Raw genomic sequence first — 57671 nt, 5'->3', positions numbered from 1 at the left:
GGCAGTCTCGTGATCCTGCCCTTGTGGCTGCAGACGCAGCTTGGCTACACGGCGACCGAAGCAGGCAAGGTGATGGCGCCAGTCGGCGTTCTCGCGATCATCATGTCGCCCATCGTCGGCAAGATGCTGCCGAAGGTCGATGCACGCATCGTCGCAACAATGGCCTTCCTGATCTTCGCAGTGGTGTTTTTCATGCGCGCGCAATTCAACGAGAACGTCGATTTCTATACGCTGATGGTGCCGACGGTGATCCAGGGTGCGGCGATGGCGATGTTCTTCATTCCGCTGACGTCCATCATCCTGTCCGGCCAGCCGTCTGAGAAGATTCCGGCAGCGGCGGGTTTGTCGAACTTCGTGCGCATCATGTTCGGCGGCATGGGTACCTCGATCATCTCGACGATGTGGGACGACCGCTCGATCCTGCACCATGCACAACTGGCCGAATACACGGGCGCGCACAATCTTGCGTTCACGCAGGCAGTCAACGGCCTGATGGCGCGCGGCATGTCGCAACAGGAAGCCTGGGCTGTGGTGGAGCGAACGATGACGGTGCAGGCCAGCACATTGGGTGCGACCGATATATTCTGGATTTCTGGAATCCTGTTCGTGGTGCTGATCGGTTTTGTCTGGCTGACCAAGCCGAGCAAGTCGGCTGCGCCGGTCGATGCGGGAGGCGCGCACTGATGGTGGTTGAAAAGAAGGCGACGTCGCTCGCGCTGTTCTGCAAGGTCGTCGACAACTATGGCGACATCGGCATTTGCTGGCGTCTTGCACGGCAGTTGCATGCCGAGCATGGCATCGCCGTCACGCTGTGGGTGGACGATCTGCGCAGCTTCCGGCGGATCTGTCCTGATATCGCGGCAGAGGCGGATGTTCAGCAGGTCGCTGGCGTGGCGGTGCGTCACTGGCGCGACCAGCAGGACGTGTTCGCTCCGGACGACGTGGCCGATATCGTCATCGAATTCTTTGCCTGTGACATTCCGCCTGGCTATATCGAAGTCATGGCGCAATGTACGCCGCGTCCGGTCTGGCTGAACCTGGAAGGGCTGACGGCGGAAGAATGGGTCGAAGGTTGCCATCAATTGCCGTCCATGCATCCACGCCTGCCGCTGACCAAACATTTCTTCTTCCCCGGCTTCACGGACAAGACGGGCGGCCTGTTGCACGAAGCACATTTGGAAGAACAACGCCGTCGTTTCCAGTCGGATGCCGCCGCCATACAGGCGTTTCTTGCACGATTCGGCGTGACGGCGCAGGAAGAGCATGCGCTGAAGATTTCGCTGTTCTGCTATCCGCATGCGCCGGTCGCGGCGTTGTTCGATGCGTGGCAAAACGGCAATACGCCAGTCACCTGTCTGGTGCCGGAAGGTGTGGCTACGGACGCGGTGCATGAATTTCTCGGCATGGACGGCAAACCGGGGACGTCACGCACGCGCGGTGCGCTGACTGTGCGCGTGCTGCCTTTCGTTTCGCAGCAGGATTACGATCGCCTGCTGTGGGCCTGCGATTTGAACTTCGTGCGTGGCGAGGATTCCTTCGTCCGTGCGCAATGGGCCGGCCGGCCGTTCGTCTGGCATATCTATCCGCAGGACGAAAACTTGCATCACAAGAAGCTGCGTGCTTTCCTGCAGCGTTATGTGGCGGGTATCGAAGATCTTTCCGCATTGTGGCTGCACTGGAACGGCGCCGCTGCCGAGCCGGCCGATTGGTCGCGACTGTGGTCGAATTTTCAAGACGCGATGCCGAAACTGGAGAAACGGTCGGCGGACTGGCTGCAGCAGGTGCTGGCAAACGGCGATCTGGCGACGAATCTGTTGAAATTTGCCGACGTTCTACGCTCGGAGCCGGGCAAAAACAAGGTATAATGCGCGGTTAATTTACGTCCGGTCAGACGTCGGGCTGATGGCGCCGTCGCAGGCCTGTCATCTGGCCATGTAGCGGCAGATGATCTTCATGCAACCCCATTTTTACGATCACTTTCTATGAAATTCGCAAAAGAAGTCCGCGTTGGCAACATCATCATGGTGGAAGGCAAGCCGTTTATCGTGCTGCGTTCCGACGTCAACGGCTCCAGCCGTACCGGTTTCACCTACAAGTGGAAGATGAAGAATCTTCTGACCAGCGCGCCGCTGGAAAACGTGTTCCGCGGCGACGACAAGTTCGACGTCGTCGTGCTCGACAAGAAGCCGGTCACCTACTCGTACTTCGCCGATCCGCTGTACGTCTTCATGGATGAAGAGTACAACCAGTACGAAATCGAAGAGGAAAACCTCGGCGAGGCGCTGAACTACCTGAAGGACGGCATGGAATGCGAAGCCGTGTTCTACGACGGCAAGGCGATCTCGGTCGAACTGCCGACCATCATCGCGCGTCAGATCATCTATTCGGAACCGGCCGTCAAGGGCAACACTTCGGGCAACGTGCTGAAGGAAGCCAAGATCGAGAACGCCATCGAAGGCAAGCAGCACATCGTCCAGGTGCCGCTGTTCGTCGATCAGGGCGACGTCATCGAAATCGATACGCGTACCAACGAATACAAGAAAGTGGTACGCGACTAAGCATCATCGGTCGCAACAAAAAAACGCTGCCCAAGGGCAGCGTTTTTTTATGTCGCGATTTTTTGTGCATGCGCGAATGAGCGATACAAGATAGTTCAGCGCGCATTTTCGATATGCGCAATGCGTTCATCGGTCGGCGGATGCGAGGACAGGTAAGGTGATATTTCGTCGCCGTTGCCGGCCGCTTTCTGGAGTTTCTCGAAGCCGCCGACCAGTTGCGTCAGCGGAATCCCGTTCTTCTTCATCATCGCGATCGCGTAGTCGTCCGCTTCGCGCTCTGCGTCGCGCGAATATTTCATGTCCAGCAGCAGCGTCGGAATGTTGGCGACGATGGCCGATGCATCGCCGAAGATGGCGGTAGCCGCAGCACCGATGGCCGAACTCTGCACCACGCGGCGCATCAGGTGACGTTCGTGCAGATGCCCCAGTTCGTGTGCGAGGATGCCGGCGATCTGTTCGTCGTTGTCCATTAATGCAATCAATTCATCGGTCAGCACGATTTCGCCGGACGGCAGAGCGAAGGCATTCGGCCCGATGCGGCTTTTGCGGAAGACGATCGTGTAATCCGGGGCGCCGGCCTGCGGTGCGACCAGCGATTTGAAATGCGCGACGATGGCAGCCTGGCGTGCCGGCGGCAGCTTGCTCGGTGCCAGGAGCCGGCGATCGAGGAAACTCAGCATGCCGCGGCTGATTGCCTGCTCGGTGCTGGCCGGAAGCACCTTGGCGATGGCTTCGGCTGCCAGCGGCAGGCCGTACAGATAGGCCAGGACCAGCACGATGGCCGTGGCGGCGAAAGCTGCCAGTGCACCGCGCCAGCTTTGCTGCATGCGCACGACGGCGGAATCGCGATGGCCGGTGGCGGCCAGCAACGCGTCAAAGGCTTGCGTGTCCCGGATTTCCAGATAGGCATCGTCCGGGAAGGTCACCTTGCGCGGCCCATGATGCACGCGTTCGGAAACGTGCAATTCCGCGAGCGGGCAGCTGCGCTGGGCATCGCCGTCGATGACTGCGATGCCGCTTTCGACGGACAGCGTCACGTGATGTGCACGCGACGTCCTGCCGTCGAAGTAGAGCGCCGGGATTGCCGTTGTCACGTGTATCCCATCATTACAGCGAAAGGTCGAAATCGAGCAGGTCGGCCATGCCTTCGCCGGTGGCGGAAACCTGTTCCTGTTCGGCGGCGATGAAATGGTCGAGACTGCCGTCGGGCAACAGCGTCATCGATTCGACACGGTATTTCATCGCACGGATCGTCGCAAACGGCAGGAACAGGCCGAGTGTGCAAATGATGCCGATGATGTTGGTGACGGCGATGAATGCCATGCGCGGCCATTTCATTTCGCTGGTGAAACGATGCGGGCCGAGCTGGGTGTGGTTCCAGATCAGATTCTGGATCAGTGTGGCGAAGATGGGGATGAGGATGAACATCCACGCATACAGCGCCAGCAGGAAGGTGAAGATGGTGACGCTGCCTGCGCCCGACGCGGATTCGCGATCGAGTCCGCCGGCGATCGCGGCGAACAGCGCGCCGCCGAGTGTCACGGAAATGGCCACGATGCCCGCCAGCCAGATCGCGAACACGATCAGGTAGGCGATGTAGAAGCGGCCGACCGTGCCGTCGAACGAGAAATGCGTGGCGCCGAAGCGACTTTGCTCGTGCTGGTATTTTTTGATGCGCTGGTGCGCGAAGGGCGCGGTCAGGTAAAGCGTGATCATCGCCAGCGCCGGCCACAGCAGGAAGACGGTATAGATGCCCTTCGCTTCGCCGCGAAAGCCGAAACGGATACCGCGATAGCTGGTGTTGTATAGCTTGAATTGCAGGCTGCGCCAGATCAGCCACGGTGCGACGACAAGCAATGCAGCGATCGTCAGCAGGCCGACCAGATCGGAAATCTCGAAAGCGATGTTGTAGAGCACGATCAGGACGAAGGCGACGATGCGCCCCTTCAGGATGGCGACCGCATTGCCGTGGTATTCGAAGCTGCTGCCGGCGACCTGTGTGCTGCCGTAGAAATAGCGGGTGCGGCGCACCTTGGCCCACGCGGAATAGATCCCCAGCGTGACGACGGACAGCAGCAGGTTGACGATCCAGATGCGGAAATATTCGCTGCCGGTGCCGCTGAACGTGAAACGCTGCGGTTCGTCGGAAAAGGGGGATGCGGGTACGGCAGAAGCGGACGGTTCGATCATGCGAGCTCCCTGAGAATTATTCTTGTTTTGATGCCCGCGCAGCATTACCTGCCGGTAATCGCTTGTCAAGCCACAAGCATGGGATGTGCGAGTCGTTCCTGCTGCGAGCTATAAAAATTTTCCCGGCGGCACGATTACATAAATGTGTTTGTGTCTTGCTTAAAGTTTAGGCAGAACAAATTTTACAAAAAATGTAACAAATGCGAACTTTCGCATGCTTAGCTACACCAAGCGAAGGTTTGCGTTGCGCGTGATTTTCCCTCTGGAAAATCACGCCTGCATCGCATTTCCATGGTGCAAAAATCGATGCGTGCATATCCTGTCTTCCGGTGTGGCGGTTCTGCGTGGCCGACACAATTTTGCAGGGCACGCGCGATCTGCTTTATCTCGTCATTGCGACACATCGACATCACTCAGGAGACTTCATGCTTCGTTCCGATACGCTTTTTGGCAAGCGCGATGCCAATTCGCCCAATCCTCCACTCGGTTCCTCCCACGCATCTTCGTCATTGAATTCGTCAGGCGGTTCGGCTGGCGCCAACAGTTTCAACAAACCGTCGTCCCTGTCGTCGGGCGGCCTGAATAATGCACAGCAGCAATCGACATCGACCACCAATGAAGTAGGCAGCAAACTGATCGTCGGACCCAACATCAAATTGAAGGGCGTCGAAATCACCGATTGCGATACGCTGGTTGTCGAGGGTTTCGTCGAGGCGACGATGGATTCGCGCGTGATCCAGATCGCCAAGAACGGTTCGTTCAAGGGTTCGGCCGGCATCGACATCGCCGAGATCCATGGCGAATTCGACGGCGACCTGACGGTGCGTCAGAAACTGGTGATCTACGCGTCGGGCAAGGTCTCGGGCAAGATCCGCTACGGCAACGTGGTAATCGAAGAAGGCGGCCAGCTGGCTGGTGACGTCCAGGTAGGCGCGGGTTCGTCCGCAGCGAAAAATCTGTCCGTCGCCAAGAGCGTCTGACGCTTGCGCGAGCGGCCGCCTTGCCGCTCGTCATTTCAGGAACCGCCATTCACGGCGGCTCCCGGATATCGTTTCTGTGCATTTTGCAACCTGAGACGACGCAGCTGCTCAACAAAAAAGCACGCACCGGAAACGGTTGCGTGCTTTTTTATGTGCTTTCCATTTGCGGCGACTCGTCCGCAGGCCGGCAGGATTATTTCAGGATGCGCTGCAGGAAGTTGCTGATGTCATTGATCTCTTCCATGCAGACCGAATGCGGCATGTCGTATTCGTGCCATTCGACGTCGTAACCGTGTTTCTGCAGCAGCGCCAGCGATTGCTGCGCGCGCGTGATCGGAATGACCTGATCGCCGCGGCCATGCCCGTAGTAGATCGGCGTGGCCTTGTTCGCTTCGCTGCGTTCGGCTTCGAAAGAATTTTCCAGCGGCAGATAGCCGGACAGGCAGATGAAGCCGCCGAGTTTTTCCGGGTGGCGCAGGCCGGTCTGCAGCGTCATCGCGCAACCTTGCGAGAAGCCGGCCAGCAGGATCTTGTCAGCGGCGATGCCGCGTTCCTTCTCGCGTTCGATCAGCGCGTTGATGTCGGCCTGCGAATCGCGCAGCGTTTTTTCATCGTCGTCGCGGCCGAATTCGGTCGACCAGATGTCGAACCATGCCGGCATCATGCGGCCACCGTTGATGGTGACGGGCAGCATGGGCGCATGCGGGAAGACGAAGCGGATGCCAGGGCAGCCGGCCAGATCCAGTTCCTTGACGATGGGCACGAAATCGTTGCCATCGGCGCCTAGGCCATGCATCCAGATAACGGAAACGGCGGGATTCGGTGAGGTTTGCAGTTCGACGGTTTTCAGAGTCATGATGTTAGCGGCACGGCGGCCGGGGACTTTCGATAGGTTCGGAAAATGGTGCGGGCTATTTATCGCTGCGTACGTTATTGCTTTGCGCGGATCGCGTGCTTGGGACGCCATGCCTTGCAGACGGCATCGTTCGTTTCGACGTAGGGACCGCCGATCAGGTCAATGCAGTAGGGCACGGCGGCGAAGATGCCGCCGACCAGTTGTTTGCCGTCGGCATCCTTCAGGCCTTCCAGCGTTTCCTTGATCGACTTCGGCTGGCCGGGCAGATTCATGATCAGTGCTGCGTGATCGGCGGTTTCGCGGATCACGGTCACCTGGCGCGACAGGATCGCGGTCGGCACGAAATGCAGGCTGACTTGCCGCATCTGCTCGCCGAAGCCCGGCATTTCCTTGGTGCCGACGGCCAGCGTCGCTTCCGGCGTCACATCGCGTCGTGCCGGGCCGGTGCCGCCGGTGGTGATGACGAGATCGCAGCGTTCGCTGTCGACTAGTTCGATCAATGCCTGTTGGATCGCCGGCTTTTCGTCCGGGACCAGACGCGTGACGGCCTGCCATGGACTGGTCAGCGCGGCCGTGAACCACGCCTGCAGCGCAGGAATGCCTTCATCCTGGTAGACGCCGCTGGAGGCGCGATCGGAAATCGACACCAGGCCGATTTTCAGTTCATCAGGATTGTTCTTCGTCGGCATCGTCGTCCTCGTCGGTAGGTTGTGCGGTCGGCGCTTGCAATTGCTTCAGGATCTGGAAGATTTCGCGGTAGGCCTTGGGCGGCTTGTTTTCGGCCTGTTCCTTGCGCGCATTGCGGATCAGCGTGCGCAGCTGCTGTGCATCGAGTTGCGGATGTATCTGCAGCAGTTGCGTCAATACCTTGTCGTCTGCCAGCAGTTTCTCGCGCTGGCGTTCGATCGCATGGAGTGCCGCGGTTTCGGCCTTCGACGCACCCTTCCAGCTGTCGAGCACCTTGCGGATTGCGGCAATCTCGTCTTCTTCCAGCGAACGCATGACCTTGCCGACATATTGCAGCTGGCGGCGGCGTCCTTCGTGATCCTTGATCTTCTGGCATTCGAGAATCGCGTCGCGTACGTCTTCCGGCATCGGCACGCGTTTGAGGCGATCGCGCGGTTCGGCGACCAGTTCTTCGCCGAGTTTTTGCAGCGCCGTCATCTGGCGCTTCAGTTCGGATTTGGACGGGCGTTCGTACTCCTGTTCGAATTCGTTCGAACTGAAGCCGACGGAGCCGCGGTTGGCGTTGGGCATGATGGGTTTTTCTCGAGGTGACGAGCCAATTTACGACAGGCTGCTATGATAACCGCTTTAGCGATTTTCCCGAAGAAACGAACCCGATGAGCGACTCCGTATTTACCCACAGCCAGGACCAGTTGAAGCAGTTTGCGCAGGACGTATTGCGTTATGCGAAGGAGAAGGGTGCATCCGGCGCGGCGGTGGAAATCAACGAAGGCAACGGCCTGTCGGTGAGCGTGCGCAAGGGCAGTGTGGAAACCATCGAGCAGAACAAGGACAAGGGGATGGGCGTGACCGTCTATCTCGGCGCAGAGGGGCATATCCGCCGCGGCAACGCCAGCACGTCCGATTTCTCGCCGCAGGCGCTGCGCGATACCGTCGAAGCCGCCTACAACATCGCACGCTTTACCGCCGAGGACGATTGCGCCGGCCTGCCGGACGAAGACATGCTGGAACGCCAGCCGCGCGATCTGCAGCTGTGCCATCCGTGGCTGATCTCGACCGAGGAAGCAGTCGAACTGGCGCGCCGTGGTGAGGCCGCAGCCCTGAACGTCGACAAGCGCATCACCAACAGCGAGGGCGCGGGCGTCTATGCGCAGCAGTCGCATTTCGTCGCCGCCAATTCGCGCGGCTTCATCGGTGGTTACCCGTATTCGCGCCACACGATTTCGGTTGCGCCGATCGCTGGCAAGGGCAACAACATGCAGCGCGACGACTGGTATTCGTCGATGCGCGATCCGAAGAAGCTGGCCAGCCCGGAAGCGATCGGCCGCTATGCGGCGGAACGTGCGCTGGCGCGGCTGAATGCACGCAAGCTGGATACGCGCAAGTGCCCGGTACTGTTCGAGGCGCCGTTGGCAGCGGGTCTGCTGGGCGCCTTCGTGCAGGCGGTGTCGGGCGGCGCGCTGTATCGCAAATCCACCTTTCTGCTCGATTCGCTGGGCAAACAGGCGTTTGCACCGCACGTGCAGATCGTCGAAGAGCCGCATGTGATCGGCGCGGTCGGTTCCGCACCGTTCGACGAGGAAGGCGTGCGTACGGCGCGGCGTGACGTGGTGCGCGACGGCATCGTGCAGGGCTATTTCCTGTCCACCTATTCGGCGCGCAAGCTTGGCATGAAGACGACCGGCAATGCAGGCGGCTCGCACAACCTGTCGATCACGTCGTCGCTGACGCAGCAGGCCGACGATTTCAAGGCGATGCTGAAGAAGCTCGATACCGGCCTGCTGGTGACCGAACTGATGGGGCAGGGCGTCAATTACGTGACCGGCGACTATTCGCGCGGCGCATCGGGTTTCTGGGTCGAGAAGGGCGTGATCCAGTATCCGGTGGAGGAAATCACGATCGCCGGCAACATGAAGGACATGTTCATGCAGATCGCGGCCATCGGCGCCGATACACTGGTGCGCGGCACCAAGCAGACCGGCTCGATCCTGATCGAAAATATGGTGGTTGCCGGTAGTTAAGAATCGCGATTTCGTAGTAAGGTAATGCCTGTTGCATGCAATGCCGCCGTGCATTGAATGTCACGATACAAAGCGACAAAAAGAGCTGTCCAACCACCAGGAGACAAAATGGAACGTCGTTCATTCCTAAAGAAAGCGGCCGTCGGTGCATCGGCCGGCGCCATTGCCGCACCGACCTTTGCACAGTCCAACCCGGCGCTCAACTGGCGTCTCGCATCGAGCTTCCCGAAATCGCTGGACACGATCTACGGTGCCGCAGATACCTTCGTCAAGCGCGTATCGCAACTGACCGACGGCAAATTCAATATCCGCCCGTTCGCCGGCGGCGAGATCGTGCCGGCGCTGCAGGTGCTGGATGCCGTGCAGGCGGGCACCGTCGAAATGGGACATTCGGCTTCCTACTACTACTACGGCAAGGACCCGACCTTCGCGTTCGACGCGGTCGTGCCGTTCGGCCTGACTTCGCGCCAGCAGACGGCCTGGTTCGACCAGGGCGGCGGACGCGAACTGACCCGCGACTTCTTCAAGGATTACGGCGTCGTCAACTTCCTCGGCGGCAATACCGGCACGCAGATGGGCGGCTGGTTCCGCAAGGAGATCAAGGAAGTCCATGACCTGCAGGGCCTGAAGATGCGCATCGGCGGCTTTGCCGGCGCGGTGATGCAACGCCTCGGTCTGGTGCCGCAGCAGATCGCCGGCGGTGATATCTACCCGGCGCTGGAAAAGGGCACGATCGACGCGGCCGAATGGATCGGTCCGTACGACGACGAAAAACTCGGTTTCAACAAGGTTGCACCGTTCTACTACACGCCGGGCTGGTGGGAGCCGAGCCTGCAACTGTCGTTCTACATCGGCATCAAGGAATGGGAAAAACTGCCGAAGGCTTATCAGGCGGCCATCGAAGCGGCTTCTTACGACGCGCACGTCGTGATGCAGGCGCAATACGATGCACGCAATCCGGCTGCATTGGCGCGTTTGCTGAAAAACGGCGTCAAGCTGCGTGCCTTCTCGAAACCGATCATGGAAGCCTGCTACAAGGCAGCGACCGACGTGATGAACGAAGAAGCGGCGAAGAATCCGAAGTTCAAGAAAATCTACGAACCGTGGAAGCGTTTCCGCCAGGATCAGAACCAGTGGTACTCGGTTGCCGAGGCGCCGATCCAGAACTTCATGATCGGACGCAAGTAATCATCGGAACAAACGACTGATTCCAGTTTTCCGTATGACCCGCAGCGCGCAAGCCCTGCGGGTTTTTTCATGCCTGTTTTTTTGCTTCATTCGGGCGGCAGCGGTTTCTGTCCTGTCGCACGACCGATACGATTGAATTCTTCCTTCAGCTTTTGCAGATCGGCATCGGACAGGTCTTCCATATTGACCAGACGCGTACGCGCGCCGTGAATGGCACGGATCAGTTCGTCGAGTTTCAATTGCGTGCATTGTGCTTCCCTGTTCTGTGCATTCTGGATCAGGAAAACCATCAGGAAGGTGACGATCGTCGTGCCGGTATTGATCAGCAATTGCCAGGTATCGGAATAATGGAATAAGGGGCCGGTGATCAGCCATGCGGCGACCACCAGGAGCGCCAGCAGGAAAGCCCACGATGAGCCGACCATATTGGCGCACCTGACCGAGAATTTGCGAAACGTCTCCTGCATCATGACCTCCGCGTGAGTGATGTGACTGGATGTGGCTGCAGCAGCTACCGAAGAGGATCGTAGCACCGCTGGGCGTTCCGTTTCTTCGCATTCTGCTGTCGGAAACTGCCGACACGTGCATGGATGGCAGGCAAAAAAATCCCGCCGGCGGCGGGATCGGTGTGCAGCTTATGTGTTTAACCTAGTGCGGCGCGATGCCTTGCGATCGCTGCGCGAACCTGCGCCGGCGCGGTGCCGCCGATGTGATCACGTGCAGCGACCGAACCTTCCAGCGTCAGCACGTCGAATACGTCCTGCTCGATCAGCGTCGAGAAGGCGCGCAGTTCGTCCAGTTTCAGGTCGCCGAGATCGCAGTCACGATCGACGCAGGTGCGCACTGCATGCGCGACGGCTTCGTGCGCATCGCGGAACGGCAGGCCTTTCTTGACCAGGTAATCGGCCAGATCGGTGGCTGTCGCATAGCCTTGCAGCGCAGCGGCGCGCATCGCCTCCGGCTTCACGGTGATGCCGCGCGCCATGTCGGCGAAGATGCGCAGCGTATCGACGACGGTGTCGACCGCATCGAACAGCGGTTCCTTGTCTTCCTGATTGTCCTTGTTGTAGGCCAGCGGCTGGCCTTTCATCAGCGTCAGCAGCGCGATCAGGTGGCCGTTGACGCGGCCGGTCTTGCCGCGCGCGAGTTCGGGCACGTCCGGATTCTTCTTCTGCGGCATGATCGACGAACCGGTGCAGAAGCGGTCGGCGATGTCGATGAAGCCGACGCGCGGGCTCATCCAGATCACCAGTTCTTCCGACATGCGCGAGATGTGCGTCATCACGAGTGCGGCAGCGGCGCAGAATTCGATCGCGAAGTCGCGGTCGGAGACGGCATCCAGTGAATTGCGGCAGACATCGTCGAAACCCAGCGTCTTCGCCACGCGTTCACGGTCGATCGGGAAGGTGGTGCCGGCCAGCGCGGCGGCGCCCAGCGGCAGGCGGTTGACGCGCTTGCGGCAATCCAGCATGCGTTCGGCATCGCGGCTGAACATCTCGACGTAGGCCAGCATGTGATGGCCGAAGGTGATCGGCTGCGCCACCTGCATGTGCGTGAAGCCGGGCAGGATGGTATCGGCGTGCTGCTCGGCCAGATCGAGCAGTGCGAGACGGAATTCGCGCAGCAGGCCGACGATGTCGTCGATCGCGCCGCGTATGTACAGGCGGATGTCGGTGGCGACCTGATCGTTGCGCGAGCGGCCGGTGTGCAGGCGCTTGCCGGCGTCGCCTGCCAGTTCGGTCAGGCGCTTCTCGATGTTCAGGTGAACGTCTTCCAGATCCAGCAGCCATTCGAACTTGCCGGAGGCGATCTCGTCGCGAATCTGCGCCATGCCGCGCTGGATGGCTTCGTGATCCTGCTGGCTGATGATTTTCTGATGCGCCAGCATCTCGGCATGCGCGAGCGAGCCCTGGATGTCGACGTCGGCCAGACGCTTGTCGAAGAAGACCGATGCGGTGTAGCGCTTGACCAGATCGGATACGGGTTCGCTGAAACGCGCCGACCAGGCCTCGCTTTTCTTGGAGAGTTGTGCTGTCATAATGGAATCCTGAGGAATACGCGATTATAAAACAACCGTAACCACCGTATTACGTAACGTCGGACGTAACGCATTATGTGCATTACGTAATCCACTTCCACGCACATTTCTCCAATTCGCAAACGACGTGAAAGCCCAGCCCAAGCAGCCGGAACGCGCCGCATCGACACTGGCATCTCCCCCCGATGTGCCACTCGAGCTGGTAATTCCGGATTGTTGCAATATCGGCATCATGGTCAGGGCGCTGCTGTTCGTCAACGGCGCAGTACTGGCGGCGATGCTGATATCGGCGGCCAGCCTGCAAGCGGGCATGCTGGCTTTTGTCGAAGCCTCGATGCTGGTCGAACTGGCCTGCCTGACATCGCTGTTTGCCTTGTGCGGCATGCGCCGGCTGATTCGCACCGTGCCGCCATGGGCGCAGCGGCTGGCCTGTGTGCTGGTGCCAGCGGCCATCACCGGGCTGATCATTCATTACGTGCTGAGCGACAACGGCGCTGCAGTCAGCCTGAGCAGGGTCGGCGTGCCGGAAGGAATTCTCTGCGCGGCGCTATTCGGCGGTGTGTTGCAACATTATTTCGAATTGCGCACGCGCGCGTTTTCGCCGGCATTGGCGGAAGCGCGCCTGCAGGCATTGCAGGCACGCATACGGCCGCATTTCCTGTTCAACAGCCTGAATGCCGTTCTGTCGCTGATCCGTACCGAACCGCGCCGCGCCGAAACCACGCTGGAAGATCTGGCCGACCTGTACCGCATCCTGATGCGCGATGCACGCGATGTGACGACACTGGGCAACGAGGTGCGTATCGGCATGCAGTACCTGTCGATCGAGAAGGTGCGTCTTGGCGAGCGCCTGCAGGTCGAATGGAATATGGATGAAATTTCCGGCGATACGCTGCAGCGTGCGACGGTACCGGCATTGCTGCTGCAGCCGCTGCTGGAGAACGCGATCCACTACGGGGTGGAGCCGTCGCCGCAACGCGCCCTGGTGCGCGTGGGTGTGCGTCGCGTGCGCGACCGTATCGAGATCGCGATCACGAATCCCTTCCATGAAAATATCGTCTCGACCGGCAATCACATGGCTTTGAACAACATCCGCGAAAGACTCGCCTTGCTGTACGACGTCGAAGGCGAATTGACCACCGGCGTCAGCAACGGCTTGTTTGCCGTTCATCTGTCGCTGCCGTACCGGAAGGCAGGCACATGATCCCGCGTATCCTGATCGTCGACGACGAAGCGCCGGCGCGCGCGCGGCTGACGACACTGCTGTCCGACATTGAGGCCGAATGCCCCCATCAGCTGGTCGGTGAGGCGGAGCAGGCACAACAGGCACTGGATCGCATCGCGGAACTGTCGCCTGACGTAGTGTTGCTGGATGTGCAGATGCCCGGCATGACGGGCATTGAACTGGCCGCGCATCTGGCGCAGCATCGTGAAACGTCGCCGGCGATCGTCTTCGTGACTGCTTACGACGAATATGCACTGAAGGCCTTCGAAGTGCATGCACTGGACTACCTGATGAAGCCGGTGCGTGCGGCGCGTCTGGCCGATGCCATCCGGCGCGTCGTCGCATTGCGGCAAAGCGCAGGGATGCAGAAACAGGCGATCGCCGATGCTGCGACATCGCAGGCGCCGCGCCGGCATTTTTCGGTGCAGGAGCGCGGCCGCCTGCTGCTGGTGCCGGTGACCGATGTGCTGTATCTGAAGGCAGAAGCGAAATACGTGACCTTGCGCACGCGCGAGCGCGAGTACCTGATCGAAAGCGCCTTGTCCGCGCTGGAGCAGGAGTTCGCCGCGCAGTTCATCCGCGTGCATCGCAATGCGCTGGTCGCGCGCGATGCAATCGTCGGCGTCGAACGTGGCGTGCAAATGGCGGATGCGGAAGAAGAGAGCGATGGCAAGTCGCAGGAGTCGTGGCAGGTGATGTTGCGCGGCATCGACGATCGCCTGCCGATTTCACGTCGCCAATGGCCGGCGGTGAAGGCGCTGGTGCGCTAGTCGGTGGGATGGTTGAAATAAAAAGGGAAGCCGAGGCTTCCCTTTTTTGTCATGTGCGCATCATGCGCGATCAACCGGTATTGCGCAGACCTGCCGCCAGGCCGTTGATCGACAGGTGAATGCCGCGGCGTACACGATCGTCGACCTTGCCTTCCTTCATCAACAGGCGGTGACGCTTGATCAGTTCGACCTGCAGGTGGTTCAGCGGATCGAGATAGGCAAAGCGGTTCTTGATCGAGCGCGCCAGTAGCGGGTTGTTTGCCAGGCGTTCCTTGCGTCCCGTGATCAGCGTCAAGGCATCGGACACGCGTTCGTGTTCGGCTACGATGCGCTTGAAGATGCTGTTGCGCAGGCGGCGATCCTGCACCATTTCCGAATAGCGCGAAGCGACGGCCAAGTCTGTCTTCGACAGCACCATGTCCATGTTCGACAGCAGCGTCGCGAAGAACGGCCATTCCTTGAACATCGCGCGCAGCATGGCGACGCGATGACGCTTGTTGTTGTCGGCAGCCAGCCATTGCTCGATCGCTTCGCCGAAGCCGTACCAGCCCGGCAGCAGCAGACGGCACTGGCCCCACGAGAAGCCCCATGGAATCGCGCGCAGGTCTTCGATGCGGCGCGATGCCTTGCGCGATGCAGGACGCGAGCCAATGTTCAGTTCGGCGATTTCGGCGATCGGCGTGGCCGAGAAGAAGTAATCGGTGAAGCCCGGCGTTTCATAGACCAGATCGCGATAGGCGTGATAGGCCAGTTCGGACAATTCGCTCATCACGTTTTCGAATTCGGCCAGTTTCTTCGCATGCCGGCCGTTGAACGGATGCGGCATCAGGCTGGCTTCCAGTGTGGCGGCAACCAGCAACGCGAGATTGCGGCGGCCGATTTCAGGGTTCGAGAATTTGGACGCGATGATCTCGCCCTGCTCGGTCAGGCGGATCTGGCCGTTCACGGTGCCCGGCGGCTGCGCCAGGATCGCGTCGTAGCTCGGACCGCCGCCGCGACCGACGGTGCCGCCGCGGCCGTGGAATAGGCGCAGCTTGACGCCGGCACGATTGAACACTTCGACCAAGTGAGTCTCGGCCTTGTACAGTTCCCAGTTCGATGTCAGGAAGCCGCCATCCTTGTTGGAATCCGAATAGCCGAGCATGACTTCCTGCAGGTCGCCCTGCTTGGAGATCAGCTTGCGTACCTGCGGGATGGCCATCGTCTGTTCCATGATGACGGCGGCCTGGCGCAGGTCGGGGATGGTTTCGAACAGCGGAATCACCATCAGCTCGACATCGTCGTCGCTGCTGCCGTTGCGCAGCAGGCCGGTTTCGCGCTGCAGTAGCAGCACTTCCAGCATGTCGGAAACGGTTTCCGTGTGCGAGATGATGTAGTTGCGGATCGCGCGCGAGCCGTACATTTTGCGAATGTCGTGCGCGGCGCGCATGATCGACAGTTCGGAATTGGTTTCGTCCGAATAGTCGATGTAGGGCGAGAACAGCAGGCGCGGCTTGTCGAGTTCGGACAGCAGCAGTGCGACTTTCTGTTCTTCGGTCAGTGCGGCGTAGTTCGTTTCCACCTGTGCGCAGCGGAACAGCTCGGTCAGCACGCGCTCGTGCACGTCGGAGCTTTGGCGCATGTCCAGCGTCGCCATGTGGAAGCCGAAGATGTCGGCTGCGCGGCGCAGCTTGGCCAGGCGCGGACGTGCCAGCGCTCCGCCATGGTGGGATTTCAGCGAATCGATCAGGATCTGCAGGTCTTGCGCGAACTCGGCTGGCGATGCATAGGGCGCGGCCGAGCCGATCTCGCGGCGCGCGATCGTGGCGGCACCGCGTGCGCGCGCGGTAGCCGCCAGACGCGTGTAGATGAAAATCAGTGCGCGACGATAAGGTTCGTCGGTGCGGTGCGCGGACTGGTCGGGCGATGCATCGGCCAGCGCCTGCAGTTCCGGACTGACACCGGCCAGGAAGCCGGAAACCGACAGCTCTGCACCCAGCGCATGTACTTCGGCGAGATAGAAGTCCAGCACCGTCGTCGACTGGCGCGACAGCGCATAGCGCATGGTGTCGGCATTGACGTTCGGATTGCCGTCGCGGTCGCCGCCGATCCAGCTGCCCATCTGCACGAACGGCGAGAACGTGTTCTTCGACTTGCTGCTGGCGCGTTGCGGGAACTGCTCGGCCACTTCCTCGGCGATGTCTTCGTACATGCCCGGCAGTTCGTTCAGGAAGGTGATGCGGTAGTAGGACAGCGCATTGTTGACTTCGTCCTTGACCGACAGTTTCGAGTAGCGCAGCAGACGCGTCTGCCACAGCATCGTGATGCGGGTGTGCAGCAGCTCCGTATTGTCTGCGCGTTCCTTTGGCGTCATCGGCAGGTCGCGCTGCGCCAGCAGGCGGGCGATGTCGTTTTCCGAATCGAGGATGCTCTTGCGCTGCACTTCGGTCGGGTGCGCGGTCAGCACCGGCGAGATCAGCGCATCCTTGAAGAAGTCGCGCACCTGAGCGCCAGTGACGCCGGCCTTGTCCAGTTTTTCCAGTGCGAAGGCGACGCTGCCTTCCTGCGGCGTGGAGCCGGCCAGCAGATGCGCACGGCGGCGGCGGTTGTGGTGATGATCCTCGGCGATGTTGGCCAGGTGCGAGAAATACGAGAACGCGCGCACCACGGTGATGGTCTGTTCGCGATCCAGCTTCTTCAGCAGGCGGTTCAGCTGCGCACCGGCCTGATCGTCGGATTCGCGGCGGAAGCGCACGGCGGTCTGACGAATGGTTTCCACCACTTCGAACACGGCATCGCCTTCCTGGTCGCGCAGCACGTCGCCGAGCAGGCGGCCCAGCAGGCGGATGTCTTCCTTCAGCGGTGCATCCTTGTCGCGGTCGGGGGCATTCCGGTCGGAAGAAGTCGCGCGCGGTCGGGTGTTCGATTGTTTTGCCATGGTCGAAATACAGTCAGCTTGTTGATGGTGATAACGAGGGGAGATGCGCCGTTTCGCCGAAAGGGCGCATGCTAGAATTTCAGCAATACCTTAGATGTGAATCCGCGATGGAGACGACCGCTATGCGGCGTCATCGACAGTTGCCGAACCTGTAGAGCGCGGTTGCAATTTACAGGCTCGCCAGCTTCCCGACAGAAAAATCGAAAGAAGCCGTGTTGAAATTCCCACCCCCGAAAAAATTAATCATCGCCTCGCGCGAAAGCCGTCTTGCCATGTGGCAGGCCGAGCATGTGCGCGAAAAGCTGGCCCTATTATATCCGCAGTGCACGGTGGAGATTCTCGGAATGACGACGCGCGGCGATCAGATCCTGGATCGCGCGCTGTCGAAAGTGGGCGGCAAGGGGCTGTTCGTCAAGGAACTGGAAACGGCGATCGCCGACGGGCGCGCTGACCTGGCCGTGCATTCGCTGAAGGATGTGCCGATGACGCTGCCGGACGGTTTCAGCCTGGCGGCGGTACTGGAACGCGAGGACCCGCGCGATGCCTTCGTCTCCAACGACTACGATTCGCTGGAAGCATTGCCGGACGGCGCGGTGGTCGGCACCAGCAGCCTGCGCCGCCAGTCGCTGATTGCCGCGCGCTTCCCTAAACTGGTCGTGCGGCCGTTGCGCGGCAATCTGGATACGCGGCTCGGCCGCCTCGACCGCGGCGAATATGCGGCGATCATCCTGGCCGCCGCCGGCCTGAAGCGGCTGGGCATGGAGCAGCGCATACGCGCCATCCTGCCGCCGGAACAAAGCCTGCCGGCGCCGGGCCAGGGCGCGATGGCGATCGAGGTTCGTGCTGATCGCGATGATTTGCAGCAATGGCTGGCACCGCTGGAACATGAAGCGACCGCGCGTACCGTCAGCGCGGAGCGCACGGTGTCGCGCAATTTCGGCGGCAGTTGCCAGGTACCGCTGGCGGCTTTCGCCACGCTGGACGGAGAAACGATGCGGCTGCGCGCGATGATCGCCACGCCGGACGGTAAGCGCGTCGCCAGTGCGGACCTGTCCGGGCCGGCTGCAGCACCGGAAGAACTGGGCACGCGCATCGCGATGGAACTGCAGCAGCAGGACGCGCATGCGATCCTCGATGCCTGCAAGGCGGAACCCGTCGGAGATGCCTGATCTGCCCTCTGTCGTCGTCACGCGGCCGGCGGCGCAAGCCGATGCGTTGGCGCAGCGCATCGCCGCGATCGGACGTACGCCCGTCCTTTTCCCGTTGCTGGATATCCTGCCGCTACCCGATACGGTGCCGCTGCGTGCTGCACTGGCCGAACTCGATCGCTATGCATTGATCGCTTTCGTCAGCCCGAATGCGATCGACGCCGCGTTCGCTGCGCGTCCCGACTGGCCGCATGGCCTGCAACTGGCTGTGGTCGGCGACGGCAGCCGGGCGGCGCTGGAACGGCACGGCATCACGCCGGGCAACAGCACCATTTTCATCCCGCACGATCGCGAGCGCACCGATTCGCAAACCTTGCTGGAAGCGCTGGATCTGCCTGCGCTGCATGGCAAGGACATTCTGATCGTGCGCGGCGAAGCCGGCCGCGAACTGCTAGGTGACGCCTTGCGCGCCGCCGGCGCACACGTGACGCTGGTCGCCGCCTATCGGCGTGCGATGCCAGCATTCACCGAACAACGGCGCCGCGAACTGAAACGGCTGCTCGACGGTCAGAACGACTGGATCGTGACCAGTTCCGAGGCGCTGCGTTTTCTGGCGCAGATGGTCGCGCAACTCGATGAGAAGAATAAAGGGGAGGCCGTCGCAAAAATGCAACAGCAAAGAATCATCGCATCGCACGTACGCATCGCGGAAACCGCGCAATCGCTGGGTTTTCGCAATGTCGTTCGCAGCGCGTCAGGCGACGACGGCTTGTTAGCCGCGTTACAATCCCTTTCATGAATGACATGCCGACTTCTCCCGACCCAGCGCCGCAAGCCATTCCGGCTGCCGCGGCTCCGTCCCATACCGTCATCGATGCCAAACCTGCAAAGAAAAAAGGGCAGGGTGGCCGACAGGGTTTTCTTATCGTCGTCGTGATCGTGCTGGCGGCCTTGCTGGCGGCCTATGCATGGTATGCGCAGCGCGAGTTGTCTGAAGTCCGCGCCGAGGTCGCGCGCCGCATGCAGAGCGGCGACAACGTCAGCAACGAAACGCGCATCATCGCCAAGTCGGTCCAGGAAACCGTGACCGAACTGCAGGCCAAGGTCAATGTGCTGGAAAACAAGCAGGTCGAGGCGCAAAGCCAGCAGCTCGCGCTGGAACAGTTATATCAGGATCTGTTCAAGCGACGCGACGACTGGGCGCTGGCCGAAGTCGAGCAGGTGCTGTCGACCGCCAGCCAGCAACTGCAACTGGCCGGCAACGTGCAGGGCGCGCTGATCGCCTTGCAGAACGCGGATGCAAAATTGTCGCGTGCCGAAACGCCGCAGTTCGTCAATATCCGGCGCGCCATCGGACATGACATCGAACGCCTGAAGGCTTTGCCCAATCTGGACCTGACCGGCATTGCGTTGCGTCTGGATAGCGTCATCAGCCAGATCGACCGCATGCCGCTGCTGTCCGACGAACACCCGGCGTTGCCGGCGACCGAGCCTAAGAACCGTCCGTTGCCGCAGTCGATGAAGCACGCGAAGAACGGCAAAACGCCGGTAGCGGCGGATGCTGCAACCGCGAACGAGACGAACGACTGGTGGCAGCGGACGAAGGCTCGCTGGGAAAGCTGGTCGAGCGAAATGTGGAACGACGTACGCCAGCTGATCCGCGTGCGCAGCGTGGAAAGCTCGGATGCGCTGCTGCTGTCGCCGACACAGGCCTACTATGCGCGTGAAAACCTGAAGCTGCGCCTGCTGAATGCGCGCCTGGCGCTGCTGTCGCGCAATGAAAGCGCATTCCGCAGCGACATGGCTGCCGCGCAGGACAGCATCGCGAAATACTTCGATACCCGCGCCAAGCAGACGCAGACCGTGCAGGCTCTCCTGAAGCAGGTGCAATCGAGCAATCTGTCGATCGAAATGCCGACGCTGGCCGAAAGCCTGAACGCCGTCCGCAATTACAAGGCCAAGCCTTGAGACTGCTATTGCGTGTTCTTTCGTCCTCTTTGTCCCTTGACTGCCGACCGTAGCTGACCGATATGCGCTTTTTCCTCTGGATCCTGATACTGTTCGCCGCCGCCATCGGACTGGCCGTGGCGGCGCATTTCAATGTCGGCAACGTGGTGTTCTTCTATCCGCCGTACCGCATCGATCTGTCGCTCAATTTCTTCATCCTGCTGACGATTCTGCTGTTCATCGCTGTCTATGCGGTGCTGAAGACAGTGCGCGTGGCGCAGGCGATGCCGAGACGCGTTGCCGCCTATCGGCGCGAAAAACTCGAGCGCAAGGGCAACGAGGCGTTGCGCGATGCGTTGAAATCCTTTTTCGAAGGACGTTTCGGTCATGCGGAAAAAGCCGCGACGCGCGCCGCCGAATCGCCGGACAACGCTGGCCTGGCCGCGCTGATTGCGGCCCGCGCTGCACACCGGATGCAGCAGACCGATCGGCGCGACACCTGGCTGGCGACGGTCGACGATGAACAGGGCCTGAAGACGGCACGCCTGATGACGGCGATCGAATTGCTGGTGGACGAGCGCCAGCCGGAACAGGCGCTGGATGTCGTCAAGGAACTCAACGCCAACGGCACGCGCCATATCCACGCATTGCGCATGGCGCTGAAGGCCAACCAGCGTGCCGGCAACTGGCCGGAAGTGCTGCGGCTGGTGCGTTCACTGGACAAGAACCGCGCCCTGCATCCGGCGCTGTCGACTCGCCTGCGCGAACTGGCTTATCAGGATCTGTTGCAGAATCCGGCCAACGATGCGGAATCGATTCGCAACGTCTGGTGGAGCATTCCGGCTGAAGATCGCATCCAGCCTTATGTCGCTCTGCATGGCGCACAGGCATTCAATCGCTGCGGGCTGCACGACGATGCGCGTGCTCTTATCGAGAAGGCGATGGAAGCCGAATGGGACGAGCGTCTGCTAAAGCCGTACCGCGCGGCTGCCGCACAGGAAGGTGCACCGGCGCTGCTGGCGCAGATCGAGCGCTGTGAGGACTGGAACCGCAAGCATCCGGGCGATCCGGATCTGGAACTGACGCTGGGTACGTTATGCCTGCGCCAGCATCTGTGGGGCAAGGCGCAACGCCATCTGGAGCAGGCGCTGTCCGATGCAAGCCATCCACGCATGCTGCAGGAAATCCACCTGAAGCTGGCGCAGATGCACGAAGCACTGAACCAGCCGGAACAGGCGGCTTCTCACTATCGCCAGTGCGCGGTGGCAACGGCGTTGTAATTTTCTCGGCTTTCTTCCGAATTTTCTCTCTGCCGCATTGCCTATCCGTTACATGAACGGACGACGGGCGGCAGCAGGGTTGCCGGCGGGGCAAACGGGAAAATCGCTATAATCACGGGTTTGCAGCATCTCCCATTTCTCCTCCACTTTCGAGAACACACCATGAGTCTGAACAATGTCCCGGCCGGCAAGGATCTGCCGAACGATTTCAACGTCATCATCGAAATCCCGATGAATGCCGACCCGGTCAAGTACGAGGTCGACAAGGAAAGCGGTGCGATCTTCGTCGATCGCTTCATGAGTACCGCCATGCACTATCCGTGCAACTATGGCTACATCCCGCAAACCATCGCCGATGACGGCGACCCGGTCGATGTGCTGGTGATCACGCCGTTTCCGCTGCATCCGGGTGTGGTGGTGCGCTGCCGTGTGATCGGTGTATTGAAGATGAGTGACGAGGCCGGCGGCGATGCGAAGCTGCTGGCAGTGCCGGTGGACAAGATTCTGCCGATCTATACGCACTGGCAGAAACCGGAAGACATCAACGATCTGCGCCTGCAGCAGATCCAGCACTTCTTCGAACACTACAAGGATCTGGAAAAGGGCAAATGGGTCAAGGTCGAAGGCTGGGGCGGCCCGGAAGAAGCCAAGGCAGAGATCCTGACCGGCGTCGAAAACTACAAGAAACAGACCAAGGCCTGATTCGTCTGCGGTTCTTCGCGGCAATAAAAAAGCGCACTTCGGTGCGCTTTTTTTTTATGGTTTCGAGGATGACCGTCCGTTGAGGATGAGGGCCGATTTTCAGGCTATCGGACGAAGCGCAGCAGACGCCCGCCGAACTGGTTGAACGCCAGGCCGCCGAGCACCAGCACGCCGGCGACGATCTTCCACCATTGCAGCGGTTCGTCCAGCAGCAGCGTCGCGCTCAGCATGCCGAACACCGGCACCAGCAAGGTGAATGGCGCGATGGTCGCGGTCGGATATTTGCGCATCAGGATCGACCAGACGCCGAAGCCGAGGATGGTGTTCGGGTAGGACTGGAACAGAACCGCACCTACCGACAGCCAGCCGGCATGATGCAGCGTCTGCATCCATACCGCCGGTCCTTCGATCAGCAGCGAGGCACACAGCAGCGGCGGCGTCGCCAGCAGCGAACCCCAGACGACCAGCGGAACGGGGCGCACGTCGTGCATCTTTTTCGTCAGGATGTTCGCCATCGCCCACGACAGGCCGCCGGCTATCACCAACAGGAAGCCGAGTACGGTCGCATGGCCTTCCAGATGCATGGCTACCAGCAGCATGCCGGCCAGTGCGATCAGTGCGCCTATCCATTGCGTTGCACGCGGGCGTTCGCCCAGCAGAAGGATTGCCAGGCCGATCGTGAAGAAAGCCTGCAACTGGATGACCAGCGATGCCAGTCCTGCCGACAGCCCCAGTTTCATGCCGGAAAACAGCAGTGTGAATTGCACAGCGAACTGGAACAGCCCGTAGCCGGCCAGCAGCGTCCATGGAATCGTCGGCCGCCGTACGAAAAAGACCAGTGGAAATGCAGCGAACAGGAAACGCAGCGCGGTGAAGAGAATCGGCGGCAAATCCTGCAGGCCGACCTTGATGACGACGAAGTTGAGTCCCCAGATGCCGACGACGGCAATGGCAGTCAGGATGTCGGCAGGATTCATGGGGAGGGATACATTGCAATGGGAAGCAAGCCGCGGATGCGGCCGGCCTGCGCATTGTATCGAAGTAAGAAAATTCCTGCTGTCAGCGCTCCTGCCGTCAGCGCAGCAGCGTGTAGGCGGCGATGGCGCCGGCGACAAGAACGCTGCAGATCGGCCAGAAAAGCCGCGACTTGTGGAAGTCCGGCGCGTTTGCCGGTTGTTCGGCCAGCTCCTGTTTCGGCACGCGTTCGTGTTCGCGGCGCGTGCGTGTCAGGTGGCGCTTGATGTCGAGCGACATTTCTTCGGCTGTCTGGTAACGCTTTTCCGGTTTCTTGCTCATCGCCTTGACGACGATGCGCGACAGCCACAGCGGCACGCCACCCTCGACCATGTGCGGTTCCGGTGCTGCCTTGAAGGCGATCTGCTGCAGCAATTTGTCGGTGTCGGTTGCGTGGAACGGTTTGCGAAAGGTCAGCATCTCGTACATGACGGCACCCAGCGAATACACGTCGGTGCGAGCGTCGACCGCGTGGCCGAGCGCCTGTTCCGGCGACATATAGTTCGGCGTGCCGAGCAGGTTGTCGTGGAACAGTGTGAACGGTTCTTCCATCTGCTGCGCATCGGAGACGCGGTTGGGCGCACGTGCGATGCCGAAGTCGACGATCTTCGGCTGGTGGTCGGTCACGAGGAAAATATTGGCGGGTTTGATATCGCGGTGGATGACGCCATTGCGATGCGCGTGCTCCAGCGCATCGGCGATCTTCCACGAGATCGAGGCGACATCGTCCGGTGAGAAGCGATGCGCGGTCATCGTCTTGCTCAGCTCGCGCCCGGGCAGGTATTCCATTGCGATGTAGGTCCAGTCGCCCTCGCTGGAAGCTTCGTAGATCGTGACGATGTTGGAATGCGCCAGGCGGCCAGCGGCGCGTGCTTCGTTGATAAATTGCTGTTCGTACTGTTTTTTCTCCGCCAGCGGCATCCGGTTGCGGAAGGTCTTCAGCGCGACGTCGCGATCGATGACCGGATCGTGCGCCAGATAGACGACGCCGATGGAGCCGCGCCCCAGTTCGTGCTTGATGGAAAATCGTCCGATCCGCGTCGGACGTTCATGGATTGGCTGCAGAGGGGTAACGGTCGAGGTCATCGTGGACGTTAGCATGCACTGACGTTCGTAGACTGGCAAGCCCCATGTTCTGGGTAATTGCGCAGCGGCTACAGCGTGTCGGACATTCTCGGACGCATCTATGTCCGGAACGGATTGTGTTCGTTCAACTCGTCGATGTAATCGGCAATGCCGCTGCTTTCCTGCTGCAGGAATTCTTCCACTGCGTGCGAGAAGCCAGGATGCGCAAGCCAGTGCGCCGACCATGTTTTTTGCGGCAGGAAGCCGCGCGCCATCTTGTGTTCACCTTGCGCTCCGCCTTCGAAACAAGCGATGCCGTGCGCGATGCAGAACTCCAGCGGCTGGTAATAGGCTGTTTCGAAATGCAGGCAGTCGACATGCACCAGCGCGCCCCAATAGCGGCCGTACAGCGTTTTGTCGTCATGCACCACCAGCGACGACGCGATCGGCTGGCCGTCGCGTTCGGCGACGATCAGCAGCAGGTTGTCCGGCATCGTCGCGCCGATGCGCAGGAAGAAATCCAGATTCAGGTAGGGTGTCGAATGATGGGCGGCGTAGGTATGGTCATAGCAGCGCTTGAAGAAACGCCAGTCGCCTTCGATCGCATTGCGGCCGCCTATGTGGCGGAACGTCACGCCGGCTTCCTGCACCTTGCGGCGTTCGGCGCGGATGTTCTTGCGCTTCTTGCGTTCCAGCGTATCAAGGAATTCGTCGAAGCTGCGGTAGCCGGCATTGAGCCAGTGGAATTGCACGCCGCTGCGCAGCAGGAAGCCGGCTTCCTGCAGTTGCTCGGCTTCCTGTTGCGGCGGATAGAGAATGTGCGTCGATGAGAAATCGTTGCCCTGCTGGATTGCGCGCAACGCGGCGACCAGCGCCGTACGCGATTCGGCATCGCGCGCCAGCAGACGGCTGCCGGTGACCGGCGTGAACGGAATGGCTGACAGCAGCTTCGGATAATAGTCGAGGCCGTTGCGGCGATAGGCGTCGGCCCAGGCCCAGTCGAAGATGTATTCGCCGTAGGAATGACTTTTCGCATACAGCGGCAGTGCGGCTTCCAGCCGTTCCTTGCCATCGACATCGCGCCACAGCGTCAGGTATTGCGGTTGCCAGCCGCTGCGTGCCGATGCACTGCCGCTTTCATGCAGCGCATCGAGGAAGGCATAAGACAGGAACGGCGTGGCGTCATTCTGCAGTGCAAGCAGCGCATCCCAGACCGGCTGTCCGATTTCCGACAGCGACGAAACGATGCGAGGGCGATATGCGGGTTGTTCGGCGGACTGGCCGGCGGATTGTGCGCTATCCATGCAACGGTTGGTGAATGGCTGAAGAGGGGCGAGACATTTCGGATTTGGTGATTGCTTTGCGGCGATGCATGTCCGTTGATTCTACGCAAAAAACGCCATCGCCATGTGCGACCGCCTTGCAAGGCGAACTGCTACTACAATACGACTTCGCAATATGACTGGAAAAACGGCCCTCGGATGCAGCACGATGGGCAGTTCGTGTCGCAGTGGTCGCAGGGAACGACGTCAGGACAAGGAAAACATGAAAGGCAATTTCTTCAATCTGTATGCGCACGGATTCGCGCGCGTTTCGGTCGGCGTGCCGCGTTGCAAGGTGGCCGATCCGCTGTTCAATGCGCAGCAGACGATTGCGCTGGCAAGGCAGGCTGCCGATGCCGGCGCCGCGCTGGTTGCCTTTCCCGAACTGGGATTGTCCGCCTATACCTGCGACGACCTGTTCCACCAGCGCGCGCTGCTGGATGGCTGCCTGCAGGCGCTGCAGCAGGTTGTCGACGCCTCGGCCACGCTGCCGCTGGCAATGATCGTCGGCTTGCCGCTGCGCGTCGAACATCAGCTGTTCAATTGTGCGGTGGTGGTGGCGGAAGGCCGCGTACGCGGCGTCGTGCCCAAGACCTATTTGCCGAACTACGGCGAATTCTACGAGGCGCGGCAGTTCAGTTCCGGCGACTGTACCAATGTGCAGCGCATCACGCTGCTGGGGCAGGAAGTGGATTTCGGCGCATCGCTGCTGTTCGACGTGAAAAATATTCCATTGTTGCGCTTCCACGTCGAAATCTGCGAGGACGTCTGGGTGCCGATCCCGCCGTCGTCGTTCGCTGCGCTGGCCGGCGCAACGGTGCTGGTCAACCTGTCGGCATCGAACATCGTGATCGGCAAGTCCGGTTACCGGCATCAACTGGTGTCGCAGCAATCGGCGCGCTGCCTGGCGGCTTACCTGTATTCGTCGGCCGGCATGGGCGAATCGACGACCGACATGGCGTGGGACGGTCAGTCGCTGATCTGCGAGAACGGCGAACTGCTGGCCGAGTCTGAACGCTTCGCCGACGAATCGCACCTGATCCATGCCGACATCGACCTCGAACGCCTGTCGTCGCAGCGCATGCACCAGACGACCTTCGGCCAGTCGGTGCGCCGGCATGCCGACGAAGTGGCGCGCTTCCGTACCGTGTCGATGGAAATCCCGGTCGATGCCGACGGCAGGTTGCCGCTGCAGCGCAAGGTGGCACGCTTTCCCTATGTGCCGGCCGATGCGCGCAACCGCGATGCGCGTTGCGAAGAGGTCTACAACATCCAGGTGCAGGCGCTGATGCAGCGGCTGGCATCTTCCGGTTTGAAGAAGGTCGTCATCGGCGTTTCCGGCGGGCTGGATTCGACCCACGCGCTGCTGGTCTGCGCGAAGACGATGGACCGGCTCGGCCTGCCGCGCGCGAACATCCTTGCTTACACGATGCCGGGCTTCGCTACCAGCGAACGCACGCTGCTGCAGGCGCGGCAACTGATGGAAGCGGTCGGCTGCACGGCGCAGGAAATCGACATCCGGCCAAGTTGCATGGCAATGCTGAAGGATCTCGGCCATCCATATGCGTCGGGCGAGGAAGTCTATGACATCACCTTCGAAAACGTGCAGGCGGGCGAGCGCACCAATCATCTGTTCCGGCTGGCCAACCATAACCAGGCCTTCGTCATCGGCACCGGTGACTTGAGCGAGCTGGCGCTGGGCTGGTGCACTTACGGCGTGGGCGATCACATGTCGCATTACAACGTCAACGCCAGCGTGCCGAAAACGCTGATCAGCCATCTGGTGCGCTGGGTGGCGGAGAAGGGCGAGATCGGTGCGGACGGCGCCGACGTATTGTTGCGTGTGCTGGATACCGACATCAGTCCGGAACTGGTGCCGGGCAAGTCGAATGGCGCGCCGGAGCAGAAGACCGAAATGGTGATTGGTCCGTACGAACTGCAGGATTTCAACCTGTACCACGTGCTGCGTTTCGGCTTCGCGCCGAGCAAGATCGCCTTCCTCGCGCTGCATGCGTGGGGCGACCGGGAAAAGGGCGCATGGCCGGAAGGCGAACATGTGGCGCGGCGGCAGTACGAACTGGCCGACATCAAGAAGAATCTGGCGATCTTCCTCGACCGCTTCTTCCGTCAGAGCCAGTTCAAGCGTTCCTGTATTCCGAACGGGCCCAAGGTCGGTTCCGGCGGTTCGCTGTCGCCGCGCGGCGACTGGCGTGCGCCCAGCGATTCGGAATCGAAGGTCTGGCTGGCCGATCTGGCCAATGTGCCGGACTGAGCGAGCTGAATAACCCAAGTCTTCGCGAATGCGGCAAACAAGCGCACAATAGCGTCAGGTTGGCACTGCAACACCGGGCTGCCGGTACCATCAAATCAAGGAGTTTCAATGAAACAGATCACAGCCATCATCAAGCCTTTCAAACTCGACGAAGTGCGTGAAGCGCTGGCGGAAGTGGGCGTCACCGGTCTGACCGTGACCGAAGTCAAGGGCTTCGGTCGCCAGAAAGGGCATACCGAACTGTATCGCGGTGCTGAATATGTCGTGGATTTTCTGCCGAAGGTAAAGGTCGAGGCCGTGGTGGACGACAGCGTGCTGGAGCAGGCGGTGGATGCGATCATCAAGGCGGCGCGCACCGGCAAGATCGGCGATGGCAAGATTTTCGTGCGCGCGGTCGAACAGGTCATTCGCATCCGTACCGGCGAAGTCGGCAGCGAGGCCGTCTGACGCGTCTGACGGTGCGATGAAAACGGAACGGGCCGGCATTGCCGGCCCGCTTCATTTAATGTGTTGAATCCGCTGAGTAGAGCGGCAGGGAAATGGATGAACGGCGATCAACTCGCCTGCAGCAGCACGATCAGTGCGCCGGCACCGCCATCCGCAGCACGCGCCTGACAGAAGGCGATCACTTCTTCCTTCTGCACCAGCCAGTTGCGCACCTTGCTCTTCAGCACGGGTGTCTTGTTGACCGATCCCAGTCCCTTGCCATGGATGATACGCACGCAACGCAGGCCCCGTTTGGCTGCATTGCGCAGGAATTCTCCCAAGGCATCGCGCGCTTCGTCGGTGCGCATGCCGTGCAGATCGAGTTGTGCCTGGATCACCCAGTGGCCGCGGCGCAGCTTGCGCACTACATCCGGTCCGATACCGGTGCGGGCATAACTGAGGGCTTCGTCGGTATCGAGCAGCGAATCGATGGTGAATTCATCGGATAACGATTCGCGCAGCGCTGCTTGTTCATCCGCCAGATGCTGGCGCGGGATGGGTTGCGGGCGTGGCAGGGCGATGTCTGCTTTGCCGGCGGTTTTCAGTGGCGCGATGTCGCCGATACTGCGGCGGAACAGGTCGGCTTCCACCTGCGCTTCCTGTTCGGCACGCAGTCTTTCGGCTTCGGCCAGACGGCGCGCTTCTTCCTGCTTCTTCAGGTCCTTGTGCAGGGATTTGAGTCCGGTGAAATCCTTGAGCGGGTCAGGCATGATGCCCTCCTGATCGAAGATAGGTGACGAAGATGCGGGACGCGGCGTTGGCCGCGTCCGGGCTGCAAGTTACTCCTGGCTTTCCAGATAGCGCTGTGCATCCAGCGCCGCCATACAGCCGGTGCCGGCGCTGGTGATGGCTTGGCGATAGACGTGATCCTGCACGTCGCCGGCAGCAAAGACGCCCGGCACGCTGGTTGACGTCGCCATACCTTCGAGACCGGTCTTGGTCTGAATGTAGCCGTTATGCATGTCCAGCTGGTCGATGAAGATATCGGTGTTCGGCTTGTGGCCGATCGCGATGAAGACGCCGTGCACCGGCACTTCGGTAACTTTCTCGTCCACCGTCGATTTGATCTTCAGGCCGGTCACGCCGCTGTCGTCGCCGACGACTTCGTCCAGCGTGTGGTTCCAGCGAATTTCGACCTTGCCTTCGGCGACCTTGGCCATCAGGCGGTCGATCAGGATCGCTTCGGCGCGGAACTTGTCGCGGCGATGGATGAGGGTGACTTTCTTCGCGATGTTCGACAGGTACAGCGCTTCCTCGACGGCGGTATTGCCGCCGCCGACCACGGCGACTTCCTGCTCGCGGTAGAAGAAGCCGTCGCAGGTTGCACAGGCGGAGACGCCTTTGCCCATGAAGGATTGCTCGGACGGCAGGCCCAGATACTGGGCCGATGCGCCGGTGGCGATGATCAGGGCGTCGCAGGTATATTCGCCGGCGTCACCGATCAGGCGGATCGGTTTTTCGTTCAGCTTGGTCGTGTGGACGTGGTCGAAGATGATTTCGGTGTTGAAGCGCTCTGCATGCTGCAGCAGGCGCTGCATCAGTTCCGGACCCTGTACGCCCAGCGGATCGCCCGGCCAGTTCTCGACGTCCGTGGTCGTCATCAACTGGCCGCCCTGTTCGAGACCGGTGATCATGACCGGTTTCAGGTTGGCGCGGGCCGCGTAGACGGCTGCGCTGTAGCCGGCAGGACCGGAACCGAGGATGAGGACTTTGGCGTGTTTGACGGTGGACATGATGTTCTTTTGACAGTGGATGAATGGCCTACGATTGGCGAAATTGCCGCCGGTCGCTTGTATATGTCGGCGCGGCATCAAATTTCAACCGCTCCCGGAATTATTGGGTGCAAAGGGTGAAAAATGGTTAAGATTATAGAGGAAGCGCCATGCCGTCGCTCTGTACGGCGGCAAGCGCAAAGGCAAGCCGTTCCTGTTTTTTATTTCTTGTCCGGCTTTTGCCTGCCGTACCATTCTGACCGATGCGCCGCCAGGACACCGGTCGCGCGGTTGACCGCAGTTGACCTCAATTAGCCGCAGTCGATATCACGCGCAGTTGATATGACGTTCACACGTCCCGATTTATGACCAAGACAAGCCAAGCCTATACCCGCAAGACAAATGTTCCCAAAGATCAGCCGCCGGGGCGGATCGCCCGCCTGCTGTCCGAAGCGCGCTGGTTGATACTGGCCGTCGTCACGCTGTACCTGATGCTGATTTTCCTGACTTATTCGCCGGTCGACCCAGGCTGGTCGCATGCGAATGTGGTCGCCAAGCTGCACAATCTTGGCGGCCGCGTCGGCGCCTGGCTGGCCGATTTGCTGCTGTTCATTTTCGGCGCTTCGGCCTGGTGGCTGTGCATCTTCCTGTTGCGCCTCGTATGGCTAGGCTATCGCCGCTTGTCGCAGCGCTATTTGCTGAAGAAGGAGCCGGAAGAGCCGCATCGCCATGAGAACTTGATCCGCGGCATCGGCTTCGCACTGATGATGACGGGCAGCGTGGCGATCGAATACCTGCGCATGTATTCGATGAGAGCGCAATTGCCGCGCGCGCCTGGCGGTGTGTTGGGCGAACTGATCGGCAATGCTGCGCAGAATACTTTCGGCTTCATGGGTGCGACCTTGCTGTTGCTGCTGCTGTTCGGCGTCGGCTTCAGCCTGTTCTTTCATGTGTCGTGGCTCAGTGTGGCCGAGCGCATCGGCGAATTTATTGAACGCTCGTTCCAGTTCGTGCGCAATCTGTACGGCGCGCGCAAGGATCGCCAGTTGGGCCAGGTTGCCGCCGTCAAGCGCGAGGAGGCCGTGGTGCAGGAGCGCGCCAAGATCGTCGAGGCGCAGCCTATCCGTATCGAACCGCAGATCGTCGCAGTGCCGAAATCCGAGCGCGTCGAGAAGGAGAAGCAGTCGTCGCTGTTCCACGATCTGCCAGATACCAACCTGCCGCCGCTGTCGCTGCTGGACGAGCCGCCGGAATCGCAGGAAACCGTCAGCGTCGAAACGCTGGAATTCACCAGCCGCCTGATCGAGAAGAAACTGTCGGACTTCGGCATCACGGTGAAAGTCGTCGCTGCCTATCCGGGGCCGGTCGTCACGCGCTACGAGATCGAGCCGGCGACTGGCGTCAAGGGCAGCCAGATCGTCAACCTTGCGCGCGATCTTGCGCGTTCGCTGTCGCTGACGTCGATTCGCGTGGTCGAGACGATTCCCGGCAAGAATTACATGGCGCTGGAACTGCCGAATCCGAAACGCCAGATCGTGCGCCTGACCGAGATCATCAGTTCCAAGGTCTATAACGACAGCGCTTCCACGCTGACGGTGGCGCTCGGCAAGGACATTGCCGGCAATCCGGTAGTGGCCGATCTGGCCAAGATGCCGCACCTGCTGGTGGCAGGTACCACCGGCTCCGGCAAGTCGGTCGGCATCAACGCGACCATCCTGTCGCTGCTGTACAAGTCCGATCCGAACCAGGTGCGCATGATCCTGATCGATCCGAAGATGCTGGAACTGTCGATCTACGAAGGCATCCCGCATCTGCTGGCGCCGGTCGTCACCGACATGCGCCAGGCCGGCCATGCGCTGAACTGGGGCGTCAACGAGATGGAGCGCCGCTACAAGCTGATGAGCAAGCTGGGTGTGCGCAATCTGGCCGGCTACAACGCCAAGATCGCCGAAGCCGAGAAACGCGAAGAAAAAATTCCGAATCCATTCAGCCTGACGCCGGATGCGCCGGAACCGCTGGAAAAACTGCCGACCATCGTCATCATCATCGACGAACTAGCCGACCTGATGATGGTCGTCGGCAAGAAGGTCGAGGAACTGATCGCGCGTATTGCACAAAAGGCACGTGCCGCCGGCATCCACTTGATTCTGGCGACGCAGCGCCCATCTGTGGATGTGATCACCGGCCTGATCAAGGCCAACATCCCGACGCGTATTGCGTTCCAGGTCAGCAGCAAGATCGATTCGCGCACGATTCTGGACCAGATGGGTGCGGAAGCGCTGCTCGGCATGGGCGACATGCTATACATGCCGCCGGGAACAGGTTTGCCGATTCGCGTGCACGGTGCGTTCGTATCGGATGACGAAGTGCATCGCGTCGTCAATCATCTGAAGGAACAGGGCGAGCCGAACTATATCGAGGGTATTCTCGAAGGCGGCGTTGCGGAAGACGGTGAGGGCGGATTGAGTCTGGATGGTGTCGGCGGCGGCGAAGGCGATGCGCTGTACGATCAGGCAGTCGCAATCGTGCTGAAGAACCGCCGTGCATCGATTTCGCTGGTGCAGCGCCATCTGCGCATCGGTTACAACCGCGCGGCGCGCCTGCTGGAACAGATGGAACAGAGCGGGCTGGTATCGTCGATGCAGTCGAACGGCAACCGCGAAATTCTGGTGCCGGCCGGAAACGGTAACGAATAGCAGAAACGAATAGAAAAAGCAGAGAACGGACAAGGAACGAGATGAATAACAGGAAAACCGCAGCCGCCGCAAAACGCGATGACCGTCGTATCGGGTGGACTGTCGCCAGCGTGCTGCTGGTTGCCGCGGTGTTGTCGCTGCCGATGTTCGTGCATGCAGCAGCGCTCGATCAGTTCAAGAGCTTCGTCGCCAGTACGCAGTCCGCACGCGGCGAATTCAAGCAGCAGCTGGTGAAGATCGACAGCGGTACCGTCAAGCCGGGCAAGCAGTCGTCCGGCACCTTCATCTTCGCGCGTCCGGGCAAGTTCATCTGGACATACAGGAAACCGTATGAGCAGGTGCTGCAAGCCGATGGCGAAAAACTGTACATCTACGACAAGGACCTGAACCAGGTCACGGTGAAGAAGCTGGGCGATGCGCTCGGTTCGTCGCCAGCTGCCATCCTGTTCGGCAGCAACGATCTGGAAAAGAATTTCACGCTGAAGGAAGGCGAAACGAAGGACGGCATGGAATGGCTGGAAGTCGTGCCGAAAGCCAAGGACACGACGTTCGAGCGCATCGGCATCGGCATGAAGAACGGCGTGCCGGCGGCGATGGAACTGCGCGATTCGTTCGGCCAGGTATCGCTGCTGACGTTCGAGAGTTTCGAACGCAATCCGCCGATGCCGGCCAACCAGTTCAAGTTCACGATGCCCAAGGGCGCCGACGTCTTCCAGTAACGGCCATGTGAGCGCCGGCCCGCGCCGGCAAATGTGACAACGCGACGCCAGTCCGGAAGGGCTGGCGTCGATTGCTTTTTGATCGGGACATCATTTAGATGAAAACCACGCCACTGGCCGAACGCATGCGGCCGCAGACGCTGGACGACGTGATCGGCCAGCAGCATATCCTCGGCCCCGGCAAGCCGTTGCGCGTCGCCTTCGAATCGGGCGAGCCGCATTCGATGATCCTGTGGGGACCGCCGGGCGTCGGCAAGACGACGCTGGCGCGGCTGATGGCGGATAGCTTCCAGGCCGATTTCATTGCGCTGTCGGCCGTGCTGTCCGGCGTCAAGGACATTCGTGAAGCGGTCGAGCGTGCCGAACTGTCGCGTGCGATGGGACGTCGCACGATCCTGTTCGTCGACGAGGTGCACCGCTTCAACAAGAGCCAGCAGGATGCCTTTCTGCCGCACGTCGAAAGCGGATTGTTCACCTTCATCGGTGCGACGACCGAGAATCCTTCGTTCGAAGTCAACAGCGCGCTGCTGTCGCGCGCAGCGGTCTATGTACTGAAATCGCTGGATGAAAACGATCTGGGTGCGATGGTCGATCGTGCGGCGCACGAAGAACTGGAAGGCATCGCGTTCACGCCGGATGCGAAGGCAATGCTGGTCGCGAGTGCCGATGGCGACGGTCGCAAGCTGCTGAACAATCTCGAAATTGCCGCGCGCGCTGCGCAGGCGAAGAAGCAGAACGAAATCGATGCCGATTTGCTGAAGGCTTGCCTCGGTGATGCGCTGCGCCGTTTCGATAAAGGTGGCGACAACTTCTACGACCAGATTTCGGCGTTGCACAAGTCGGTGCGCGGCTCCAGTCCCGATGGTGCGCTGTACTGGTTCTGCCGCATGATCGACGGCGGCGCCGATCCACGTTATCTGGCACGCCGCATCGTGCGCATGGCGTGGGAAGACATCGGCCTGGCCGATCCGCGCGCGATGACGATCGTCAACGAGGCAGCTGCCACCTACGAGCGGCTCGGCTCGCCGGAAGGCGAATTGGCGCTGGGACAGGCCGTCATCTATCTGGCGATGGCGGCCAAGAGCAATGCCGGCTACAAGGCCTACAACCAGGCACGCGCCTTCGTCGCCAAGGACAAGTCGCACACTGTTCCTGAACATCTGCGCAACGCGCCGACCAAGCTGATGAAGGAACTCGGCTACGGCAAGCTGTACCGCTATGCACACGACGAGCCGGATGCCTATGCCGCCGGCGAAACCTATCTGCCGGATGGCATGGCCGAGCCTCACTGGTACGAGCCGACGCCGCGCGGCCTGGAAGGCAAGATCGGTGAGAAGCTGAACTACCTGCGCCAGCTCGATCGCGAAGCACGCAAGAAACAAAAATAAGAAACAGGCATTTGCCCCGACGGTCGCTGCAATGGCGAATGGCGTGGTGTCGCATGCAGCCTGCGTCATGGTGCTCTTGGTACAATGGCGGTTTTGCGATTTCGCACTTTTACACATTTCGCCATTGCCATGATCGACATCCAACTCCTCCGCAAAGACATCGACAGCGTTGCCGCCCGTCTGGCTGGCCGCAAGTTCCAGCTCGACGTTGCCGCCTTCAACGCACTGGAAGCGGAGCGCAAGCGGATCCAGTCCGCCACCGAGGAACTGCAGAACAAGCGCAATACGCTGTCCAAGCAGATCGGCATGCTGAAGGGCAAGGGTGAGGATACGTCGACCGTGATGGCGGAAGTGGCCGGCATCGGCGACGAACTGAAGAATTCGGCCGCGCAACTGGATGTTCTGCAAAGCCGCCTCGCCGATTTCATGCTGGCGATTCCAAACCTGCCGCATGAATCGGTGCCAGCCGGCAAGGATGAAGCTGACAACGTCGAGATGCGCAAGATCGGCACGCCGCGCACCTTCGATTTCGAAGTCAAGGATCACGTCGATGTCGGTGCGTCTCTCGGCCTCGATTTCGACGTTGCCGCGAAACTGACCGGTTCGCGTTTCGCCGTGATGAAAGGCGGCATCGCACGCATGCACCGTGCACTGGCGCAATTCATGCTCGATACGCACACCGGCGACCACGGCTACACCGAATGCTATACGCCGTATATCGTCAACGCCGATTCGCTGAAAGGCACCGGCCAGTTGCCGAAATTCGAAGCAGACCTGTTCGCCGTGAAAAAGGGCGGGCAGGAGGGCGAAGGCGAATCTCTGTACCTGATTCCGACTGCCGAAGTCTCGCTGACCAACATCGTGCGGGACGAAATCCTGCCGGCCGAATCGCTGCCGATGATGCTGACCGCGCATTCGCCATGTTTCCGTTCGGAAGCGGGCAGCTACGGCCGAGATACGCGCGGCATGATTCGCCAGCACCAGTTCGACAAGGTCGAGATGGTGCAGGTCGTGCATCCGGAGAAATCGTACGAGGCGCTGGAAGCGATGTGCGGTCACGCCGAGAATATTCTGAAGAAGCTCGGATTGCCCTACCGCGTCATCACGCTGTGCACCGGCGACATGGGTTTCGGCGCGGCCAAGACTTACGACATCGAAGTGTGGCTGCCGGCGCAGAACACCTACCGCGAGATTTCATCGGTATCCAACTGCGAAGCCTTCCAGGCGCGCCGCATGCAGGCGCGTTTCCGCAATGCGCAGGGCAAGCCGGAGCTGGTGCATACGCTGAACGGTTCGGGTCTGGCGGTCGGCCGTACGCTGGTGGCCGTGCTGGAAAATTACCAGCAGGCCGACGGCAGCGTCGTCGTGCCGGAAGTGCTGCGCCCCTACATGGGTGGGCAGGAAAGGCTGGCGCCGGCTGCGTGAGCGGCGTGGTCAACAAGACATAAGGCGAAGTAGCGGTATCACGGCACAAGCGGATCGGCTTGCGTACTTTCTTCGCTGTCGGCGCGCTCGCCGGCAAAAGGTCCCAGGCGGCGGTCGATGAACAGACTGTTGCCCGGGATTTTTTTCGCCTGTTTCTTGGAGTCGGCTGCAGCGGTCGCAATCTGGTGATGTGAACCGTACACGCCGGGCTCGACCTTCAGCAGGCCGAGCGAAATCGTCGCCAGTGCATGAAAGACTTTCTTGCCGCGCCGGTCTTCGCTGATATAGCCGCCCGCATTGCGATGCTCTTCGCTGTAGAAGCCGGAAATAGCGGCAGCGAACACGTCGATGATCTGGCGGCAGCGCCATTCCCAATCCGTGCTCTGGAACAGGATGATGAAATCGTCACCGCCGATATGACCGACGAAATCGCGTTCCGGGTCGCAGTGCGCGCTGAGAATGCGGCCGGTCAGCCGCAGCACGTCGTCGCCCTTGCGGTAGCCGTAGACATCGTTGTACGGCTTGAAGTGATCGAGATCGACATAGCAGACGCAGAAGTGCGCGCCGCCGGCAAGCAGGCGGTCGATGTGTTCGTCGATCGGCACGTTGCCGGGCAACAGCGTCAGCGGATTGGCGTAACGTGCGGCATTGATCTGCATCTGCGTGATTTCGCGCATCAGGTCGTGCGCGTTGCCCATGCCGGCGTACTGGCCGTTGTCGGTGATGATGAAACCGTTGAACAGATGGTGACGATCCGCATCGACGATCAGCTGGCTCAGCGTGTGCAGCGCGGTGTTCTTGTCGGCGATCAGTGGATTGGCATCCATGAACAGCGTGCAGGATTTCTTGCCATGCAGCTCGCGCAGGTAAGGCCGCGCAAAATTGTCGATCAGGTTGGCGCGCGTGATCAGGCCGAGCGGCAGGCCGTTGGAGACGACCGGAATGATTTCCAGCGTCGGATCGTTGTTGAACATTTCGTAGATACGATTGTTCTGTACCTCGGGCGAGACGGCTTTCACGTGACGCAACAGCTTGGCGGCTGTCAACACATCATGGCTGCGTCCTTTTTCGTGCGGATAGACGGCGACATTGTTCTGGTTCAGCAGCGCGCACAGCTCTGCCGGCAGTGTGGTGATCGGATGCGCATTCGGCCGTGCAATCTTGTAGCCCTGCCCGAAGCGCACGCCGAGATCGCGGATCATCAGCAGTTCGGCATCGGTCTCTATGCCTTCTGCAATCACCAGCGTGCCGGATTTTTCCGCGATCTCCTGGATCGAGCGCACGAACTGCAGCTTGATCGGATCCTGGTTGATGCCCTGCACGAAGTGCATGTCGATCTTCACGTATTCGGGGCGGATTTCCGACCACAGGCGCAGACTGGAAAATCCTTCGCCCAGATCGTCGATCGCGATCACGAAGCCCATTGCGCGGTAGTGTTTGACTGCTTCACGCAGCAGGTCGTAGTCGTAGGTCGGATGGCTTTCCGTCAACTCGATGATCACGCGTTCGGGATTGATGCCGACCTCGTGGATGTAGCCCAGCGTTTCGCCGAGACGCACATCGGGCTGTACCAGGCATTCCGGGCTGACGTTGAGGAACAGTTTGCCCGGCAGCTGCAGTTCTGCGAACTTCTCCAGCGTGATGCGGCGGCACAGGTGCTCGACTTCCACGCTCAGGTTGCAGGCACGTGCTGCCTTGAAGAGATTCAGCGGTGAATGCAGCGGGCTGTCGGACGGACCGCGGATCAAGCCTTCGTAGCCGATGATTTGTCCGTTCTGCATGTCGACGATAGGCTGGAACAGCGGTGTCAACCGTCGATGCAGCAAAACGTCGCGCAAGCGGTTCGCGATATGGTCGTCCTGATCGTTGGCCGGCTGGGCGCGTGTGCTCGTCATGAAATCGTGGGCAGCGTTGGACAATTGAGGCTCCCTGGTTTTGAACCGGAAAGGGGGCTGCAGCGAAAGAGCCGATGCTTCACCTTTGTCTGCCGGAGTAACCGCCGGGGAAACAAGTCGCGGCCCGGCCGGTTGCGCAAAAGAAGGGTGCATCTGAAATATGGATTGTGTGAACGGATAATCTCGACTGTCATGTTACTGAGGGTTTATGACAGGATGATGATGACGGGCAATGCCGACGGATATACGACAGATGTTGCTTGTTTTGCAGCGATTGGCGGCAATCGGATGCAGGTGAGCGGGAGTCGATGTGCGTCGATGCGCGCTTCATCGTGCGAAGTTATCCGATCCGATTCCTGCAGATCGCCGCGCGTAAAACGGGAGTTTCCAAGTTGCACAAGAGTCTGTTATACTCTTTGGCTTCGCGGCTTTCGCTGCGAAACGACCGAAAGACATCAGGAGAGGTGGCAGAGTGGTCGAATGTACCTGACTCGAAATCAGGCGTACGTGCAAGCGTACCGAGGGTTCGAATCCCTCCCTCTCCGCCAGTATTCATGCGGGTTTCCGCAGAAAATAAAAGCCGCTTCGAGCGGCTTTATTTTTTGGTATGTGGGGCTTCTCTTGGCCGTCATGGGAAGGTCAAGTCCAAACCGAGCTTCCTGACAAGGACGAAGGTGACGAGTCCCAGGCCCAGGAGCGATAGCGCGAAGATTGCGGCCACCGTGCCGCTCGCACGTAGCACCGCGCGCGTCTCCTTTTTCTTCCCCTTCCTTCCTTGATCGTAATGCCACTTGATGGCAAAGAACATGCCTATGCTGAGCACAAGAGCCTTGAACGTAACGAAGACTATAGGGACCCAATCCATTATTTGAGTATTTCCAGGTTATTACTCGACACTAGCTATCGTGAGGAGCATGCCCTCAAAACGCTGCATGACATCTCAATCGAAGCCGGTTTATTCTAGGTTAAGCAAACAGCGATCAACATTGGACATAAAGCCCTAGGACATAATGTCCTTGACTGGCTTATTAGACTTTTCCTCGCAAACTTGAGGTAGCAGGCCTAATTTCAGACTCGCCGCGCGTTCCTCCAAACCTGGAAGGCGTTGGGCTGCAGGCAATCAAGAATTGCATCGGCTGTTTAGGTCTCCAATCAGTTGCGGAACGAATTTTTGTTGATCCAGGTTGATTTTTTTATTAATTAAGAAAATCCCTCCCTCTTCGCCAGAATCTTAAAGCCCCTTGAAAACTGCTCATGTTTTCAAGGGGCTGTTTCATTTCCGGCAGTTCACGCTGGCGATCCGATCAACGCAAAATGGTTTCAGCCTTTCGACATATTCACAGATTCTGTGGGCTACCTTGTGGATAACCCGTGGGCTTGTCTGCAAGTGATTGATTCGAAAGGCGATGTTTTTGTTGAGCAAGTTTGAGGCACTGTGCAAATCCGACGCACGTGAACGCGGACTGGCCGGTTCTCAAATCGAATCGCGTGCCTTCATGTTCACTGCACTGAAACATTTTGCCGATTTCGGCATCTGTTGAAGATGAAGAAAACGGTTTGGAGGTTTGCATGAACGATCAGCGACAGAAATCGTTACGGCATGTTTTCCGCGCCTACGCTACCGAACGTCCGGACGGCACGTTTTCCGGGCACGTCTCGCATACGGTGGAAGGCCGGCCCGACATTGTCGAACGCATTCACGATACCGGCGTGGTCGGTACCGAAGTCGAAGCACTCGACGAGGCGCATGCCTTCATCGCGCGTTATATTGATGAACATCCCGGCGAATGAGCAGCCTGAACAACCCGGTAAAAACGAAACGGAGGACGCCATGAGCAGAACGCCCGTAGGTGTATACGAAGGTTTCGAGATTTTCGTGATGTTGGTGCCGCTGGAAGGCGGACGCTGGTCGGCCACGAGCGAGGTAGAGCGTGATGGGGCGGAAGGACTGGAAGTGTTCCAGGAATTCGGCGGACCGTGCGATGCCGATTCGGCCGATGTGGCGAGAGAAGCCGTGCTGGTCGACACGCGCCACAAGATCGACGATTTGCTGGCGGAACCGGAGCGTTGACAACGCCTGTTGCGTCCCGCCGTCTCGCCGGATTCTGTTCGCATGCTTCGCACGTCTCGTGCGTTGCGCGCATAAGCACATGCACAATTCGCACAGACAAGCGATAGTGACTGGTTTATAGTTTCCCTATCGCATTTCTGTACGCACATGAGCATCGTCGACCCTCACACTGTCCAGGCAGTTTCCTCTCCGTTGATTCAGGTAGGGATGTCGCTGCCCGAAGTCAAATGGCCGTATCTGGTCAGCCTGACTCGCCTGAGCCTGGCGCTGGCGCTCGGCCTCTTGATCGGGCTGGAGCGTGAACGCCGCGGCAAGGATGCGGGCCTGCGCACCTTCGGCCTGATCGCTCTGCTCGGTGCGATGGGCGGTACGCTGGGCGACAACTACGCCTACCTGATTCTTTTCCTGACCGGTATCCTCGCCGTCTTCCTCAATGTGCAGCGCCTGCGCACCAGCGGCAGCAACGAACTGACGACGTCGGCCGCGATGCTGGTGACCTGCGTGGCCGGCATTTTGTGCGGCAAGGGACATACGGCGACACCGGCTTCCGTTATCGTCATCGTCACCGCACTGCTGGCGTGGAAGGACAGGCTGACCGGCTTCAGCCTCGGCCTGACCGAAAACGAGATGCGTTCGGCGCTGCTGCTGGCGATCCTGGCGATCGTTATCTATCCGGCGCTGCCGCTCGGTGCGATCGGTCCGTGGCAACTGATCGAACCGCGCGCCGCATGGGTCACCGTGATCCTGATCGCCGGCATCGGCTTCGCCAACTACGTGCTGTGGAAGATGTACGGTACGCGCGGCATCGTGATGGCCGGCTTTCTCGGCGGCCTGGTCAATAGCAGCATCACGGTCAGCGAACTGGCCGCACGTGCGCGCGACAACCAGCCGGAAACGGTCAGCGCCGCCTATCGCGGCATCCTGCTGGCAACCGGTGCGATGATCATTCGCAACGGCGCCTTGCTGGTGATTCTGGCGCCCGCGGCAGCCGTGCCGGCTACATTGCCTTTCGTGCTGATGCTGTTGCTGAGCTCGGCGTGGTTCTTCGTCGACCGCAATGCAACGACGAAAGAAGGCGTCAACCATACCGAGCAGGTCGAATTGCCGCTGCCGTTCTCGCTACGCGCCGCCCTCAAGTACGGCCTGGTATTCCTGATTCTGCATATTGCCGGCGTGATTGCGCAGCGCGCGTTCGGCGAAGCGGGTTTCTATGCAGTCAGCCTGATCGGCGGTGTGGTGTCCAGCGCCAGTGCGGTGGCGGCGGCCGCCAGCCTGGTCGGCAGCGGCGAAGTGGCGGCACATGTCGCGTCGACCGGCGCGGTGCTTGCCTCGCTGGCCAGCGTGCTCATCAATCTGCCGCTGGTATTGCGCGCGCACAACCGTCGGCTGACCATGCGGCTCGGCGTGGCGACATTGTCCATCGCGGCACTGGGTGTTGTCGGCGCGCTGGCGGCTAAGCCCTTGTTGAATTTCTCTGTGGAAAAATTTCCGCTATTGGAACAATTCATACCCTGAATTAATCAGGGCCGGGACGGCAATTTATTATCTTTTTGTCAGCGTTGTCTCACAGCAGAATGGGAAGATCGCTGATTTTGTCCACCGGTTCCAAGTGTGATCATGAAGCCCTGAGCAATGACGACTGAGGGAGATACCCATGGCACACGTCTCGAATGTCCGCACTTCCCGTTCTGTTCCAGCCCACCAGATCATCAACGCCAACGCAATTGCCGCGTTGAAGACGAAAGAAAAGGGCGCCTGTACGGAGCAGACCGCTCGTTCCGCGCCACGCGCGCTGGCCGGTTTGCATGGCCACAATCCACGTCACAATGGTTTGCTGGCGGCGCTGCCGGCGGCGGATTATGAACGCCTGTTGCCGCATCTGGAATTCGTCGAAATGCCTTTCGGCATGACGATTTGCGAGGCTGGCGAACAGATGCAGCATGTCTATTTCCCGACCAACAGTATCGTCTCGTTGTTGTACGAAACGGCGGACGGCGCATCGTCGGAAACCGCCGTGATCGGTTATGAAGGCGTGGTCGGACACGATGTTTTCATGGGTGGCGGGGCATCGCTGAACCGTGCTTTCATCAAGACTGCCGGTTATGGCTTCCGCGTACGCGCTTCGGTGTTGATGGAAGAATTTTCCCGTGGTGGTGCCCTGCAGCAATTGTTGCTGCGTTTTACGCAGGCGCTTTTTACACAGATGGCACACACGGTTGCATGCAATCGCCACCATACGATCGTCCAGCAACTATGTCGCTGGCTGTTGCTGAGCCTGGATCGCCTGCAATCAAACCAGATCAGCATGACGCAGGATCTGATCGCCAACATGCTGGGCGTGCGGCGCGAAAGCGTGACCGAAGCCGCGCGCAAGTTGCAGGAAGAGGGCTTGATCCATTACAGCCGCGGGCAGATCACGGTGGTCGATCGTGTGGGACTGGAAGACCATATCTGCGAATGCTATGCCAGCATCAAGCGTGTTTATGAAGGATTGCTGCTGAATTGAGCGCAGAGTCGATTGCCGAATTGTCGCATCGATAAAAACAAAGCCGCCATCTGGCGGCTTTGTTTTGAGCGAATCCGGTAATCAGCGTGGATAGGATTGCGAAGGGTATTGCTGACCCTGGTAAGGCTGCTGTTGTTGAACCGGTTGCTGCTGTTGTTCTGCCACGAAGATTTCCACACGGCGGTTGCGCGCACGGCCTTCCGTGGTGGCGTTGCTGGCAATCGGTTCGTGACTGCCGCGGCCATCGACGAAGATGCGTTGCGGTGCCACGCCACGGCCGGCTAGGTAATCGCGCGTGCGTGAAGCGCGATCCAGCGACAGCGGATCGTTGATGGCGTCGGTGCCGGTATTGTCGGTGTGGCCGATGATGGTGACGGTTGCTGCCGGATTGTCGATCAGCCCGGTAGCGAAGCGATCGAGAATGGGGCGGAAGTTGCCGGTGATTTCCGAACGGCCGGTGGCGAACGAAATATCGCTGGGGATATCCAGCTTCAGGCGATTATCGGCCGTCTGTGTGACTTCGACGCCGGTACCGCGCGTAGCTTCCTCCATCTGGCGGCGCTGGTTTTCCATGCGGCTGGACCAGACGTTGCCGGCAACCGCACCGATTACGCCGCCCAATGCCGCGCCGCCGACGGCGTGCGTATGGCCGCCGGTGGCAACCCCGATCAGCGCACCGATGCCGGCGCCGATACCTGCACCCTGCGCAGTGCCGCGTTCCGTTTCGGACATGTTGGCGCAGCCGGCAAGCAGTACGCTCGCAGCGGTGGCGGTGAGAATGAATTTACGCATGATGTTTTCCTTTGTTTCTATCGTTTCCGCACGCGATGGCGTGCAGCGATTTGTTCTGTTCCGGCAATCATCATAATGCAGATTGATGCAGTGCAAGCAGGGCAAAATGTCGCCGAATGTAACTGTCTGCACAAGATGGCAGCGATTCATAACGACAACGGCCTTTGCGCAATCGCAAAGGCCGTTCGACAGGCAGGAAGCTGATCGGGTTAGCGGTTCGGCTTGCCGACCTGATTGCCGATAAAGCCGCCGACGGCAGCCCCGCCGACGGTTCCCACTGCACTGCCGCCGGTCAATATCGAGCCGGCGACGGCACCACCGCCGGCACCGATCGCCGTGTTTTTGTCACGTTGGGACATGCCGGAACAGGCTGTCAGACTAAGTGCGGTAACGGCTGCTGCTGCAACGACCGCGAATCGATTCATCGTTTTCATTTCTTACCCCTTCCATAAGGTCAATGGGATGCCCATGCAGGATGGACGCCGGGCAAAGCGAGAGGTTCAGATGAAGTTGTTTCAGCTTGTATCAGCTGTGCTGCCCGCCATCATCCGTCGGCCGGATACGTGACCATGGAACGATCATGCACCTGCCGTAAGCGTGCGTCGGTTCGCTGGCGAACACAGTGTGCAGGATGCGGTATCGGTACGCGTGTGCAGAAAGGAAGAGAAACGGAATATGAAAATCAGACGCCGTCGCACAGCCGTTGCGGCGTACGCTGGTTGTAGGCAGCGACGAAGTCGTCGAAATTGTCGCTGCGGCGGCGTTCCATTTCCTGCTGTGTGCTGAGGGAATCTTTCGCCAGTTGCTCGAAGAAACCACTTTCCTCCGCATTCAGCGGATGCGTGCGGAAGTATTCGGCATGCGCATGGCTTTGCTGCAAGCCGAAGCGTTCGAACGATGTGCCGTTTTCCTGCAATGTCTGCAGTACACGGGCGGAAGGCGTTTTGACCGGATCGTGCAGTTTTTCCCGTTGCAGTGTCAGTGTCTGCACATGCTGCCGGTCGCCGCGCTGCGCATCCAGCAATTCGGCTGCCGGCACAATGCTATCCAATAGCTGCGACCCCCAGTCGCGCAATGAAGTCGCCTGGCCGTCGCGTTGCAGCATCAGGTCCGGGCGACGTCCTTCCTTGACGGTGCGTGCGAAATTCTCGGCGTTTTCGCGGTGCATGGCTTCATCGACTGGCGGACTGTCATGCAGCGCGCAAAACAGCAGGAAGGCATCGAGGAAACGTGCCGTCTGCAGGTTGATGCCGAGCGGCTCGAACGGATCGATATCCATGCAGCGCACTTCGATGTACTGCACGCCGCGCGCGCACAGTGCCTCGACCGGACGTTCGCCGCTGTTGATGACGCGCTTCGGGCGGATCGTTGCGTAGTATTCGTTCTCGATCTGCAGCAGGTTGGTGTTCAGTTGTATCCATTTACCATCGCGCTGTGTGCCGATCGCTTCGTAAGCTGGATAGGGCTGGCGCACTGCGCGCGACAGGCTGCGCATATAGGTGTCCAGATCGTTGTAGGGTGGCATCAGGCCGGCCTGCGCATTGTTCTGGTAGCCGAGGTCGCTCATGCGCAGACTGGTTGCGTACGGCAGGTAGAGCGTATCGTCCGACAATTTTTCCAGTTGATGCGCGCGGCCGCGCAGGAAGTCTGCCGACAGCGCGGGCGAGGCGCCGAACAGATACATCAGCAGCCAGCTGTAGCGATGGAAATTGCGGATCAGCGCGATATAGCTTTCGGACTGGTAGGTCTTGTCGTCGGAGGTCGATTGCGCATCCGCTTTCAGCACGCGCCACAAATCTTCCGACAGCGAATAGTTGTAATGCAGGCCGGCGATGCATTGCATGGCCTTCCCGTAGCGCACGGCGAGACCGCGCCGGTAGACGTGCTTGATCATGCCGATGTCGGAGGTGCCGTACCAGGCGATCGGAATGGTTTCCTCGTCGGGCAGGCGGCAAGGCATCGACTGGCTCCACAGCATTTCGCCGTCGAGCTTGCTGTTGACGAAGCGGTGGATGCGATCGAGTTCGGCCAGCGCATCGGCAATGTCGTGTTCTGCCGGCGTGATGAATTCCAGCAGCGATTCGGAATAGTCGGTGGTGATCTGTTCGTTGGTCAGCGCGGAACCCAGCGCGACCGGATGCGGTGTCAGCGCAAGCTCGCCGCTGGCATCGACGCGCAGCGTTTCGCGCTCGATGCCGCGACGGCCTTCGCCCAGCAGATGACGATGTTTATCATCTGCCAGTAACGCGAGTCGGCGCGAAAAAAGTGTGCTCAATGGATGCTCCCTGTTCATGACTGCGCCGACGCGTGCGCGGCAAGTGGCGGAAGAATAACCGAAAACGGGGAAGCGAGTTGGCGGCGGCAAACCGCCCCTCCCAGAGCGAGGAACGGCGCGGGTTCGGGCTTGCAGTTGGAGCGTGAGATTCGCCGAATCTGGCGGATTTTAGCGGCGGCCGCGCTTGGCGACGATCACCGTACCCTTGCGCGCCGGTGCGGTGGGGCGACCAGGTGTACCCGATGTGCGTACTATGGCGGCACCGGGGCGTGGCTTGTTCTGGCCGAATTTTCTTGCCAGCTGATTCGGCCCCGGCGTTTCACGCCGGCGTTCGGCGGCGACGGCAGCCGGCGACGGATCGTGACGCGGCACCAGGTGATGTTCGCTGCTGCCGATCAGGTCGCTGCGTCCCATGCGCTGCAGGCCTTCGCGCAGCGCCGGCCAGTTTTCAGGATCGTGATAGCGCAGGAATGCCTTGTGCAGTTTCCGGATTTTTCCGATGCGCGGCGTTTCCACCGTTTCGGAATCGGCGCCGATCTTGCGCAGCGGATTCTTGCGTGTGTGGTACATCGTTGTTGCCATCGCCATCGGCGTCGGCAGAAAGGTCTGCACCTGGTCGAGGCGGAAATTGTTCTGCTTCAGCCACAACGCAAGATTCAGCATGTCTTCGTCGGTGGTGCCTGGATGCGCGGCGATGAAGTAGGGGATCAGATACTGTTCCTTGCCGGCTTCCTTCGAATACTTCTCGAAGAGTTCCTTGAACTTGTAGTACGAGCCCATGCCCGGCTTCATCATCTTCGACAGCGGGCCTTCTTCCGAATGCTCGGGCGCGATCTTCAGCAGGCCGCCGACGTGATGCGTGACCAGTTCCTTCACGTACTCGGGCGAACGCACGGCAATGTCGTAGCGCAGGCCGGAGCTGACGAGAATCTTCTTGATGCCGGGAATTGCGCGCGCCTTGCGGTACAGCTGGATCAGCTTGCCGTGATCTGTATTCAGGTTCGAGCAGATGCTGGGGAACACGCACGACAGGCGGCGGCACGATTCCTCGATGCGCTTGTCGCGGCAGGCGAGGCGATACATGTTCGCAGTCGGCCCGCCCAGATCGGAGATAGTGCCGGTGAAGCCTTTCACCTTGTCGCGGATTTCCTCGATCTCGCGCAGGATGGATGGTTCGGAACGGCTCTGGATGATGCGGCCTTCGTGTTCGGTGATCGAACAGAAGGTACAGCCGCCGAAGCAGCCGCGCATGATGTTGACCGAAAAGCGGATCATGTCCCATGCCGGGATGCGCGCCTTGCCGTAGGACGGATGCGGTGCGCGCGCATAGTTCATGTCGTAGACGCCGTCCATCTCATCCATCGCCAGCGGTAGCGGCGGCGGATTCAGCCATACGTCGCGCTCGCCATGCGCCTGCACCAGTGCGCGCGCGTTGCCCGGATTCGATTCGAGATGGAACACGCGCGAGGCATGCGCGTACAGCACAGGATCGTCTTTCACATCGTCGAACGACGGCAGACGCACGACGGTGCGGCTGCGCACTTCCTTCTCGGCGGCGCGGCGTTCTTCGCGACTCATGATGCGGATCGGCTTGACGTTCGTTTCGGCAGGCGTGCCGTCTTTCGTTTCTTCCGTCTTGCAGCTCGCATCCTTCATCTTCATTTCGTAAGGATCGGGATGCGGTTCGATTTTGCCCGGCATATCGACGCGGGTGGAATCGGTTTCCGCCCAGTCGTCGTCCGGTTTCCAGTCGCGCGGCACCATGAAGGCCGTGCCGCGCAGGTCGCGGATGTTCGAGATCGGTTCGCCACTGGCAACGCGGCGCGTCAGGTCGACCAGCGCGCGTTCGGCATTGCCGAAGATCAGGATGTCGGCTTTCGAATCAGGCAGCACCGAGCGGCGCACCTTGTCCGACCAGTAGTCGTAATGCGCGATGCGGCGCAGGCTGGCCTCGATGCTGCCGATGACGACGTTCACGCCCGGATACGCTTCGCGCACGCGCTGCGCATAGACGGTCAGTGCACGATCGGGGCGCTTGTTCGGTTCGCCGTTTGCCGTGTAGGCATCTTCCGAGCGGATCTTGCGATCCGATGTGTAGCGGTTGATCATCGAATCCATGTTGCCGGCGGTGACGCCGAAATACAGATTCGGTTTGCCTAGCGCGCGGAACGGTTCAGCCGAATGCCAGTCCGGCTGGCTGATGATGCCGACGCGATAGCCTTGCGCTTCCAGCAGACGCCCGATCAGCGCCATGCCGAAACTCGGATGATCGATGTAGGCATCGCCCGTCACCAGGATCACGTCGCAGCTGTCCCAGCCGAGCTTGTCCATCTCCGCACGCGACATCGGCAGGAAAGGGGCAGGCTTGGCCGCGCGCTTGGCGTGGGCGAACAGGTTTTTCGGTTGAGCGCTCATGGACAGACGGAACCGGACGATGCCGGTGATGGCGGCGAAGCCGCACATAAATAAGGACAGGCGGGAAAGGCGACAGTATGACAGCTTTGACCGTTGTCGATGCGGGCCGATGCATATTTTCCTTGCATGGAATGCAAGAGCGTTGCTGCAAAGGCAAGCCGTCGCCATATTTCGCCGATTACGGAATTGCCATCCGCGCATCCAGCTGTTTTTTCGCGCTCATCTTTTCCGGTTTTCTGCCGTTATTTCGATCATGGGATTGCCGCAGCGTGCAATGTTGCCATTGCGTTATGCACTCGTTATTCCGATCATGAAAGGCCCAAGCCATGAGCATCACGATTTCCAATTATTTGACGCCGTCCTTGCCGCCCGCAGCAGCGAGCGCACGCAACGCATCCGCAACTGACGAGACAGCGCCTGTCGCAACCGACAAGGTGACGCTGCAGGGCCAGTCGCCCGATCCCGTGACTTACGCGGATCCGCGCAACGGCACCGCACAGGCGCCGGATCTGGCAAGCATGCTGGAAGAATCCAACCGCAAGGCGCAAGCCATCATCGATCTGATCGTGCCGCTGGTGAAGCAGCAGGGCCTGAACATGGCGAAGGTCGTCAGCGGTGAACAGCAATTGACCGTCGATGCGGCGACGATTGCCAAGGCGAAAGCAGCGATTGCCGAGGATGGCGAATTCGGCGTGAAGCAGGTTGCCGAACGCATTCTCAGTTTTGCAAAGATGGCGGTGGGCGGCGATCCATCCAGGCTGGACACCATCCGCGCTGCCGTGGAAAAGGGATTCAAGGAAGCAGCCGAGATGCTCGGCGGCACATTGCCGGAAATCAGCCAGAAGACGCACGAAGTGATCATGGCCGAGTTCGATCGCTGGCAAAGCGATGGCATTCCGGAGGGCGACACGGTCAGCTTGCCGGCGGAAAAAGAGGAAAGCGAAGCGCAACAGTAAGGTGCAGTGACAAGCAGCGCATTGATTGCACCTTGTTGTTTTTCTGTATAGCTACCGAAATGGTAGTGTGAAAAATTTTTGTCGAACAGATCGCAGGGTGCAATCGCATGCGTCGACAATCATGCGTGATGAAGTTGTCGGAAAGGCCATGCAGCAGGCACATTTCGCTGGCGAAATATTGGCATGAAGAAATGAATCGGTTATAAAGTGCCGCAGGAAGCAGGATGCAATTGCCGAATGCGATTACGAAAACCGGTGAAGATTTTTCACGATGCCATGCGCGTTTGAAAAATACACTGGCGCAGTTCGGAACTGCCTGTTCGTCATTGCCGTTCCGGCTTCCCCGTTGATCGATTGAAGTGATTCATGCCTCGTATGCCGATTCAGCCAGCATGCGCGCCGAAGGAACCGAGCAGGTCCGGTTTCGCGGCTTTCCCTGATCGTTTCGTCAAGACGTGAATACAAAGCCGCATGTATTTTCAGCGGCACCGTCAACTTTGGCCGTAAACAGCCGTTGTTGAATACAGGATGCCTCTTTTCATCCTGCATAAAAAAGCAGCAGCATGCAATGACATGTCATTGCCCATGTTGTACAGCGATTGCCCGAAGCCGCGATAACGGTACGGCAATCGTAATGAAGTTGTAGTACCGATAACAATTCTTGGAGAAGAAGAATGATGCGCATCGCAAACATGAAAATAGGCACGCGCCTTGGTTTGGGTTTCGGCCTGATTCTGCTGCTGGTTGCGGTCATGGGAGCCAATGGCATCCTGCGCCTGCAGAGCATCAACGCGTCTACCCGCCACATGGTGGACGAATCCCTGGAAAAGCAGAAGGCTGCACAAAGCTGGCTGCTGGGCACCAGCGTCAACGCGGCGCGCACGCTGGCCGTGGTGAAGACGACGGATTCGAGCACGGAAGATTTTTTCCAGAAAGCGATGGCTGCACAAAGCAAGCAGATCAGCGCGATCCAGGGAAAACTCGAAAAGCAGCTGACGACGGACAAGGAGAAGGATCTGTTTGCCGAAGTGGCTAATCGACGCAAGGCTTATATCGACACCCGCAAGGGCATCATCGCGCTCAAGGAAGGCGGCGATGTCGCCGGCGCGAATGCCCAGATCGACGCCAAGCTGGTACCGGCGCTGGATGCCTATGTCGAAAGCGTCAAGAACGTGCTGGATTACTACGATGACGAAGTCGCCAATGTCGATCAGTCGATCACTGCCGATTTCGGCATGGGCCGCAATACGCTGATCGTCGGCACCGTCATCGCGCTGTTGCTCGGTGCACTGATTGCATGGCGCCTCACCGTCGGCATCACGCGTCCGTTGAGAGAAGCGGTGAAGGTCGCGGAATCGGTGGCCGAAGGCGACCTGACGACACGCAGCAGCCTGCCGACGAGCAAAGATGAAATGGGCCAATTGCTCGATTCGATCGGCCGCATGCAGAACAATCTGGTGCGCATCGTCTCGCAGATTCGTCTCGGCACCGATGCGATCGCAACAGCATCGTCGGAAATCGCCAGCGGCAACCTCGACCTGTCGTCGCGTACCGAAGAGCAGGCCAGCTCGCTGGAAGAAACCGCATCGTCGATGGAAGAGCTGACTTCCACCGTCAAGCAGAATGCGGACAATGCGCGCCAGGCGAACCAACTTGCCGTCTCGGCATCGGAAGTGGCGAGCAAAGGCGGCACGGTGGTTTCGCAAGTGGTCGATACGATGGGCGAGATCAATACGTCGTCGCGCAAGATTGTCGACATCATCAGCGTCATCGACGGCATTGCATTCCAGACCAATATTCTGGCACTGAACGCTGCAGTGGAAGCTGCGCGTGCCGGCGAACAGGGTCGTGGCTTTGCCGTGGTGGCAGGCGAAGTGCGCACGCTGGCGCAACGCTCCGCAGCGGCGGCGAAGGAAATCAAGGGACTGATCGGCGATTCCGTCGAGAAGGTCGAGACCGGCAGCCAACTGGTGGCCGAGGCGGGTACGACGATGAATGAGCTGGTCGACGGCGTCAAGCGCGTGGCCGACATCATGGCCGAGATTACGGCAGCCAGCCTGGAGCAAAGCGACGGTATCGAGCAGGTGAACCAGGCTGTCACGCAGATGGATCAGGTGACGCAGCAGAATGCGGCGCTGGTCGAGGAAGCGGCTGCCGCAGCCGATTCGCTGCAGGATCAGGCCAAGCAACTGGCGCAGGCCGTCAGCGTGTTCCGCACCGGCAGTAATATGGCGGCGGCAGCCGTGCAGGCGAAGCCGCAGCATCGTGCGATCTCGTCGAGTGTGGCGGCGGCACCGGCCAGGTCGGCTGCGCCGGCGGCACCGCGCAGCGTGCCGGCACCGAAGCCGGTGGTCAACACGAATACCGACGACTGGGAAGAGTTCTGACCGGTCAAGAACCGTTCGATGTGAAAAAGGGATTCTGCAATGCAGAATCCCTTTTTTGTTTGCGGCTTCCGGATATTGCTTCCGAATATCGCTTGCGCAGTCGGCACGCCGAAGCGCGGTTCGGCCTCTTCGGCTTCTTATGCGCTTACTTGTTCAGAATCGCCGCATGCCAGGCGATGTGATCCTGCATGAAGGTCGAGATGAAGTAGTAGTTGTGGTCGTAGCCGGAATGGCGGCGCAGCGTCAGCGGCTGTTCGGCTGCCCAGCAGGCGGCTTCGAAATGATGCGGCAGCAGCTGGATGTCGAGGAATTCGTCTTCCAATCCCTGATCGATCAGGATGCCTTGCGGGAACGGCGTCTTGCGTGCGCGCATCAGCTCGCTCGCATCATGCTGCGCCCACGTGGATTGATCGCTGCCCAGATAGTTCGAGAACGCCTTCTGGCCCCACGGGCACAGGCTGGGTGCGGTGATCGGCGCGAAGGCGGAAACCGACTTGAAAATCTCCGGATGGCGCAGCGACAGCGTCAATGCGCCGTGGCCGCCCATCGAGTGGCCGAATACGCCGATGCGGTCGGGCAGGGCAGCGAAGTTTTCCAGGATCAGGTTGCGCAGTTCATGGACAACATAGGTCTCCATGCGGAAGTGCGACGCCCATGGCTGCTGCGTCGCATCCAGATAGAAACCGGCACCGTGGCCGAAGTCCCAGCTTTCCGCCGCGCCCTTGATGCCGGTGCGGCGCGGGCTGGTATCCATCGACACCAGCATGATGCCGTGCTCGGCCGCATAGCGTTGCGCGCCGCCCTTGATCATGAAGGTCTCTTCAGTGCAGGTCAGGCCGGCCAGATAGAACAGCACCGGCACCTTGCGCGATTTTGCCTGCGGCGGTTCGTACACCGAAAACGTCATCGGCAAACCGGTCGAGACCGACTGGTGCTTGTAGAAAGTCTGTGTGCCGTTGAAGCACTTGTGCTGGCTGACAATATCCACTTCTTCCCCGCAAATTCCGTTTGTTTCGTTTGTCTTTCTTTCGTCTGCGTTCGGTGCGCGATCAATAGATCACGACCGAACGAATCGATTCGCCGCGCTTCATCAGATCGAAGCCTTCGTTGATCTGATCCAGCTTCAGTGTGTGCGTGATCAGGTCGTCGATGTTCAGCTTGCCTTCCATGTACCAGTCGACGATCTTCGGTACGTCAGTGCGGCCGCGCGCGCCGCCGAAGGCCGAACCTTTCCATTCGCGGCCGGTGACCAGCTGGAACGGACGCGTGCTGATTTCCGCACCGGCTTCCGCCACGCCGATGATGATCGACTGGCCCCAGCCCTTGTGGCAGCACTCCAGCGCCTGGCGCATCGTCGTCGTGTTGCCGATGCATTCGAAGCTGTAGTCGGCACCGCCGTCGGTCAGTTGCACGATGGCGTCGACGACGTTCTCCACGTTCTTCGGATTGATGAAGTGCGTCATGCCGAACTTGCGCGCCATCGCTTCGCGTTCCGGATTCAGGTCGACGCCGATGATCTTGTCCGCACCGACCATGCGCGCTGCCTGGATCACGTTCAGGCCGATGCCACCGAGGCCGAACACGACGACGTTGGCGCCGGCTTCCACCTTGGCAGTGAACAGCACGGCACCGACGCCGGTGGTCACGCCGCAGCCGATGTAGCAAACCTTGTCGAATGGCGCGTCCTCGCGGATCTTCGCCAGCGCGATCTCCGGCACGACCACGTAGTTCGAGAAGGTCGAGGTGCCCATGTAATGGAAGATCGGCTTGCCGTCGAGCGAGAAGCGCGACGTCGCGTCCGGCATCAGGCCGCGGCCTTGCGTGGAGCGGATCTTCTGGCACAGGTTGGTCTTGCGCGACAGGCAGAATTTGCATTCGCGGCATTCCGGCGTGTACAGCGGGATGACGTGGTCGCCTTTTCGCAGGCCCTTCACATCCGGGCCGACGTCGACGACGACGCCCGCGCCTTCATGGCCGAGGATGGCCGGGAAGATGCCTTCCGGATCGGCACCGGACAGTGTGTAGTAATCGGTGTGGCAGATGCCGGTGGCCTTGATTTCCACCAGCACTTCACCAGCCTTCGGGCCGGCGAGTTCGACTTCCTCGATCGTCAGCGGTTGGCCTGCTTTCCAGGCGACGGCGGCTTTGGTTTTCATGGCGGTCTCCGATGATGAGGTTGAGCGAGCGCTGCGGCGCTTTATGCCGCAGCGCATCGTGCGATGCTTATTTGACGGGTTCCATGTCTTCCGGCAGCACGACGTTCACGTCCAGCACTTCCAGATTGCCCTGGCTGTTGACGGAAATCTTGATGTCTTCCGGATTGACCTTCACGTACTTCGAAATCACGCCGATCAGTTCCTTGTGCAGTGCAGGCAGGAAGTCGGGGCCGGCACGGCCGTTGCGTTCGCGCGCGATGATGATCTGCAGGCGTTCCTTGGCGGCGCTGGCAGATTTGGTTTCCTTGTTGAACAGAAAAGAAAGAAGCGACATGGTCATTTGCCTCCGAAAATACGCTGAAGGAAGCCTGGCTTTTCGTAATCGGTAAAGCGCAATGGCTTCTCTTCGCCGAGGAAGCGAGAGACGACGTCCTTGTAGGCTTCGGATACTTCGCTGCCTTCGATATGGATCGCCGGATTGCCGGAGTTGGAGGCATGCAGCACCGATTCCGATTCCGGGATGATGCCGATCAGCGGGATGCGCAGGATTTCCTGCACGTCGGCATACGACAGCATTTCGCCGGCTTCGACGCGCTTGGGCACGTAGCGGGTGATCAGCAGATGTTCCTTGACCGGTTCGCCGCCGTTCAGCGCGCGGCGCGATTTGGCTTGAATGATGCCGAGGATGCGATCCGAATCGCGCACCGACGACACTTCCGGATTGGTGACGATGACGGCTTCGTCGGCGAAGGTCAGCGCCATCACGGCTCCGTGCTCGATGCCGGCCGGCGAATCGCAGATGATGTATTCGAAATCCATCGCGGCCAGATCGTTCAGCACGCGTTCGACGCCTTCTTCCGACAGCGCATCCTTGTCACGCGTCTGCGAGGCCGGCAGCACGAACAGATTGTCGCAGTGCTTGTCCTTGATCAGCGCCTGATTCAGCGTGGCTTCCTTGTTGATGACGTTGATCAGGTCATACACGACGCGGCGTTCGCAGCCCATGATCAGGTCGAGATTGCGCAGGCCGACGTCGAAGTCGATGACGACTGTCTTGTGGCCGCGCATCGCGAGACCGGATGCAAAGCTCGCACTGGAAGTGGTCTTGCCGACGCCGCCCTTGCCGGACGTCACAACGATGATTTTTGCCAAAAGATGCCCCTTTCGTTAAAGAGATATATGTGTGTATGCGTTATGCGGATGCCTTGATCGGCTGCATGTCGATGCGGTCGCCGATCAGACGGATTTGGGTTGGCTGCTGCGCGCGCTCCGAACCATTCTCGAAGGTGCGGTACATGCCGGCGATGGAAACCAGTTCCGCTTCCATGCTGAGCGTGAAGATGCGCGCGTCGGTGTCGCCGTTGGCGCCGGCCAGCGCGCGGCCGCGCAGCGGTGCGTAAATGTGGATGCTGCCGTCGGCGATGACTTCGGCACCGTTGTTGACGGCGGCTGTGATGATCAGGTCGGCGCCGCGTGCATAGATGCGCTGGCCGGCACGTACCGGCGTATCGACGATCATCGTGCGGTTCGTAACGGCAGGCGCGGCAGGTGCAGCGGCTGATGCGATAGCCGGTGCGGTGGTTTCGACCGGCGCGGCCGCTTGCGTGGCGACCGAATCGGCGACCGGTTCCAGATCGATTTCTGCCTGCTCGGGCTGAATGGAAGCAGGCGCGACTTCGGCGCGCGGCTTCAGAGAACCGTCCAGGCTCAGGCCGGCCGCCAATACGTGCGGTGCCATCTCCGGCGATGCATTGCGCACTGCCACGGCGTTGAGCCGGTAGGATTTCAGCAGGCTGGCGATGGCGGACCAGTCGATCGCGGTATCGGGTTCCAGCGCGCCGACATCGATCACGGCAAATTCGTCGTCGAAGAAATCGGCATCGCCGTTCGTCATGTCGTGCATGGCTGCATCGAGCACGGCGAGATCCGCCTCGTGCAGGATCGCGGAGACGGCGACGACGGTGGAAATCTTGATTTCGATCGGCTTGCGGGGTGAACTTTTGGACATGTAGATCTGTGAGTGCTGCTGCTGGTTGCGTCTGCCGCTCCGATGCCGCATTGCCGCCGTTTCTGTCTGGTAACGCGCGCTGCGCCTGCGATCAGGAGTGCGAATGGCCGGTATTATAACCGCTCCCCTCGACCGGCTTGCAGGTGTTTCCGTCGTATTTCCGGCGCTGCCGCGCGTATTTTCCATGAGGAACTGCAAGACGAATTCTTCCTTCGTCCGGCGCAGGCGGCGCGTGTAGAATAGCCGCTTTTTTTCGCCGGGACATTGCTCATGTGGTTCAAGAATCTCCAGGTTTACCGTCTGCCGTCGCATTGGCCGATCACATCCGCGCAGCTTGAGGCGGATCTTGCGCCGTTTGCCTTCCAGCCGTGCTCCAGCCTCGAACTGCAAAGCCAGGGCTGGATTTCGCCGCGCGACAACGGTTCGCTCGTGCATGCCGTCGGCAAGCAGATGCTGCTGTTGCTGGGTACCGAAAAGAAGCTGCTGCCGTCCAGCGTCGTCAATCAGGTGACGAAGATCAAGGCTGCCGAACTGGAAGAACAGCAGGGCTTCAAGCCGGGCCGCCGCCAGATGAAGGAACTGAAGGAGCAGGTCGCTGACGAACTGCTGCCGCGCGCATTCAGCGTCTGGCGTTCGACCTGGGTCTGGATCGATCCGGTCAACGGCTGGCTGGTCGTGGATGCCGGCAGCGCGGCCAAGGCCGATGAAGTGCTGAAGCTGCTGTTCAAGGCGATCGACAAGCTGCCGCTGGAATCGCTGCACGTGGTGCAATCGCCGATGTCGGCGATGACGTCGTGGCTGCTGGCGGATGAAGCGCCGTACAACTTCACCGTCGACCAGGATACCGAGCTGCGTTCCAATACCGAAGGCAAGGCCACCGTGCGCTACGTGCGCCACACGCTGGAAGCGGACGACGTGCGTCGCCATATCGAAGCCGGCAAGCAGTGCACGCGGCTGGCGATGACCTGGGCCGACCGCATCTCCTTCGTGCTGACCGAATCGCTGACGATCAAGCGCATTGCGCCGCTGGACGTGCTGAAGGAAAACACCGATGCGACTTCGCAGAATGACGACGAACGCTTCGATGCCGACATGATGCTGATGACTGGCGAGCTGGCGAAGATGCTGGCCGACCTGGTTGCTGCACTGGGCGGCGAGATGGAGAAGCAGACAGAGAAGCAGGCCGCCGCCTGAATCTCTTCGCTGTCGCATTCGATGCGGATCGGCTGCGGGAAAGCGTCGCAGGCCGCGTCGCCTGATGCATAATGCGGACAACCGTCGTGGCGATCCCGCGGCGGGCTTCATCCGTTTCAATTCGTGTACGGTCGGGAAGAACACAACGTCATGCAAATCGAACTCAACGATATCGGCCACATCATCCAGTTGTCCGTCGCGCCGGTGTTCCTGCTGACCGGCGTCGGCACGACGCTGACCGTGCTGACGAACCGGCTCGCCCGCATCGTCGATCGTTCGCGCATTCTCGAGGACAAGTTCCGCAAGGAAGAGGATGAGGCGCATGCCGGCGATTATCGCGACGAGCTGATCACGCTGTATTCCCGCTCCCATCTGATCAACCGCGCCATCGTGCTGGCGACGGCTTGTGC

Annotated in this window: 52 protein-coding genes and 1 tRNA gene (2 of these 53 only partly in view); 29 read left to right on the top strand and 24 right to left on the bottom strand. The window is 60.1% G+C overall.

Annotation, left to right across the window (positions count from 1 at the left end; translation table 11 throughout):
• The 3 genes from IEV40_RS02745 to IEV40_RS02735 all read left to right on the top strand — a co-directional run.
• Window positions 1-684, top strand: partial view of a DHA2 family efflux MFS transporter permease subunit gene (locus IEV40_RS02745; RefSeq protein ID WP_188419415.1) — the 3' portion only. The gene continues 876 nt to the left of window position 1, outside the view; the window shows 684 of its 1560 coding nt (coding positions 877-1560); its start codon lies off the left edge, out of view; the stop codon is at window positions 682-684.
• Window positions 684-1865 (top strand): elongation factor P maturation arginine rhamnosyltransferase EarP, encoded by a 1182-nt coding sequence (gene earP, locus IEV40_RS02740; protein ID WP_188419414.1) that lies wholly within the window; start codon window positions 684-686, stop codon window positions 1863-1865. The genes IEV40_RS02745 and earP overlap by 1 nt, the downstream gene beginning before the upstream one ends.
• A 117-nt stretch (window positions 1866-1982) precedes the next feature.
• Window positions 1983-2558, top strand: a complete 576-nt coding sequence (locus tag IEV40_RS02735; RefSeq protein ID WP_188419413.1) for an elongation factor P — start codon at window positions 1983-1985, stop codon at window positions 2556-2558.
• A 95-nt stretch (window positions 2559-2653) separates the two neighbouring features.
• On the opposite strand, the gene IEV40_RS02730 is transcribed toward IEV40_RS02735, so the two are convergent.
• Window positions 2654-3652: a M48 family metallopeptidase gene (locus tag IEV40_RS02730; protein ID WP_188419412.1), complete on the bottom strand. Its 999-nt coding sequence runs from the start codon at window positions 3650-3652 to the stop codon at window positions 2654-2656.
• Between the two features lie 13 nt (window positions 3653-3665).
• On the bottom strand, window positions 3666-4748 hold the full coding sequence (locus IEV40_RS02725) for a YjgN family protein (RefSeq protein ID WP_188419411.1): 1083 nt from the start codon (window positions 4746-4748) through the stop codon (window positions 3666-3668).
• 425 nt (window positions 4749-5173) lie between these two features.
• Here IEV40_RS02725 and IEV40_RS02720 point away from each other — a divergent pair, with 425 nt between their 5' ends.
• Window positions 5174-5728: a bactofilin family protein gene (locus IEV40_RS02720; protein WP_188419410.1), complete on the top strand. Its 555-nt coding sequence runs from the start codon at window positions 5174-5176 to the stop codon at window positions 5726-5728.
• A 193-nt stretch (window positions 5729-5921) separates the two neighbouring features.
• Here the strand turns inward: IEV40_RS02720 and IEV40_RS02715 are convergent, their stop codons facing one another.
• From IEV40_RS02715 to yjgA, 3 genes are all read right to left on the bottom strand, one after another.
• Complete coding sequence (locus IEV40_RS02715; protein WP_188419409.1) at window positions 5922-6584, bottom strand: alpha/beta hydrolase; 663 nt, start codon at window positions 6582-6584, stop codon at window positions 5922-5924.
• A 74-nt stretch (window positions 6585-6658) separates the two neighbouring features.
• Complete coding sequence (gene mog, locus IEV40_RS02710; protein WP_188419408.1) at window positions 6659-7273, bottom strand: molybdopterin adenylyltransferase; 615 nt, start codon at window positions 7271-7273, stop codon at window positions 6659-6661.
• Window positions 7251-7841, bottom strand: a complete 591-nt coding sequence (gene yjgA, locus IEV40_RS02705) for a ribosome biogenesis factor YjgA (protein WP_188419407.1) — start codon at window positions 7839-7841, stop codon at window positions 7251-7253. The genes mog and yjgA overlap by 23 nt, the downstream gene beginning before the upstream one ends.
• Window positions 7842-7927: 86 nt before the next feature.
• Here yjgA and pmbA point away from each other — a divergent pair, with 86 nt between their 5' ends.
• Window positions 7928-9292, top strand: coding sequence for a metalloprotease PmbA (gene pmbA / locus IEV40_RS02700; protein ID WP_188419406.1), 1365 nt, complete (start codon window positions 7928-7930; stop codon window positions 9290-9292).
• Between the two features lie 108 nt (window positions 9293-9400).
• On the top strand, window positions 9401-10480 hold the full coding sequence (locus tag IEV40_RS02695) for a TRAP transporter substrate-binding protein (protein ID WP_188419405.1): 1080 nt from the start codon (window positions 9401-9403) through the stop codon (window positions 10478-10480).
• Window positions 10481-10566: 86 nt separating this feature from the next.
• Here IEV40_RS02695 and IEV40_RS02690 read toward each other — a convergent pair whose 3' ends face one another.
• Together IEV40_RS02690 and argH are read right to left on the bottom strand one after the other, a co-directional pair.
• Window positions 10567-10905 (bottom strand): low affinity iron permease family protein, encoded by a 339-nt coding sequence (locus IEV40_RS02690; protein WP_229723927.1) that lies wholly within the window; start codon window positions 10903-10905, stop codon window positions 10567-10569.
• A gap of 218 nt (window positions 10906-11123) precedes the next feature.
• On the bottom strand, window positions 11124-12518 hold the full coding sequence (argH, locus tag IEV40_RS02685; protein WP_188419404.1) for an argininosuccinate lyase: 1395 nt from the start codon (window positions 12516-12518) through the stop codon (window positions 11124-11126).
• 127 nt (window positions 12519-12645) lie between these two features.
• Here argH and IEV40_RS02680 point away from each other — a divergent pair, with 127 nt between their 5' ends.
• Window positions 12646-13722 (top strand): sensor histidine kinase, encoded by a 1077-nt coding sequence (locus IEV40_RS02680; RefSeq protein WP_229723926.1) that lies wholly within the window; start codon window positions 12646-12648, stop codon window positions 13720-13722.
• Window positions 13719-14513, top strand: coding sequence for a LytR/AlgR family response regulator transcription factor (locus IEV40_RS02675; protein WP_188419403.1), 795 nt, complete (start codon window positions 13719-13721; stop codon window positions 14511-14513). The genes IEV40_RS02680 and IEV40_RS02675 overlap by 4 nt, the downstream gene beginning before the upstream one ends.
• Window positions 14514-14583: 70 nt before the next feature.
• Here the strand turns inward: IEV40_RS02675 and ppc are convergent, their stop codons facing one another.
• The gene (gene ppc / locus IEV40_RS02670) at window positions 14584-17430 is read right to left on the bottom strand and encodes a phosphoenolpyruvate carboxylase (RefSeq protein WP_188419402.1); all 2847 of its coding nucleotides are present in this window, start codon (window positions 17428-17430) and stop codon (window positions 14584-14586) included.
• Between the two features lie 215 nt (window positions 17431-17645).
• On the opposite strand from ppc, the gene hemC reads away from it, so the two are divergent.
• From hemC to ppa, 5 genes are all read left to right on the top strand, one after another.
• Entirely contained in the window at window positions 17646-18599 is a 954-nt protein-coding gene (gene hemC, locus IEV40_RS02665; RefSeq protein WP_188419401.1) for a hydroxymethylbilane synthase, read from the top strand.
• Window positions 18592-19377 (top strand): uroporphyrinogen-III synthase, encoded by a 786-nt coding sequence (locus tag IEV40_RS02660; RefSeq protein ID WP_188419400.1) that lies wholly within the window; start codon window positions 18592-18594, stop codon window positions 19375-19377. Before hemC ends, IEV40_RS02660 begins: the two co-directional genes overlap by 8 nt.
• On the top strand, window positions 19374-20546 hold the full coding sequence (locus IEV40_RS02655) for a uroporphyrinogen-III C-methyltransferase (protein WP_188419399.1): 1173 nt from the start codon (window positions 19374-19376) through the stop codon (window positions 20544-20546). Before IEV40_RS02660 ends, IEV40_RS02655 begins: the two co-directional genes overlap by 4 nt.
• 62 nt (window positions 20547-20608) lie before the next feature.
• A complete protein-coding gene (locus IEV40_RS02650; RefSeq protein WP_188419398.1) occupies window positions 20609-21805 on the top strand; it encodes a heme biosynthesis protein HemY in 1197 nt (398 codons plus the stop codon).
• Window positions 21806-21967: 162 nt separating this feature from the next.
• Entirely contained in the window at window positions 21968-22507 is a 540-nt protein-coding gene (ppa, locus tag IEV40_RS02645; protein ID WP_188419397.1) for an inorganic diphosphatase, read from the top strand.
• A gap of 104 nt (window positions 22508-22611) precedes the next feature.
• Here the strand turns inward: ppa and IEV40_RS02640 are convergent, their stop codons facing one another.
• The 3 genes from IEV40_RS02640 to IEV40_RS02630 form a co-directional block, all read right to left on the bottom strand.
• Window positions 22612-23484 (bottom strand): EamA family transporter, encoded by an 873-nt coding sequence (locus IEV40_RS02640; RefSeq protein WP_188419396.1) that lies wholly within the window; start codon window positions 23482-23484, stop codon window positions 22612-22614.
• Between the two features lie 97 nt (window positions 23485-23581).
• On the bottom strand, window positions 23582-24622 hold the full coding sequence (locus tag IEV40_RS02635; protein WP_229723925.1) for a serine/threonine protein kinase: 1041 nt from the start codon (window positions 24620-24622) through the stop codon (window positions 23582-23584).
• An 83-nt stretch (window positions 24623-24705) separates the two neighbouring features.
• Window positions 24706-25890, bottom strand: coding sequence for a GNAT family N-acetyltransferase (locus tag IEV40_RS02630; protein WP_188419395.1), 1185 nt, complete (start codon window positions 25888-25890; stop codon window positions 24706-24708).
• Window positions 25891-26131: 241 nt separating this feature from the next.
• Between IEV40_RS02630 and IEV40_RS02625 the strand changes: the two genes are divergently transcribed.
• Window positions 26132-28180: an NAD(+) synthase gene (locus tag IEV40_RS02625; protein ID WP_188419394.1), complete on the top strand. Its 2049-nt coding sequence runs from the start codon at window positions 26132-26134 to the stop codon at window positions 28178-28180.
• Between the two features lie 108 nt (window positions 28181-28288).
• Window positions 28289-28627 carry a P-II family nitrogen regulator gene (locus IEV40_RS02620; RefSeq protein WP_188419393.1) on the top strand — a complete coding sequence of 113 codons (339 nt, stop codon included), beginning with the start codon at window positions 28289-28291 and terminating at the stop codon, window positions 28625-28627.
• Window positions 28628-28734: 107 nt separating this feature from the next.
• On the opposite strand, the gene IEV40_RS02615 is transcribed toward IEV40_RS02620, so the two are convergent.
• Window positions 28735-29376, bottom strand: coding sequence for a Smr/MutS family protein (locus IEV40_RS02615; protein WP_188419392.1), 642 nt, complete (start codon window positions 29374-29376; stop codon window positions 28735-28737).
• A 69-nt stretch (window positions 29377-29445) separates the two neighbouring features.
• Window positions 29446-30399: a thioredoxin-disulfide reductase gene (gene trxB / locus IEV40_RS02610; protein WP_188419391.1), complete on the bottom strand. Its 954-nt coding sequence runs from the start codon at window positions 30397-30399 to the stop codon at window positions 29446-29448.
• 344 nt (window positions 30400-30743) lie between these two features.
• On the opposite strand from trxB, the gene IEV40_RS02605 reads away from it, so the two are divergent.
• From IEV40_RS02605 to serS, 4 genes are all read left to right on the top strand, one after another.
• The gene (locus tag IEV40_RS02605) at window positions 30744-33074 is read left to right on the top strand and encodes a DNA translocase FtsK (RefSeq protein ID WP_188419390.1); all 2331 of its coding nucleotides are present in this window, start codon (window positions 30744-30746) and stop codon (window positions 33072-33074) included.
• 41 nt (window positions 33075-33115) lie between these two features.
• Window positions 33116-33793, top strand: a complete 678-nt coding sequence (lolA, locus tag IEV40_RS02600; RefSeq protein ID WP_188419389.1) for an outer membrane lipoprotein chaperone LolA — start codon at window positions 33116-33118, stop codon at window positions 33791-33793.
• A 98-nt stretch (window positions 33794-33891) separates the two neighbouring features.
• On the top strand, window positions 33892-35181 hold the full coding sequence (locus IEV40_RS02595) for a replication-associated recombination protein A (RefSeq protein WP_188419388.1): 1290 nt from the start codon (window positions 33892-33894) through the stop codon (window positions 35179-35181).
• Window positions 35182-35310: 129 nt separating this feature from the next.
• Window positions 35311-36606 carry a serine--tRNA ligase gene (serS, locus tag IEV40_RS02590; RefSeq protein ID WP_188419387.1) on the top strand — a complete coding sequence of 432 codons (1296 nt, stop codon included), beginning with the start codon at window positions 35311-35313 and terminating at the stop codon, window positions 36604-36606.
• Window positions 36607-36644: 38 nt separating this feature from the next.
• Here serS and IEV40_RS02585 read toward each other — a convergent pair whose 3' ends face one another.
• A complete protein-coding gene (locus IEV40_RS02585) occupies window positions 36645-38501 on the bottom strand; it encodes a GGDEF domain-containing protein (protein WP_188419980.1) in 1857 nt (618 codons plus the stop codon).
• Window positions 38502-38959: 458 nt separating this feature from the next.
• Here IEV40_RS02585 and IEV40_RS02580 point away from each other — a divergent pair.
• Window positions 38960-39049 (top strand) — tRNA-Ser (locus IEV40_RS02580).
• Between the two features lie 80 nt (window positions 39050-39129).
• On the opposite strand, the gene IEV40_RS02575 is transcribed toward IEV40_RS02580, so the two are convergent.
• Window positions 39130-39366 (bottom strand): hypothetical protein, encoded by a 237-nt coding sequence (locus tag IEV40_RS02575; protein ID WP_188419386.1) that lies wholly within the window; start codon window positions 39364-39366, stop codon window positions 39130-39132.
• A 704-nt stretch (window positions 39367-40070) separates the two neighbouring features.
• Between IEV40_RS02575 and IEV40_RS02570 the strand changes: the two genes are divergently transcribed.
• The 4 genes from IEV40_RS02570 to IEV40_RS02555 all read left to right on the top strand — a co-directional run bounded on the left by IEV40_RS02570 (window position 40071) and on the right by IEV40_RS02555 (window position 43078).
• Window positions 40071-40292: a hypothetical protein gene (locus IEV40_RS02570; RefSeq protein WP_188419385.1), complete on the top strand. Its 222-nt coding sequence runs from the start codon at window positions 40071-40073 to the stop codon at window positions 40290-40292.
• Between the two features lie 40 nt (window positions 40293-40332).
• The gene (locus IEV40_RS02565) at window positions 40333-40572 is read left to right on the top strand and encodes a hypothetical protein (protein ID WP_188419384.1); all 240 of its coding nucleotides are present in this window, start codon (window positions 40333-40335) and stop codon (window positions 40570-40572) included.
• A gap of 207 nt (window positions 40573-40779) precedes the next feature.
• The gene (locus tag IEV40_RS02560) at window positions 40780-42087 is read left to right on the top strand and encodes an MgtC/SapB family protein (protein WP_229723924.1); all 1308 of its coding nucleotides are present in this window, start codon (window positions 40780-40782) and stop codon (window positions 42085-42087) included.
• A gap of 139 nt (window positions 42088-42226) precedes the next feature.
• A complete protein-coding gene (locus tag IEV40_RS02555) occupies window positions 42227-43078 on the top strand; it encodes a Crp/Fnr family transcriptional regulator (RefSeq protein ID WP_188419383.1) in 852 nt (283 codons plus the stop codon).
• Window positions 43079-43159: 81 nt separating this feature from the next.
• Here IEV40_RS02555 and IEV40_RS02550 read toward each other — a convergent pair whose 3' ends face one another.
• The 4 genes from IEV40_RS02550 to IEV40_RS02535 all read right to left on the bottom strand — a co-directional run bounded on the left by IEV40_RS02550 (window position 43160) and on the right by IEV40_RS02535 (window position 48560).
• Window positions 43160-43870, bottom strand: coding sequence for a YiaD family glycine zipper/OmpA-like lipoprotein (locus IEV40_RS02550; protein WP_188419382.1), 711 nt, complete (start codon window positions 43868-43870; stop codon window positions 43160-43162).
• A 209-nt stretch (window positions 43871-44079) separates the two neighbouring features.
• A complete protein-coding gene (locus IEV40_RS02545) occupies window positions 44080-44295 on the bottom strand; it encodes a YMGG-like glycine zipper-containing protein (RefSeq protein WP_371870023.1) in 216 nt (71 codons plus the stop codon).
• A gap of 257 nt (window positions 44296-44552) precedes the next feature.
• Complete coding sequence (gene gshA / locus IEV40_RS02540; RefSeq protein WP_188419380.1) at window positions 44553-46145, bottom strand: glutamate--cysteine ligase; 1593 nt, start codon at window positions 46143-46145, stop codon at window positions 44553-44555.
• 168 nt (window positions 46146-46313) lie between these two features.
• Window positions 46314-48560 (bottom strand): YgiQ family radical SAM protein, encoded by a 2247-nt coding sequence (locus IEV40_RS02535; protein ID WP_188419379.1) that lies wholly within the window; start codon window positions 48558-48560, stop codon window positions 46314-46316.
• A gap of 19 nt (window positions 48561-48579) precedes the next feature.
• Between IEV40_RS02535 and IEV40_RS02530 the strand changes: the two genes are divergently transcribed.
• From IEV40_RS02530 to IEV40_RS02520, 3 genes are all read left to right on the top strand, one after another.
• Window positions 48580-48966, top strand: a complete 387-nt coding sequence (locus IEV40_RS02530) for a hypothetical protein (protein WP_188419378.1) — start codon at window positions 48580-48582, stop codon at window positions 48964-48966.
• Window positions 48887-49516 (top strand): hypothetical protein, encoded by a 630-nt coding sequence (locus IEV40_RS02525; protein WP_188419377.1) that lies wholly within the window; start codon window positions 48887-48889, stop codon window positions 49514-49516. Before IEV40_RS02530 ends, IEV40_RS02525 begins: the two co-directional genes overlap by 80 nt.
• A gap of 677 nt (window positions 49517-50193) precedes the next feature.
• On the top strand, window positions 50194-51903 hold the full coding sequence (locus tag IEV40_RS02520) for a methyl-accepting chemotaxis protein (RefSeq protein ID WP_188419978.1): 1710 nt from the start codon (window positions 50194-50196) through the stop codon (window positions 51901-51903).
• A gap of 145 nt (window positions 51904-52048) precedes the next feature.
• Here the strand turns inward: IEV40_RS02520 and fghA are convergent, their stop codons facing one another.
• The 5 genes from fghA to minC all read right to left on the bottom strand — a co-directional run bounded on the left by fghA (window position 52049) and on the right by minC (window position 56067).
• Window positions 52049-52891: an S-formylglutathione hydrolase gene (fghA, locus tag IEV40_RS02515; protein ID WP_188419376.1), complete on the bottom strand. Its 843-nt coding sequence runs from the start codon at window positions 52889-52891 to the stop codon at window positions 52049-52051.
• Between the two features lie 61 nt (window positions 52892-52952).
• Entirely contained in the window at window positions 52953-54059 is a 1107-nt protein-coding gene (locus IEV40_RS02510) for an S-(hydroxymethyl)glutathione dehydrogenase/class III alcohol dehydrogenase (RefSeq protein ID WP_188419375.1), read from the bottom strand.
• A 67-nt stretch (window positions 54060-54126) separates the two neighbouring features.
• Window positions 54127-54393: a cell division topological specificity factor MinE gene (minE, locus tag IEV40_RS02505; protein WP_188419374.1), complete on the bottom strand. Its 267-nt coding sequence runs from the start codon at window positions 54391-54393 to the stop codon at window positions 54127-54129.
• 2 nt (window positions 54394-54395) lie between these two features.
• Complete coding sequence (gene minD, locus IEV40_RS02500; protein WP_188419373.1) at window positions 54396-55211, bottom strand: septum site-determining protein MinD; 816 nt, start codon at window positions 55209-55211, stop codon at window positions 54396-54398.
• Between the two features lie 40 nt (window positions 55212-55251).
• Window positions 55252-56067 (bottom strand): septum site-determining protein MinC, encoded by an 816-nt coding sequence (gene minC, locus IEV40_RS02495; RefSeq protein ID WP_188419372.1) that lies wholly within the window; start codon window positions 56065-56067, stop codon window positions 55252-55254.
• 270 nt (window positions 56068-56337) lie between these two features.
• Between minC and IEV40_RS02490 the strand changes: the two genes are divergently transcribed.
• On the top strand, window positions 56338-57261 hold the full coding sequence (locus tag IEV40_RS02490; protein WP_188419371.1) for a recombination-associated protein RdgC: 924 nt from the start codon (window positions 56338-56340) through the stop codon (window positions 57259-57261).
• Between the two features lie 150 nt (window positions 57262-57411).
• On the top strand, window positions 57412-57671 hold the 5' portion of the coding sequence (locus tag IEV40_RS02485) for a DUF2721 domain-containing protein (protein ID WP_188419370.1). 187 nt of this gene lie beyond the right edge of the window; only the first 260 of its 447 coding nucleotides appear in the window; the start codon lies at window positions 57412-57414; the stop codon falls past the right edge of the window.

Source organism: Oxalicibacterium solurbis, from assembly GCF_014635845.1.
GTDB lineage: Bacteria > Pseudomonadota > Gammaproteobacteria > Burkholderiales > Burkholderiaceae_D > Oxalicibacterium > Oxalicibacterium solurbis.
Note: the sequence above shows the minus strand (reverse complement) of the source record. Positions and strands in the feature narration are given on the sequence as shown.

Excerpts from the sequence above, each read along its gene's own strand:
- earP (WP_188419414.1), top strand. The coding sequence starts at position 684 with ATGGTGGTTGAAAAGAAGGCGACGTCGCTCGCGCTGTTCTGCAAGGTC.
- IEV40_RS02735 (WP_188419413.1), top strand. The coding sequence starts at position 1,983 with ATGAAATTCGCAAAAGAAGTCCGCGTTGGCAACATCATCATGGTGGAA.
- IEV40_RS02725 (WP_188419411.1), bottom strand. The coding sequence starts at position 4,748 with ATGATCGAACCGTCCGCTTCTGCCGTACCCGCATCCCCCTTTTCCGAC.
- IEV40_RS02720 (WP_188419410.1), top strand. The coding sequence starts at position 5,174 with ATGCTTCGTTCCGATACGCTTTTTGGCAAGCGCGATGCCAATTCGCCC.
- IEV40_RS02715 (WP_188419409.1), bottom strand. The coding sequence starts at position 6,584 with ATGACTCTGAAAACCGTCGAACTGCAAACCTCACCGAATCCCGCCGTT.
- mog (WP_188419408.1), bottom strand. The coding sequence starts at position 7,273 with ATGCCGACGAAGAACAATCCTGATGAACTGAAAATCGGCCTGGTGTCG.
- yjgA (WP_188419407.1), bottom strand. The coding sequence starts at position 7,841 with ATGCCCAACGCCAACCGCGGCTCCGTCGGCTTCAGTTCGAACGAATTC.
- pmbA (WP_188419406.1), top strand. The coding sequence starts at position 7,928 with ATGAGCGACTCCGTATTTACCCACAGCCAGGACCAGTTGAAGCAGTTT.
- IEV40_RS02695 (WP_188419405.1), top strand. The coding sequence starts at position 9,401 with ATGGAACGTCGTTCATTCCTAAAGAAAGCGGCCGTCGGTGCATCGGCC.
- IEV40_RS02690 (WP_229723927.1), bottom strand. The coding sequence starts at position 10,905 with ATGGTCGGCTCATCGTGGGCTTTCCTGCTGGCGCTCCTGGTGGTCGCC.
- argH (WP_188419404.1), bottom strand. The coding sequence starts at position 12,518 with ATGACAGCACAACTCTCCAAGAAAAGCGAGGCCTGGTCGGCGCGTTTC.
- IEV40_RS02675 (WP_188419403.1), top strand. The coding sequence starts at position 13,719 with ATGATCCCGCGTATCCTGATCGTCGACGACGAAGCGCCGGCGCGCGCG.
- ppc (WP_188419402.1), bottom strand. The coding sequence starts at position 17,430 with ATGGCAAAACAATCGAACACCCGACCGCGCGCGACTTCTTCCGACCGG.
- IEV40_RS02660 (WP_188419400.1), top strand. The coding sequence starts at position 18,592 with ATGCCTGATCTGCCCTCTGTCGTCGTCACGCGGCCGGCGGCGCAAGCC.
- IEV40_RS02655 (WP_188419399.1), top strand. The coding sequence starts at position 19,374 with ATGAATGACATGCCGACTTCTCCCGACCCAGCGCCGCAAGCCATTCCG.
- IEV40_RS02650 (WP_188419398.1), top strand. The coding sequence starts at position 20,609 with ATGCGCTTTTTCCTCTGGATCCTGATACTGTTCGCCGCCGCCATCGGA.
- ppa (WP_188419397.1), top strand. The coding sequence starts at position 21,968 with ATGAGTCTGAACAATGTCCCGGCCGGCAAGGATCTGCCGAACGATTTC.
- IEV40_RS02640 (WP_188419396.1), bottom strand. The coding sequence starts at position 23,484 with ATGAATCCTGCCGACATCCTGACTGCCATTGCCGTCGTCGGCATCTGG.
- IEV40_RS02635 (WP_229723925.1), bottom strand. The coding sequence starts at position 24,622 with ATGCTAACGTCCACGATGACCTCGACCGTTACCCCTCTGCAGCCAATC.
- IEV40_RS02630 (WP_188419395.1), bottom strand. The coding sequence starts at position 25,890 with ATGGATAGCGCACAATCCGCCGGCCAGTCCGCCGAACAACCCGCATAT.
- IEV40_RS02625 (WP_188419394.1), top strand. The coding sequence starts at position 26,132 with ATGAAAGGCAATTTCTTCAATCTGTATGCGCACGGATTCGCGCGCGTT.
- IEV40_RS02620 (WP_188419393.1), top strand. The coding sequence starts at position 28,289 with ATGAAACAGATCACAGCCATCATCAAGCCTTTCAAACTCGACGAAGTG.
- IEV40_RS02615 (WP_188419392.1), bottom strand. The coding sequence starts at position 29,376 with ATGCCTGACCCGCTCAAGGATTTCACCGGACTCAAATCCCTGCACAAG.
- trxB (WP_188419391.1), bottom strand. The coding sequence starts at position 30,399 with ATGTCCACCGTCAAACACGCCAAAGTCCTCATCCTCGGTTCCGGTCCT.
- IEV40_RS02605 (WP_188419390.1), top strand. The coding sequence starts at position 30,744 with ATGACCAAGACAAGCCAAGCCTATACCCGCAAGACAAATGTTCCCAAA.
- lolA (WP_188419389.1), top strand. The coding sequence starts at position 33,116 with ATGAATAACAGGAAAACCGCAGCCGCCGCAAAACGCGATGACCGTCGT.
- IEV40_RS02595 (WP_188419388.1), top strand. The coding sequence starts at position 33,892 with ATGAAAACCACGCCACTGGCCGAACGCATGCGGCCGCAGACGCTGGAC.
- serS (WP_188419387.1), top strand. The coding sequence starts at position 35,311 with ATGATCGACATCCAACTCCTCCGCAAAGACATCGACAGCGTTGCCGCC.
- IEV40_RS02585 (WP_188419980.1), bottom strand. The coding sequence starts at position 38,501 with ATGACGAGCACACGCGCCCAGCCGGCCAACGATCAGGACGACCATATC.
- IEV40_RS02575 (WP_188419386.1), bottom strand. The coding sequence starts at position 39,366 with ATGGATTGGGTCCCTATAGTCTTCGTTACGTTCAAGGCTCTTGTGCTC.
- IEV40_RS02570 (WP_188419385.1), top strand. The coding sequence starts at position 40,071 with ATGAACGATCAGCGACAGAAATCGTTACGGCATGTTTTCCGCGCCTAC.
- IEV40_RS02565 (WP_188419384.1), top strand. The coding sequence starts at position 40,333 with ATGAGCAGAACGCCCGTAGGTGTATACGAAGGTTTCGAGATTTTCGTG.
- IEV40_RS02560 (WP_229723924.1), top strand. The coding sequence starts at position 40,780 with ATGTCGCTGCCCGAAGTCAAATGGCCGTATCTGGTCAGCCTGACTCGC.
- IEV40_RS02555 (WP_188419383.1), top strand. The coding sequence starts at position 42,227 with ATGGCACACGTCTCGAATGTCCGCACTTCCCGTTCTGTTCCAGCCCAC.
- IEV40_RS02550 (WP_188419382.1), bottom strand. The coding sequence starts at position 43,870 with ATGCGTAAATTCATTCTCACCGCCACCGCTGCGAGCGTACTGCTTGCC.
- IEV40_RS02545 (WP_371870023.1), bottom strand. The coding sequence starts at position 44,295 with ATGAATCGATTCGCGGTCGTTGCAGCAGCAGCCGTTACCGCACTTAGT.
- IEV40_RS02535 (WP_188419379.1), bottom strand. The coding sequence starts at position 48,560 with ATGAGCGCTCAACCGAAAAACCTGTTCGCCCACGCCAAGCGCGCGGCC.
- IEV40_RS02530 (WP_188419378.1), top strand. The coding sequence starts at position 48,580 with ATGCCGGTGATGGCGGCGAAGCCGCACATAAATAAGGACAGGCGGGAA.
- IEV40_RS02525 (WP_188419377.1), top strand. The coding sequence starts at position 48,887 with ATGAGCATCACGATTTCCAATTATTTGACGCCGTCCTTGCCGCCCGCA.
- IEV40_RS02520 (WP_188419978.1), top strand. The coding sequence starts at position 50,194 with ATGCGCATCGCAAACATGAAAATAGGCACGCGCCTTGGTTTGGGTTTC.
- IEV40_RS02510 (WP_188419375.1), bottom strand. The coding sequence starts at position 54,059 with ATGAAAACCAAAGCCGCCGTCGCCTGGAAAGCAGGCCAACCGCTGACG.
- minE (WP_188419374.1), bottom strand. The coding sequence starts at position 54,393 with ATGTCGCTTCTTTCTTTTCTGTTCAACAAGGAAACCAAATCTGCCAGC.
- minC (WP_188419372.1), bottom strand. The coding sequence starts at position 56,067 with ATGTCCAAAAGTTCACCCCGCAAGCCGATCGAAATCAAGATTTCCACC.
- IEV40_RS02490 (WP_188419371.1), top strand. The coding sequence starts at position 56,338 with ATGTGGTTCAAGAATCTCCAGGTTTACCGTCTGCCGTCGCATTGGCCG.